Source organism: Streptomyces sp. NPDC002669 (assembly GCF_042889165.1).
Lineage (GTDB): Bacteria > Actinomycetota > Actinomycetes > Streptomycetales > Streptomycetaceae > Streptomyces.
On sequence record NZ_JBIAQQ010000013.1, the window covers coordinates 177,461 to 234,316 of the forward strand.

48 protein-coding genes and 2 tRNA genes (1 of these 50 running past the window's edge) are annotated in these 56,856 nt (G+C 72.3%); 43 read left to right on the top strand and 7 right to left on the bottom strand.

Going from position 1 to position 56,856, the window contains the following annotated elements:
• Positions 1-399, bottom strand: the 5' end (the start) of a protein-coding gene (locus tag ACFYW1_RS20930; protein ID WP_388994958.1) for a glycosyltransferase family 2 protein. 1,641 nt of this gene lie to the left of the window's left edge; the window shows 399 of its 2,040 coding nt (coding positions 1-399); its start codon is at positions 397-399; the stop codon falls past the left edge of the window.
• A 523-nt stretch (positions 400-922) separates the two neighbouring features.
• On the opposite strand from ACFYW1_RS20930, the gene proB reads away from it, so the two are divergent.
• From proB to ACFYW1_RS20955, 5 genes are all read left to right on the top strand, one after another.
• Positions 923-2,008, top strand: a complete 1,086-nt coding sequence (gene proB, locus ACFYW1_RS20935; protein ID WP_388995097.1) for a glutamate 5-kinase — start codon at positions 923-925, stop codon at positions 2,006-2,008.
• A 142-nt stretch (positions 2,009-2,150) separates the two neighbouring features.
• Positions 2,151-2,675 carry a hypothetical protein gene (locus tag ACFYW1_RS20940; RefSeq protein ID WP_388994961.1) on the top strand — a complete coding sequence of 175 codons (525 nt, stop codon included), beginning with the start codon at positions 2,151-2,153 and terminating at the stop codon, positions 2,673-2,675.
• Between the two features lie 83 nt (positions 2,676-2,758).
• Positions 2,759-4,042, top strand: a complete 1,284-nt coding sequence (locus ACFYW1_RS20945; protein WP_388994964.1) for a glutamate-5-semialdehyde dehydrogenase — start codon at positions 2,759-2,761, stop codon at positions 4,040-4,042.
• 67 nt (positions 4,043-4,109) lie between these two features.
• Positions 4,110-4,688, top strand: coding sequence for a hypothetical protein (locus tag ACFYW1_RS20950; protein ID WP_388994967.1), 579 nt, complete (start codon positions 4,110-4,112; stop codon positions 4,686-4,688).
• Between the two features lie 424 nt (positions 4,689-5,112).
• Positions 5,113-6,219: a hypothetical protein gene (locus tag ACFYW1_RS20955; RefSeq protein ID WP_388994970.1), complete on the top strand. Its 1,107-nt coding sequence runs from the start codon at positions 5,113-5,115 to the stop codon at positions 6,217-6,219.
• A gap of 97 nt (positions 6,220-6,316) precedes the next feature.
• Here ACFYW1_RS20955 and ACFYW1_RS20960 read toward each other — a convergent pair whose 3' ends face one another.
• Positions 6,317-7,417: a M48 family metallopeptidase gene (locus ACFYW1_RS20960; RefSeq protein WP_388994973.1), complete on the bottom strand. Its 1,101-nt coding sequence runs from the start codon at positions 7,415-7,417 to the stop codon at positions 6,317-6,319.
• Positions 7,418-7,526: 109 nt separating this feature from the next.
• Between ACFYW1_RS20960 and ACFYW1_RS20965 the strand changes: the two genes are divergently transcribed.
• The 15 genes from ACFYW1_RS20965 to ACFYW1_RS21035 all read left to right on the top strand — a co-directional run bounded on the left by ACFYW1_RS20965 (position 7,527) and on the right by ACFYW1_RS21035 (position 23,593).
• Entirely contained in the window at positions 7,527-7,679 is a 153-nt protein-coding gene (locus ACFYW1_RS20965) for a hypothetical protein (protein ID WP_388994976.1), read from the top strand.
• A gap of 84 nt (positions 7,680-7,763) precedes the next feature.
• Positions 7,764-7,928, top strand: a complete 165-nt coding sequence (locus tag ACFYW1_RS20970; protein ID WP_388994979.1) for a hypothetical protein — start codon at positions 7,764-7,766, stop codon at positions 7,926-7,928.
• A gap of 38 nt (positions 7,929-7,966) precedes the next feature.
• Positions 7,967-8,584, top strand: a complete 618-nt coding sequence (gene nadD / locus ACFYW1_RS20975) for a nicotinate-nucleotide adenylyltransferase (protein WP_388994982.1) — start codon at positions 7,967-7,969, stop codon at positions 8,582-8,584.
• A gap of 19 nt (positions 8,585-8,603) precedes the next feature.
• Positions 8,604-10,388, top strand: coding sequence for an LCP family protein (locus ACFYW1_RS20980; protein ID WP_388994985.1), 1,785 nt, complete (start codon positions 8,604-8,606; stop codon positions 10,386-10,388).
• 114 nt (positions 10,389-10,502) lie between these two features.
• Entirely contained in the window at positions 10,503-10,934 is a 432-nt protein-coding gene (rsfS, locus tag ACFYW1_RS20985) for a ribosome silencing factor (RefSeq protein WP_283851528.1), read from the top strand.
• Positions 10,931-11,584, top strand: a complete 654-nt coding sequence (locus ACFYW1_RS20990) for a histidine phosphatase family protein (RefSeq protein WP_388995101.1) — start codon at positions 10,931-10,933, stop codon at positions 11,582-11,584. Before rsfS ends, ACFYW1_RS20990 begins: the two co-directional genes overlap by 4 nt.
• A 322-nt stretch (positions 11,585-11,906) precedes the next feature.
• Positions 11,907-11,979, top strand: a tRNA-Ala gene (locus ACFYW1_RS20995).
• A gap of 565 nt (positions 11,980-12,544) precedes the next feature.
• Positions 12,545-12,778 carry a hypothetical protein gene (locus ACFYW1_RS21000; protein WP_015608461.1) on the top strand — a complete coding sequence of 78 codons (234 nt, stop codon included), beginning with the start codon at positions 12,545-12,547 and terminating at the stop codon, positions 12,776-12,778.
• Between the two features lie 141 nt (positions 12,779-12,919).
• A tRNA-Ala gene (locus tag ACFYW1_RS21005) sits at positions 12,920-12,992 on the top strand.
• Positions 12,993-13,446: 454 nt separating this feature from the next.
• Positions 13,447-16,320 carry a leucine--tRNA ligase gene (gene leuS, locus ACFYW1_RS21010; protein ID WP_388994990.1) on the top strand — a complete coding sequence of 958 codons (2,874 nt, stop codon included), beginning with the start codon at positions 13,447-13,449 and terminating at the stop codon, positions 16,318-16,320.
• Positions 16,321-16,545: 225 nt separating this feature from the next.
• A complete protein-coding gene (locus ACFYW1_RS21015; RefSeq protein ID WP_388994993.1) occupies positions 16,546-17,262 on the top strand; it encodes a hypothetical protein in 717 nt (238 codons plus the stop codon).
• Between the two features lie 128 nt (positions 17,263-17,390).
• Positions 17,391-18,236 carry a DegV family protein gene (locus ACFYW1_RS21020; protein ID WP_388994996.1) on the top strand — a complete coding sequence of 282 codons (846 nt, stop codon included), beginning with the start codon at positions 17,391-17,393 and terminating at the stop codon, positions 18,234-18,236.
• A gap of 637 nt (positions 18,237-18,873) precedes the next feature.
• Positions 18,874-19,605: a helix-hairpin-helix domain-containing protein gene (locus ACFYW1_RS21025; protein WP_388994999.1), complete on the top strand. Its 732-nt coding sequence runs from the start codon at positions 18,874-18,876 to the stop codon at positions 19,603-19,605.
• Positions 19,602-22,232 carry a ComEC/Rec2 family competence protein gene (locus tag ACFYW1_RS21030; RefSeq protein WP_388995002.1) on the top strand — a complete coding sequence of 877 codons (2,631 nt, stop codon included), beginning with the start codon at positions 19,602-19,604 and terminating at the stop codon, positions 22,230-22,232. The genes ACFYW1_RS21025 and ACFYW1_RS21030 overlap by 4 nt, the downstream gene beginning before the upstream one ends.
• Before the next feature lie 476 nt (positions 22,233-22,708).
• Positions 22,709-23,593: a YceI family protein gene (locus ACFYW1_RS21035; protein WP_388995005.1), complete on the top strand. Its 885-nt coding sequence runs from the start codon at positions 22,709-22,711 to the stop codon at positions 23,591-23,593.
• 52 nt (positions 23,594-23,645) lie between these two features.
• Here ACFYW1_RS21035 and ACFYW1_RS21040 read toward each other — a convergent pair whose 3' ends face one another.
• Positions 23,646-23,891, bottom strand: coding sequence for a hypothetical protein (locus ACFYW1_RS21040; RefSeq protein ID WP_388995008.1), 246 nt, complete (start codon positions 23,889-23,891; stop codon positions 23,646-23,648).
• Positions 23,892-23,994: 103 nt separating this feature from the next.
• Here ACFYW1_RS21040 and holA point away from each other — a divergent pair, with 103 nt between their 5' ends.
• Entirely contained in the window at positions 23,995-24,987 is a 993-nt protein-coding gene (gene holA / locus ACFYW1_RS21045; protein WP_148835078.1) for a DNA polymerase III subunit delta, read from the top strand.
• Positions 24,988-25,478: 491 nt separating this feature from the next.
• Here the strand turns inward: holA and rpsT are convergent, their stop codons facing one another.
• A complete protein-coding gene (rpsT, locus tag ACFYW1_RS21050) occupies positions 25,479-25,745 on the bottom strand; it encodes a 30S ribosomal protein S20 (protein ID WP_124717766.1) in 267 nt (88 codons plus the stop codon).
• Between the two features lie 216 nt (positions 25,746-25,961).
• Here rpsT and lepA point away from each other — a divergent pair, with 216 nt between their 5' ends.
• The 4 genes from lepA to hemW all read left to right on the top strand — a co-directional run bounded on the left by lepA (position 25,962) and on the right by hemW (position 33,736).
• Positions 25,962-27,836 carry a translation elongation factor 4 gene (gene lepA / locus ACFYW1_RS21055; protein WP_356931387.1) on the top strand — a complete coding sequence of 625 codons (1,875 nt, stop codon included), beginning with the start codon at positions 25,962-25,964 and terminating at the stop codon, positions 27,834-27,836.
• Positions 27,837-28,298: 462 nt separating this feature from the next.
• Positions 28,299-30,188 (top strand): AMP-dependent synthetase/ligase, encoded by a 1,890-nt coding sequence (locus tag ACFYW1_RS21060; protein WP_388995014.1) that lies wholly within the window; start codon positions 28,299-28,301, stop codon positions 30,186-30,188.
• Between the two features lie 296 nt (positions 30,189-30,484).
• Positions 30,485-32,416: a SpoIIE family protein phosphatase gene (locus ACFYW1_RS21065; protein WP_388995104.1), complete on the top strand. Its 1,932-nt coding sequence runs from the start codon at positions 30,485-30,487 to the stop codon at positions 32,414-32,416.
• A gap of 78 nt (positions 32,417-32,494) precedes the next feature.
• Entirely contained in the window at positions 32,495-33,736 is a 1,242-nt protein-coding gene (hemW, locus tag ACFYW1_RS21070) for a radical SAM family heme chaperone HemW (RefSeq protein WP_388995017.1), read from the top strand.
• A gap of 33 nt (positions 33,737-33,769) precedes the next feature.
• On the opposite strand, the gene ACFYW1_RS21075 is transcribed toward hemW, so the two are convergent.
• Both ACFYW1_RS21075 and ACFYW1_RS21080 read right to left on the bottom strand, forming a co-directional pair.
• Complete coding sequence (locus ACFYW1_RS21075; protein WP_388995020.1) at positions 33,770-34,600, bottom strand: DUF3097 domain-containing protein; 831 nt, start codon at positions 34,598-34,600, stop codon at positions 33,770-33,772.
• 25 nt (positions 34,601-34,625) lie between these two features.
• A complete protein-coding gene (locus ACFYW1_RS21080; RefSeq protein WP_388995023.1) occupies positions 34,626-35,348 on the bottom strand; it encodes an MBL fold metallo-hydrolase in 723 nt (240 codons plus the stop codon).
• Positions 35,349-35,545: 197 nt separating this feature from the next.
• Between ACFYW1_RS21080 and hrcA the strand changes: the two genes are divergently transcribed.
• The 9 genes from hrcA to ACFYW1_RS21125 all read left to right on the top strand — a co-directional run bounded on the left by hrcA (position 35,546) and on the right by ACFYW1_RS21125 (position 46,346).
• Entirely contained in the window at positions 35,546-36,562 is a 1,017-nt protein-coding gene (gene hrcA, locus ACFYW1_RS21085; protein WP_366291102.1) for a heat-inducible transcriptional repressor HrcA, read from the top strand.
• A complete protein-coding gene (gene dnaJ, locus ACFYW1_RS21090) occupies positions 36,563-37,699 on the top strand; it encodes a molecular chaperone DnaJ (protein ID WP_388995026.1) in 1,137 nt (378 codons plus the stop codon).
• Positions 37,700-37,880: 181 nt separating this feature from the next.
• On the top strand, positions 37,881-38,954 hold the full coding sequence (locus tag ACFYW1_RS21095; protein WP_388995029.1) for a nitronate monooxygenase: 1,074 nt from the start codon (positions 37,881-37,883) through the stop codon (positions 38,952-38,954).
• The gene (locus ACFYW1_RS21100; protein ID WP_388995032.1) at positions 38,951-39,697 is read left to right on the top strand and encodes a 16S rRNA (uracil(1498)-N(3))-methyltransferase; all 747 of its coding nucleotides are present in this window, start codon (positions 38,951-38,953) and stop codon (positions 39,695-39,697) included. Before ACFYW1_RS21095 ends, ACFYW1_RS21100 begins: the two co-directional genes overlap by 4 nt.
• Positions 39,698-39,943: 246 nt before the next feature.
• Positions 39,944-40,426: a hypothetical protein gene (locus tag ACFYW1_RS21105; RefSeq protein WP_388995035.1), complete on the top strand. Its 483-nt coding sequence runs from the start codon at positions 39,944-39,946 to the stop codon at positions 40,424-40,426.
• Positions 40,427-40,554: 128 nt separating this feature from the next.
• Entirely contained in the window at positions 40,555-43,782 is a 3,228-nt protein-coding gene (locus tag ACFYW1_RS21110) for a S41 family peptidase (RefSeq protein ID WP_388995038.1), read from the top strand.
• Positions 43,783-43,875: 93 nt separating this feature from the next.
• On the top strand, positions 43,876-44,235 hold the full coding sequence (locus ACFYW1_RS21115) for a histidine triad nucleotide-binding protein (RefSeq protein ID WP_148835059.1): 360 nt from the start codon (positions 43,876-43,878) through the stop codon (positions 44,233-44,235).
• A gap of 147 nt (positions 44,236-44,382) precedes the next feature.
• Positions 44,383-45,291: a ribonuclease Z gene (locus tag ACFYW1_RS21120; protein ID WP_388995041.1), complete on the top strand. Its 909-nt coding sequence runs from the start codon at positions 44,383-44,385 to the stop codon at positions 45,289-45,291.
• A gap of 50 nt (positions 45,292-45,341) precedes the next feature.
• Positions 45,342-46,346: an adenosine deaminase gene (locus ACFYW1_RS21125; protein ID WP_388995044.1), complete on the top strand. Its 1,005-nt coding sequence runs from the start codon at positions 45,342-45,344 to the stop codon at positions 46,344-46,346.
• On the opposite strand, the gene ACFYW1_RS21130 is transcribed toward ACFYW1_RS21125, so the two are convergent.
• Positions 46,310-47,662 (bottom strand): MFS transporter, encoded by a 1,353-nt coding sequence (locus tag ACFYW1_RS21130; protein ID WP_388995047.1) that lies wholly within the window; start codon positions 47,660-47,662, stop codon positions 46,310-46,312. The two genes, ACFYW1_RS21125 and ACFYW1_RS21130, sit on opposite strands and share 37 nt — an antisense overlap.
• Before the next feature lie 353 nt (positions 47,663-48,015).
• Here ACFYW1_RS21130 and ACFYW1_RS21135 point away from each other — a divergent pair, with 353 nt between their 5' ends.
• From ACFYW1_RS21135 to era, 9 genes are all read left to right on the top strand, one after another.
• Complete coding sequence (locus tag ACFYW1_RS21135; RefSeq protein ID WP_388995050.1) at positions 48,016-49,122, top strand: carbohydrate kinase family protein; 1,107 nt, start codon at positions 48,016-48,018, stop codon at positions 49,120-49,122.
• Between the two features lie 200 nt (positions 49,123-49,322).
• Positions 49,323-50,369, top strand: a complete 1,047-nt coding sequence (locus ACFYW1_RS21140) for a PhoH family protein (RefSeq protein ID WP_356931372.1) — start codon at positions 49,323-49,325, stop codon at positions 50,367-50,369.
• Between the two features lie 12 nt (positions 50,370-50,381).
• The gene (ybeY, locus tag ACFYW1_RS21145) at positions 50,382-50,879 is read left to right on the top strand and encodes an rRNA maturation RNase YbeY (RefSeq protein ID WP_388995054.1); all 498 of its coding nucleotides are present in this window, start codon (positions 50,382-50,384) and stop codon (positions 50,877-50,879) included.
• Positions 50,876-52,168 (top strand): hemolysin family protein, encoded by a 1,293-nt coding sequence (locus ACFYW1_RS21150; protein WP_388995057.1) that lies wholly within the window; start codon positions 50,876-50,878, stop codon positions 52,166-52,168. The genes ybeY and ACFYW1_RS21150 overlap by 4 nt, the downstream gene beginning before the upstream one ends.
• Entirely contained in the window at positions 52,165-52,515 is a 351-nt protein-coding gene (locus ACFYW1_RS21155; protein WP_388995060.1) for an MmcQ/YjbR family DNA-binding protein, read from the top strand. Before ACFYW1_RS21150 ends, ACFYW1_RS21155 begins: the two co-directional genes overlap by 4 nt.
• Before the next feature lie 88 nt (positions 52,516-52,603).
• Entirely contained in the window at positions 52,604-52,957 is a 354-nt protein-coding gene (locus ACFYW1_RS21160; RefSeq protein WP_388995063.1) for a cytidine deaminase, read from the top strand.
• A 249-nt stretch (positions 52,958-53,206) separates the two neighbouring features.
• Positions 53,207-54,619: a beta-xylosidase gene (locus tag ACFYW1_RS21165; RefSeq protein WP_388995066.1), complete on the top strand. Its 1,413-nt coding sequence runs from the start codon at positions 53,207-53,209 to the stop codon at positions 54,617-54,619.
• Positions 54,620-54,702: 83 nt separating this feature from the next.
• Positions 54,703-55,674 carry a WxL protein peptidoglycan domain-containing protein gene (locus tag ACFYW1_RS21170; RefSeq protein WP_388995069.1) on the top strand — a complete coding sequence of 324 codons (972 nt, stop codon included), beginning with the start codon at positions 54,703-54,705 and terminating at the stop codon, positions 55,672-55,674.
• Between the two features lie 38 nt (positions 55,675-55,712).
• On the top strand, positions 55,713-56,735 hold the full coding sequence (gene era / locus ACFYW1_RS21175; protein WP_388995072.1) for a GTPase Era: 1,023 nt from the start codon (positions 55,713-55,715) through the stop codon (positions 56,733-56,735).
• The last annotated feature ends 121 nt before the right edge of the window (positions 56,736-56,856 follow it).

The following is a 56,856-nucleotide window of genomic DNA, read 5'->3' on the forward strand; positions in this document are numbered from 1 at the left end:
CACCCCGTGCGGGACGCCGCGGAAGTTGCTGGCCACCTTGCCGATGACGATGTCGGAGCCGTTGCGCCGCCCCATCTCGTACAGCCGGCGCAGGGCGTCGGAGGCGAGGTGGTCGTCCTGGTCGACGAACTGGACGTACTCGCCCTTTGCCTCGTCCACGCCGATGTTGCGGGGCTTTCCGGGCCAGCCGGAATTGGGGATGGTGATGACGCGGAAATGCGGGTGCTCGCCGGCCAGCTTCTCGAGTCGCTCGCGAGTGTCGTCCGTCGAGCCATCGTTGACGAAGAGGACTTCGAACTCCCCTGCCGGGAGGGTCTGCCGCAGAAGCGAGTCGATGCAGGGGTCGATGTACTTGCCCGGGTTGTATACAGGAATGACGACACTTACTTTGACTGGCATTGCTGCTGTCCCATGTCTGTAGAAGTCCCTCTGGCGGCGGCTGATGCGGGGCCCGTGCCGCTGGAAAATGGGCATGGTGAGCCACCCGCCGTGCACCCTATCGGCTGTTAGATGGCCGAGGTGCCTCGATGGTTGCCTGCCCGGACCGCTGTTATTTCGCCAAAGGTGACCGGACGTTCATGTGGGCTCCGAACGGATATTCCGTATTCGTGGGCCCCTTCGTGCGAGGGGTTCGACGAAGGGGGAAGCGGAGAGAGTTGATCCGCTTTCTTGGAGTCCGGGGGAGCCGAGCGGGGCCGATCAAGGCTTCCGGAACCGGAACCGGGACCGGGGCTTCCGGGGGCCTGGGCCGGAAGCCTCGCGGCCGGTCCGGGCCGCGGGCCGGACGCGGCGGTCCAGGGGGCGGAACGCCCGAGCGCCGTCGCCGCCGCTCGCGTAGATTGCGGGGGCTGGGCGAGAGGCCGAATCATTGGGGATGGACGTGTCAGGGGCAAGGCAGGGCGTCGCAGAGGCCCGCAGGATCGTGGTCAAGGTCGGTTCCTCCTCCCTCACCACCGCGGCGGGCGGTCTCGACGCGGACCGGGTCGACGCGCTCGTCGACGTACTGGCCAAGGTGCGCAGCGGCGGGGAGCGCGAGATCGTGCTCGTCTCCAGCGGCGCCATCGCGGCCGGGCTCGCCCCGCTCGGACTGCACCGCCGGCCCAAGGACCTGGCCCGGCAGCAGGCCGCCGCCAGCGTCGGCCAGGGACTCCTCGTCGCCCGTTACACCGCCTCCTTCGCACGGTACGGCGTACGCGTCGGCCAGGTGCTGCTGACCAGCAACGACACCAGCCGCCGCGCCCACTACCGCAACGCCTGCCGCACCCTGGACCAGTTGCTGGACATGGGGGCGTTCCCGATCGTCAACGAGAACGACACCGTCGCCACCGACGAGATCCGGTTCGGCGACAACGACCGGCTCGCCGCGCTCGTCGCCCACCTCGTCCGCGCCGACCTGCTGGTCCTCCTCTCGGACGTCGACGGCCTCTACGACGGCGACCCCAGCACCCCGGGCACCGCCCGGGTCGCCGAGGTGGCCGGGCCGGAGGACCTCGCGGGCGTCACCATCGGCAGCGCGGGGAAGGCCGGCGTCGGCACCGGCGGCATGGTCACCAAGGTCGAGGCCGCCCGGATCGCCACGGCCGCCGGGGTCCCGGTCGTCCTCACCTCGGCGAGCCGGGCCGCCGACGCCCTGGCCGGACGGGACACCGGCACGTACTTCCACCGCACCGGACGCCGCTCGGCCGACCGGCTGCTCTGGCTCGCCCACGCCTCCACCCCGCAGGGTTCGCTGACCCTCGACGACGGGGCGGTGCGCGCGGTCGTGGAGCGCCACAGCTCGCTGCTGCCCGCCGGGATCGCCGGGGTCGAGGGAGAGTTCACGGCCGGTGACCCGGTGGAGCTGCGCGACCTCGGCGGCAGGCCGGTGGCGCGCGGACTGGTCAACTTCGACGCCAAGGAGATCCCGCAGCTGCTCGGCCGGTCCACCCGCGACCTGGCGAGGGAGCTCGGCCCGGCCTACGAGCGCGAGATCGTACACAGGGACGATCTGGTCGTACTGCACCCCTGACGGCCCCTGAAACGGCTGAAAGTCCGGTCCCGCACCGGAGAGCTTCACGAAAACCACCCCATCCCCGGCCGAGGACTGGTCAACTTTGTAACGGGACACAAGCGGGGTACAGCACAGCGAACGCATTCACAGGAGGCCGCCGGTGAGACGAGCGCGCCCGGGGGCGCCGCCCCGAGGAACGGCCGGCCGGGCCCTGACCAGTGTCGGAGCGGGGGCCGATTTCGACGGCGGCGGGTCCGCGGGTCCTGATGAGGACCGGACCACCGGCCCCGGGCCGACGGCGGCGGGAGGACCCGCGCCGGAGGCGGCGAGGACGGAACGCACCCCGTCGAGGCTGTGGCACATCACGCTCAGCGTCTCGGGCGAGGCCGTTCCCCTGGAGGAGGTCAGACGCGGGCTCGAACAACTCGCGCACGACCACCCCTTCCTACTGACCAGCAGGTACGCCGACGACCACGCGGAGATCCGCTACTGGGAAGAGGCCCGCGACCTGCACGACGCGGCGGCCGTCGCGCTGCGGCTGTGGGGGGAGCACCGCTCCACCGCCCGGCTCCCGCCCTGGGAGATCGTCGGCCTGGAGGTCATCGACCGCGAGACGTACCACCAGCGCGTCGCCGAGGGGTACGGGCCGCCCCCGGCCGCCCCGGTGGGAGTGCACCCCTACTGACCGCCGCGACGGGCGGCGGGGGAGTTGTCTCGCATCACGGGATACGTGACGGATGCCCGCAGTGTGCGCACTACCCTGCGGGCATGACCACGCTCTCGCCGTACGACAACATGTCCCCGGTCGCCCAGGCCGCCTACCGGGCCCGCTCCGCCGCCGCCGACATCGCGCCGCTGCCCCGCGCGGCGAAGGACGACGCGCTGCTGGCCATCGCGGACGCGCTGGAGGTGCGGACGGGCGAGATCGTCACCGCCAACGCCGAGGACGTCGCCCGCGCCCGCGAGGCCGGGACCAGCGAGTCGATCATCGACCGGCTCACCCTCACCCCCGAACGGATCCGTGCCATCGCCGCCGACGTGCGGCACGTGGCGGCGCTGCCCGACCCGGTCGGCGAGGTCGTCCGCGGCTCGACGCTCCCCAACGGCATCGACCTGCGCCAGGTCCGGGTGCCGCTCGGCGTGGTCGGCATCATCTACGAGGCCCGGCCCAACGTGACGGTCGACGCCGCGGCCCTCTGCCTGAAGTCCGGCAACGCCGTCCTGCTGCGCGGCTCCTCCTCCGCGTACTCCTCGAACCTCGCACTCGTACGGGTGCTGCGGGACGCGGTCGGCGGCTCCGGCCTGCCCGCCGACGCGGTGCAGCTGGTACCGGGCGAGAGCCGCGACTCGGTACGGGAACTGATGCGGGCCCGCGGCCTCGTCGACGTCCTCATCCCGCGCGGCGGCGCCTCGCTGATCCGCACGGTGGTCGAGGAGTCCACCGTCCCCGTCATCGAGACCGGCACCGGCAACTGCCACGTCTACGTGGACGCGCAGACCGACCTCGACATGGCCGTGGAGATCCTGATCAACTCCAAGGCGCAGCGCCCGAGCGTCTGCAACGCCGCCGAGACCCTCCTGGTGCACCGGGACGTCGCCGACCGGTTCCTGCCGGTGGCCCTGGACGCGCTGGCCGACGCGGGCGTGACCGTGCACGGCGACGAGCGGGTGCTCGCGCACGCCGAGGGGACCAGGGCCGCCGTGGTGGCGGCGACGCCGGAGGACTGGGAGACCGAGTACCTCTCCTACGACATCGCCGCGGCCGTCGTGGACTCGCTGGACGCGGCCGTCGCCCACATCCGGCTCTGGTCCTCCGGCCACACCGAGGCGATCGTGACCACCTCCCAGGCGGCGGCCCGCCGCTTCACCCAGTTGGTGGACTCCACGACGGTGGCCGTGAACGCGTCCACCCGCTTCACCGACGGCGGCCAGTTCGGCTTCGGCGCCGAGATCGGCATCTCCACGCAGAAGCTGCACGCCAGGGGCCCGATGGGACTGCCGGAGCTCACCTCGACGAAGTACATCGTCACGGGCGACGGCCACGTGCGGTGACCTTCCGGGGCCGGTGAATGTTGCGGGCTCCCTGCCCAGAACGTCCCGGCGGGGCTAGTCTGGAGCGGTGCCGGACGACGTGGGGGGCAGGCCGTTCCCGGACGGCTGGGAGCCCGACGACGACCGCGGGGGCGCGGACGAGGACTTCGCCTCCGTGGTGTTCGACGAGGACTTCGTACGGGCTGCCGAGATCCATGAACCGACCGCCGTGGAGCGGCTGCTGGCAGCCGCTCAGGCCCGAGCCGAGGCCGAGGCGTCCCGGGCCCGCGCGGGCGGCGCCCCGCTGGACGAGGACCTCCGCGGCGAGGGATACGGCCCGGGCGACGGATACGGCCGAGAAGGCTCCCACGACGGCTTCCCTGGCCCCGACGACCCCTACGGGCGGCACGGCGGCGCCCTGCGCCCCTACCGGAGCTCCGCGCGCTGGCACCGGCCGGTGGCCTGGCTGCTCGCGGTGCTGATGGGCATCGGCATGATCGCGTTCGCCTTCAGCGCCGTCTACCGCAACGCGTCGGGCAGCCGCCAGGAGCCCGCCCCGCCGCCCGCCACGACCGGTGTGGACAGTGCCCCGGGCCCCGGAGTGGCCCCCTCCGCCGCCACGGACCACGCCCGGCCCACGGTCTCCGCGACGCCCCGCACGGGCTGACGGCCCCGGACTCCCCGCCCCGTCGGTGCTCAGAAGGGCCGGGCGCCGAGGACGGCCACGCCCCCCGCCCCTGATCACGCACCATGGGTGACCGGGTGCGCACATTCCGGTGCGATATGTACCGGCACGCGGGCAGATGTGCTGTACATCCGATCCGTTCGCCTTGGTGGTGAATCCGGCAGTGTCCTCGAAGGGCCCGGGGCAGCTCGCGGCCGGTTCTTCGCGGCCGGGCGTTTACCCCGGCCCCGATCGACCTACCCTGAAAGTGTGACCCCTCTCACCGAGGGGGCTTCTCGCTCGTCCGTACATGCGCAGCCGTGCGACGTCATGCGAAGCCATGACGGGCAGGCCCTGTCCGAAGCCGTTCGGCCGAAGCAGAGCGAAGCGTTCCGGCCCGTCCGGCGACGTGGAGTCGGGAGAAGCCATGGCAGGCCACGGAGAACCGCCAGAAGGTCCGCCCGAGAACCCGGCGGGCGGAGGCGAGGACGAGTACCGGTCACTCGTCTTCGACGAATCGTTCGTGCGCGCTGCCCGGCTGCAGGAATTCTCCGCGCGGGAGCGTCTGACGGATCACGCCCCCGCCGTGCGCAGCCTGCCGTCCCGCCGCTTCCGTGCCGGCTCCAGGGCCCTCGTCGCCCTGATCCTCCTGATCGCCCTGGCCTTCGGGACGGCCGTGTACATGGGGCTTCGCCACCCCTACCAGTCTCCCGTGGGCAGGCGGGCCGAGCCCATGAGATCGACCGTCGTTCCCCTGGCACCCCGGGGCGCCGTACCCGGTGGAACGGCTGCCGGGCTTCTCGCGAAGAGCCCCGCGGCGCAGTTCGAGAAGGGGGCCGCGGGCATCAACCTGCCCGCGGTCGGGCGGACGGACAACTTCTCGGCCGCCCAGGTGGGGGCGGCCCTGGACACGGCCAAGGACTACCTGGTGGCGTCCTCGCTCGACCCCGACGTGCTCACCGGCGCCGCCGTGCGACCGGTGCAGATGCTGCTCGACCCCGACCAGAGCACCCAGTTCGAGCAGAGCGTCGACCACCCGGTCGACGACGGCCGGTACTCCGCGACCGGGTGGCTGGTGCGGTTCGACCCGGCGAAGGTGGCGCTCGCCGCCCCGGACGTACGCGTCCGGGGCACCCTGAGCTATGCCGAGGAGGGGTTCGACACGCTGGAGGTGGTGTCGGACCACACCTTCACCTACACGCTCCGCCCGGCCGGTGCGGGCCCCCGGGCGGCGGACGACGCCTCGCTCTTCACCGTGCGGCGCGAGCTGCACTTCCGCTTCGACCGGGAGGACCTGCGGCTGCACCGGCTGGAGGTGCGCACCAGCTACGTCCAGGCCGGGCCGCAGTCGTGCCCCACGGACAGCACCGGTGCGCTGCGGCCGCTGCTCGCCGGGCAGCACGCCTCCCACCGGGGCCCCGCGGGCACCGACCCGTACGCGACGGGCCGTCCCGCGGCGGCGCTCTGCGGCACCCTGAAGACCGACGCCCCTCAGCAGCCCCCGGCCCGGCCCGCGGCTCCTCAGGGCTCCTGAGGGGCGCTGAGCCCCTCGGAGTCAGGGGGAGCTCAGCGGTCCCTCAAGGCTCTGCGACCCCTCGGAGTTCAGCAGTCCCTCAAGGCTCAGCGGTCCCTCAGGACTCCTGGGTTCCCTCCGACCCCGTCGGCCTGTCGGTGCTGTTGTTCCCGGCGCCCTTGCCGGCCGTGCCCCCGCCCTGGCCGGTGAACTTGTCGCGGAGCTTGCCGCCCAGGTCCCCGGCACCGCCCGCTATGTCGCCGACCAGCTTCATCAGCGGGTCCTTGCTGGTGCGCACCGTGTCCGCGTAGTGGGAAGCGGACTCCCGGAAGGAGTCCGTCACCGAGGTGTCCTTGTCCTCGTCGCGCCGCGGGTAGTGGCCGTCCATGATCCGCTGGTAGTCACGGGTCTCGGACCACTTCTTCAGCTCGGCCGCGCGGACCGTGGTGAACGGGTGGGAGCGGGGCAGCAGGTTGAGGATCTTGAGCACCGAGTCGCGCAGGTCGCCGCCCTTCTCGTACTCGTCGGCCTGGGCGAGGAAGGCGTCCACGTTCATCTCGTGCAGGTGGTTGCCGCCCGCGATCTTCATCAGGCCGCGCATCGAGGCCTGAAGGTCCTGGCCGACGAGCAGTCCGGCCCGGTCGGCCGACAGTTCCGACTTGCGGAACCATTCGCGCAGCGCCGTCACGAGCGCCATGATCGCGACGTTGCCCAGCGGGATCCAGGCGACCTTCAGGGCGATGCTGGTGAGGAACAGCAGGATCGTGCGGTAAACGGCGTGGCCGGAGAGGGCATGTCCCACCTCGTGGCCGATGACGGCCCGCATCTCCTCCTCGTCGAGCAGCTCCACCAGCCCCGTCGTCACCACGATGATCGGCTCGTCGAGGCCGATGCACATGGCATTGGGCTGCGGGTCCTGATTGACGTACATCGGAGGGACCTTCTCCAGGTCCAGGATGTAACAGGCATCCCGCAGCATGTCGTTGAGGTGGGCGAACTGGGCGTCGCTCACCCGGACGGAGTCGGAGAGGAAGAGAAGTCGCAGGCTGCGCTCGGGCAGCAGACCGCTCAGCGTCTTGAAGACGGTGTCGAAACCGCTCAGCTTGCGCAGGGCCACCAGGGCCGAGCGGTCCGCCGGGTGCTCGTAGGCCCGGGACGAGATGCCCGTGAAGCGCCTGCGCTGCCTGCTGGGCACGCTCTCGTGGCTGTGTTCGGTCATGGATGGCCCCCTGTTCGTACGAGACGTCGCTCGCCCCCTGACAAAACCCAGCGTAGGTGCTGGGGCTACGGTGTGCGGGGGGCTGTGGATAACAGAGGAGACGCCCGACATGCCGCAAACCGTTGCTCTGCTCGCTGCCGCATCCACGGAGCAGGGACCTGGCAACACGCTCCGTGTCGTGCTGCTCGTCTCGCTGGTCGGAGCCGCTCTGCTCGGCTGGTTCCTGCTCCGCGGATACCGCAACGACGACAACAACGACTGAGTCGGCGTGAGCGTGCCCGGGGCACCCGCATACGATGTGCGCGACGTCTTCCTTCCGACTCCCGATCGATAGGTCCTGCCGAAGATGAGCCTCACGAGCACCGCACACCAGTTGGTCACTCTCGCCTCCGAGGGCGGCGAGCTCGGTGGCAACCACGAAAGCCTCAACCCGTACCTCACCGGGGGCGGCGCGTTCGTCGCGCTGATGTTCCTGCTGTGGGTCACCACACGCTTCAACCGCGACCGCTGAGACAGAGGCGTACAACTGTGCCAGTAGGCTCTGCACGCATGGGAGAGCAGGAAGTGCCTACCGGCCGCGGAAAGCGCCGACTCGGCGTGATGGGCGGGACGTTCGACCCGATCCATCATGGACACCTGGTGGCGGCCAGCGAGGTGGCCGCCCAGTTCCACCTCGACGAGGTGATCTTCGTCCCGACGGGGCAGCCGTGGCAGAAGAGCCACAAGCGCGTGTCCCCGGCCGAGGACCGTTATCTGATGACGGTCATCGCGACGGCGTCCAACCCGCAGTTCTCCGTCAGCCGGATCGACGTCGACCGCAGCGGTCCCACGTACACCATCGACACGCTGCGGGACCTGCACGCGATCCACGGTGATGCCGACCTCTTCTTCATCACCGGTGCCGACGCGCTCTCCCAGATCCTCACCTGGCGGGACGCCGACGAACTGTTCTCGCTCTCCCACTTCATCGGTGTGACACGGCCGGGGCACGTGCTCACGGACGTGGGCCTGCCGGAGGGCGGTGTCTCCCTCGTGGAGGTTCCCGCGCTCGCCATCTCGTCCACGGACTGCCGTGAGAGGGTCGCGCAGGGAGACCCGGTCTGGTATCTGGTGCCGGACGGCGTGGTCCGCTACATCGACAAGCGCCAGCTGTACCGCGGCGAATGAGCGACGCAGAGGGGCACCGGTGAACGACCGACAGAACCCGTACGACCCGTACTACCAGCAGCCGCAGATCATCGGCTACGACGAGTACGGGCAGCCGGTGTACCAGCAGACGGAGCGGCAGGCGTACGACCCGTACGGCCACCAGCAGCCCCAGCAGCCCCACCAGGTGCAGCAGCCTCACCAGCAGCCCGGTCAGCAGACCGACCCGGGATACGGGTACGACCCGTACGCCCAGCCCCAGGCCCCGCAGCACTTCCAGCAGCAGCCGTACGACCCGTACGCCTCCCAACAGCCCCAGCAGCCCCAGCAGCCGGGTTACGGCGGTTATGACGGCTACGGCTACGACACCGGCCAGCAGCCCGCCGCGGTCGACACCACCCAGCAGTGGAACGTCCCGCAGCAGGCGAGTGCGCAGCCGGCCCCGCCGACGCAGGCGCCGCCCGTACCGCCCGCGCCCGAACCGGCCCCGAGGGAACCCGAGCCCGAGGCCGAGTCCCGCTTCGGGGCCGAGCCGGAAGCGGCCGTCCCCGGACAGCGCCGCGCCGACCGCGACTACCGCACCGAGCAGTTCTCCTTCATCGAGGAGCCCGACGAGGACTCCGAAGACGTCATCGACTGGCTGAAGTTCACCGAGAGCCGCAGCGAGCGGCGCGAGGAGGCACGGCGCCGCGGCCGCAACCGCATGGTCGCGCTGATAGTCGTGGTGGCCCTGGTCGTGGTCGGCGGCGTCGGCTACCTCTGGTCCGCCGGAAAGATTCCCGGCCTGTCCGACTCGGAGAAGGACAACACGGCGTCGGCCGGCCCGCAGCAGCGGGACGTCATCGTGGTCCACCTGCACAACACCAAGAAGGGCGGCACCTCCACGGCGCTGCTCGTCGACAACGTGACGACCAAGCAGGGAACCACGGTCCTGCTGCCCAACTCGCTCATGGTCGCCAACGACGAGGGCGCGACGACCACCCTCGGCAAGTCCGTCGAGGACGACGGCGCCACCGGTACCCGCGACTCCATCGACACACTGCTCGGCACCGACATCAGCGGTACGTGGCGACTCGACACCCCCTACCTGGAGACCCTCGTCGACCTGGTCGGCAACATCGAGATCGACACCGACACCGATGTGCCCGACACGAAGAAGGATGCTTCACCTCTGGTGAAGAAGGGTGAGTCGCAGACCCTGAGCGGCCGGATGGCCGTCGCGTACGCCACCTACCAGGGGCCCGGCGAGGCCGAGGCGAAGCAGCTCATGCGGTTCGGGGAGGTCATGCGGAGCGTGCTGCGGAAGATCTCGGACGACCCGAAGGCCGCCACGGTCACCGTGCAGACGCTGGCCCAGATCCTCGATCCCTCGCTCCCCGAGAAGGACCTCGGGGCCTCCCTGGCGAAGCTCGCCCAGCGAGCCAAGGTCGGCGACTACAAGACGGCCGTGCTGCCGGTCCAGCAGGACGGCACGCTCACCGACGCGGCCACCGAGAGCGTCGTCAAGGACGTCCTGGGCGGCACGGTGAAGGCCCCGGACGCGGACGCCGTGGTACGGGTCGACGTCAAGAACGCCACCGGTGACAAGGAAGGCGCGGCATCCGCCCGGATCAAGCTGATCAACGGCGGCTACGCCTTCGTCGGCGGTGGTACGACCGGGGCCGTGCCGTCGTCCGAGGTCGTCCACAGGACCGCCCAGGACAAGGAGAAGGCGGTCCAGGTCGCCAAGACCCTGGGCCTGCCGGCGGAGGCCGTGAAGCAGGGCAAGCCCGCCGCCAACGTGGACGTGTCCGTCGTTCTCGGCCAGGACTACAAGATCAAATGACCCGGATCTCGCCGTCCGGGCGGTGCTGATCCGGCACTCGAACGTTCATTGCGTGGGCTGTCGGCGGTCCGTGAGACCCTAGAGGTCGATCTGACCGCCGACGAAAGCCTGCTTGTGACCGCCACGGACCGCTCCATCGAGCTCATCAACGCCGCCGCCCAGGCGGCCGCCGACCGGCTCGCGCACGACATCATCGCGTACGACGTCAGCGACGTGCTGTCGATCACGGACGCCTTCCTGCTGGCCTCGGCCCCCAACGACCGCCAGGTCAAGTCGATCGTCGACGAGATCGAGGAGCGGCTCCAGAAGGAGCTCGGCGCCAAGCCGGTGCGCCGCGAGGGCGACCGGGACGCGCGCTGGATCCTCCTCGACTACGTCGACATCGTCATCCACGTCCAGCACAGCGAGGAGCGCGTCTTCTACGCGCTGGAGCGCCTGTGGAAGGACTGCCCCGAGATCGCGCTCCCCGAGGACGCGGTCAAGACCCGCGGCAAGGCCGAGGAGCACGCCAAGCTCACCGGCGGCACGGAAGGTGAGCAGAGCTGAGCACCGGCAGGAAGGGCAGGGGGCGCAGGATCGTCCTCTGGCGGCACGGCCAGACGGCGTGGAATCTGGAGCGCCGGTTCCAGGGCTCCACGGACATCGCGCTCACCGAGGTCGGAATCGGGCAGGCCCGGCGGGCCGCCCGGCTGCTCGCCTCGCTGAAGCCGGACGCGATCGTCGCCTCCGACCTCCAGCGGGCGGCGGCCACGGCCGCCGAACTCGCCGCGCTCACCGGCCTCGAAGTCGCGCACGACGCGGGACTGCGCGAGACCTACGCGGGTGCCTGGCAGGGCCTCACGCACGAGGAGATCGTCGGGCAGTACGGCGAGCAGTACGCCGCGTGGAAGCGCGGCGAGCCCGTGCGGCGGGGCGGTGGCGAGCTGGAGACCGAGGTCGCCGACCGGGCCGCCCCGATCGTGCTCGAACACGCCGACAAGCTGCCCGAGGACGGCACGCTCGTCGTGGTCAGCCACGGCGGCACCATCCGCACCACCATCGGCCGGCTGCTGGGGCTGGAGGCACACCACTGGGAAGGACTCGGCGGGCTCTCCAACTGCTGCTGGTCGGTGCTGGGCGAGGGCGCGCGCGGCTGGCGCCTGCTGGAGCACAACGCCGGCACGCTGCCGGAGCCGGTGCTCGGCGACGACGCCTAGAACCGGCTTCGGGCCCGGTGCCAGTGACTCGGTGCCTGCGACCCGGTGCCAGTGACTCGGTGCCTGCGACCTGGTGCCTGGGTCTTTCGGTACCGAGGAACCGGCCGGGTTCGCCCGGTCCGGTTAGGCCCGGCTCGTCCGGGCGAGGTCCGGGCCCGATTCCGGTTCCGGGGCCGCCGATGCCCCGCTCCAGGAGCCGGGGTGGGGCGGCGGACGGAGGCTCGCCCCGACCCCCGTCGGCCGGATTTCACTTTCTGGCAGGTCACAGGCTAAAGTTCTTCTTGTTCGCAGCGCGGAAACGCAGAGAAACACAGCGAACAGCGGGGCTATAGCTCAGTTGGTAGAGCGCCTGCATGGCATGCAGGAGGTCAGGAGTTCAATTCTCCTTAGCTCCACAGTCAAGATCCCGCTCCTTTCAGGGGCGGGATCTTCTCGTTTCCCCGTCACTCGACGCCCCTGACGGCGTTCCACTGTCCGGGCGCGCTTCCCGGCCTACCGCCTGACCGGCCGTCACCGTTGCCGTACCTCCATGGCCGGTTCCGTACGCGGGAGTTGCCGTGCGCTGACGGCGGACGCACGCCCCTGGGGTGCCGTAGCGCTTTCTGTGGACGTCGAGGCGGGTGCGGTCACGGGGTTCCCGCGCCGCCGCCGACCCGCCGGATCCTCGACGGGCTGTCCCTCTTGCGGGGTCATGGCAGAATCGGAACGCCGGAGGGGGCGACGGACCGAACGGGAGGGAGCGCGATGCCTGCGAGCCGCCAAGAGGTCCCGGACCTGCTCCTGGTCCCCGAAGCCCCTGCGGCCCCCCTGGCCCCCGAAGTATCTGTCGCCCCCGGACGTCGCGTCCGCGTCCGGGCCCATCGCCGTGCCGTCGGACCGCCCCGGGCGGTCCGGGCGCGCGGCGGTACCGTCGGCGCCCCTCGTGCGTGTACCGCCCGTGGCCGGACCCGGAGCTGACCCATGGGTGCACACAGGCGGAAATGTGACTGGTGCGGCAGCGGCACGCCCATCGTCAGGGACATGGATCCGATCAATCCGGAGTACCAGTACTGGTGCGAGGAGTGTGCGCGGGCGCTGATCATAAAAGGCGACCCGATCGAGACCTATCGGGAGTTGGAGGGGGAGCCGATCTACGGACGACTGCTGGAGGAGCACTGCACCCTCAAGCGCTTCTACTCCTTCGCCACGGCGTGACCCGTCCGGTGCCGTCGATCGCCCTGGCAGAGGTGCCGCAAAACCGGTCAAATCCATGCGACCGGGAAACGATTTGGTGGAGTGGCGGGGTCACCGGTAATGTTCTCGATGTCGCCAGGGAGACCAGGCGGAACCCAGCAAGGGGCTATAGCTCAGTTGGTAGAGCGCCTGCATGGCATGCAGGAGGTCAGGAGTTCAATTCTCCTTAGCTCCACAGTGAGGAAGCGGGTCACTCGGAAGAGTGGCCCGCTTCTTCGTTTCCCTGAGTTTCCCTGAGCGGGGGTGGCGAAGGACGGCCTCTGGTTCCTCCGGTGCGCACCCCCTTCGGGGGTGCGGGAGTGAGGGCGACTCTTCCGGACGCTTCGTCGCGTCTTCCGGATGCTCCCCGGCCGTACCTCCCGGGTGTTTCTCCGTCGTGCGGACGTCTCCGTTCCGGTCCCACGGTCCGGTTGTGCCCGGCCCGGTTCCGGACCCGTGCGGTACCCTGACGCCATGCGTGCCGTACGCCTTCTGCTTAGCGAGCCGCGCTGATCAGTCCCGACCGGTGAGAATGCCTGGTCGGAATCAGCGCGGCGTCCCCTCCTGTGCGAGGGGATTTTTCGTTTCCGTAGACGAGTGTCCGTAAACGTGGGCGCCGGCAGATGACGATCGATGGAGCTTTGAGGATCATGAGCGAGACGAATTCCGCAGCCGAGACGGCCGCGCCGCACCGCTACACGGCGGCGATGGCCGCCGACATCGAGGCACGCTGGCAGGACTTCTGGGACGCCGAGGGCACGTACGAGGCGCCGAACCCGACCGGTGACCTGGCGGGCGACCCGGCACAGGCCGCCAAGCCGAAGAAATTCATCATGGACATGTTCCCGTACCCCTCGGGCGCGGGCCTGCACGTGGGGCACCCCCTGGGCTACATCGCCACCGATGTCTTCGCCCGCCACCAGCGGATGACCGGCCACAACGTGCTGCACACCCTGGGCTTCGACGCCTTCGGCCTGCCCGCGGAGCAGTACGCCGTCCAGACCGGTACGCACCCGCGGGTCTCCACCGAGGCCAACATCGAGAACATGACCGCCCAGCTGCGCCGGCTGGGCCTGGGCCACGACAAGCGCCGCTCGTTCGCCACGATCGAGTCCGAGTACTACAAGTGGACCCAGTGGATCTTCCTGCAGATCTTCAACTCCTGGTACGACACCGAGGCCGACCGGGCCCGCCCGATCGCCGAGCTGGTCGAGCAGTTCGAGAGCGGTTCGCGTCCTACCCCGGACGGCCGTGACTGGAGCGCCCTGAGCGCCGTCGAGCGCGCGGACGTCCTGGGCGAGTACCGCCTGGCGTACGCCTCCGACGCGCCCGTCAACTGGGCGCCGGGCCTGGGCACCGTACTGGCCAACGAAGAGGTGACGGCCGACGGCCGCTCCGAGCGCGGAAACTTCCCCGTCTTCAAGGCCAAGCTGCGCCAGTGGAACATGCGCATCACCGCCTACGCCGACCGGCTGCTGAACGACCTGGACGGCCTGGACTGGCCCGAGGCCATCAAGCTGCAGCAGCGCAACTGGATCGGACGCTCCGAGGGCGCGCGCGTCGACTTCCCGGTCGACGGCGCCGGTGGCATCACCGTCTTCACCACCCGCCAGGACACCCTGTTCGGCGCCACCTACATGGTGCTGGCGCCCGAGCACGAGCTGGTCGAGCGGATCACCCCGGCCGCCTGGCCCGAGGGCACCCACCCGGTGTGGACCGGCGGCCACGCGACCCCGGCCGAGGCCGTCACGGCGTACCGCAAGCTGGCCGCCGCCAAGTCCGACGTGGAGCGGCAGGCCGAGGCCAAGGACAAGACCGGGGTCTTCACCGGCGCGTACGCGACCAACCCGGTCAGCGGCGAGAAGGTGCCCGTCTTCATCGCCGACTACGTCCTGATGGGCTACGGCACCGGCGCGATCATGGCCGTGCCGGCGCACGATGCACGCGACTTCGCCTTCGCACGCGCCTTCGAGCTGCCGATGCGCTGTGTCGTCGAGCCGTCGGACGACCGCGGCACGGACCCCTCGACGTGGGAGGACGCCTTCAGCTCGTACGAGGCGAAGCTGGTCAACTCCGCCAACGACGAGATCTCGCTGAACGGCCTGGGTGTCGTCGAGGCCAAGGCGAAGATCACCGAATGGCTGACGGAGCACGGCGTCGGCGAGGGCACCGTCAACTTCCGGCTGCGCGACTGGCTGTTCAGCCGCCAGCGCTACTGGGGCGAGCCCTTCCCGATCGTCTACGACGAGGACGGCATCGCCCACCCGCTGCCCGAGTCGATGCTGCCCCTGGAACTGCCGGAGGTCGACGACTACTCGCCGCGCACCTTCGACCCGGACGACGCCGACACCCAGCCCGAGACCCCGCTGTCCCGGAACGCCGACTGGGTCAACGTGACGCTGGACCTGGGCGACGGCAACGGCCCGAAGAAGTACCGCCGCGAGACCAACACCATGCCCAACTGGGCGGGTTCCTGCTGGTACGAGCTGCGTTACCTGGACCCGAACAACGACTCGAAGCTGGTCGACCCGGCGATCGAGCAGTACTGGATGGGGCCGCGCGAGGGGCAGCCGACCGGTGGCGTCGACCTGTACGTCGGCGGCGCCGAGCACGCCGTGCTGCACCTGCTGTACGCCCGTTTCTGGTCCAAGGTGCTGCACGACCTGGGGCACATCTCGTCCGCCGAGCCGTTCCACAAGCTGTACAACCAGGGCATGATCCAGGCGTTCGTCTACCGGGACAGCCGCGGCATCGCGGTCCCGGCGGCCGAGGTCGAGGAGCGCGACGGGGCGTTCTACTACCAGGGCGAGAAGGTCAGCCGCGTCCTGGGCAAGATGGGCAAGTCCCTGAAGAACGCCGTCACCCCGGACGAGATCTGCACCGAGTACGGGGCGGACACCCTGCGTCTGTACGAGATGGCGATGGGCCCGCTGGACGTCTCGCGGCCGTGGGACACGCGTGCCGTCGTCGGCCAGTACCGGCTGCTGCAGCGGCTGTGGCGCAATGTCGTCGACGAGGAGACCGGCGAGGTCACCGTCGTGGACGCGGAGCCCGGCGAGGAGACGCTGCGCGCGCTGCACAAGGCGATCGACGGGGTCGGCCAGGACATGGCCGGGATGCGCTTCAACACGGCCATCGCCAAGGTCACCGAGCTGAACAACCACCTGACCAAGGCGGGCGGCCCGCTGCCCCGGTCCGTCGCCGAGTCGCTGGTGCTGCTGGTGGCCCCGCTGGCGCCGCACATCGCCGAGGAGCTGTGGCGCCGACTGGGCCACACCGAGTCGGTCGTGTACCAGGACTTCCCGGTCGCCGACCCCGCGTACGTCGTGGACGAGACCGTGACCTGCGTCGTCCAGGTCAAGGGCAAGGTCAAGGCCCGCCTGGAGATCTCCCCGTCGATCACGGACGAGGAGCTGGAGGCACTGGCCCTGGCCGACCCGGCCGTGGTCGCGGCGCTGGGCGGCGCGGGCATCCGCAAGGTGATCGTGCGGGCGCCGAAGCTGGTCAACATCGTCCCTGCGTGAGGTCCGGTGGGTGACGCGTGACGTGCGTTGCGTGACGCGTCCGACTGTGTGTGGAGCGACGGCACGGCCGCCCCTTGAGGGGTACTGACCGGAGCACGGAGAGAGTGGGGGCATTCCCCTACGGGCAGGTTGGGGGTTCCGAAGGAACCCTCGGCCTGCCCTTTCCGTTTACGGTGGAGGTGCCGGGGTCGCTCCGGCAGTCGAGACGACAACCGAGGGGCGCTCATGGAAGCCGTGATCCTGATTCTGGGATTGCTCTTTTTCGCGTTCGTGGCCCTCGGCGTGTACGCGGGCATCAAGGCCGTCGGGGCGGCGAAGCGCGGTGTGGACCGCACGATCACCCAGGCGCGCCGCACCGTCGAGGAAACCACGCTGCGGGCGAAGAGCTACGGACAGTCGGGCGTGGGCGCGGAGCTCGCGCAGCTGCGGCTGGCGCTGCGCACCTCCATGCGGGCCACGCAGGAGGCGCTGCAGCGGGGGGCCGTCGAGGACGCCTCGCTCGCGGAGTCGCTGAGCCTCTTCCAGCGGCTGAGCGCGCACGGGCGGGAACTGGACGAAGAGCTGAAGAGGCTGGAGCGCGAACCCGACCGGGCGACCGTCGCCTCGCTGCTGCCCGGCCTGAAGCAGCGCACGGAACGGATCACGCACTCCGCGGATTCGCTGCGGTGGGCCGCGCGGGACCGGGCACGGCGGTTCGTCGACGACGATCTCGACGCCTTGAACGCGCAGATCGACATGGAGGCAGGGGCGCTTCGGCACTGGACGACGGAGGACGACGAGCCGGTCCGGCAGCAGGAACGGCCGCAGGGCGGGACGGGCCCGCAGGACCGGCAGCGGAAGAGCGGCCCGGCCGACGGCACGGCCCAGGCGATCACGGGCCCGGACCCGCGGCGGACCGAATACCCGTGGCAGAAGACGGCACGGCCCGAAACGACGAACTGAGCCCTTCGACGACCGGCGATGTCAGGACACGGCCCCGAACGGTCCGGAGCGATGCGAAATGATCCGGACCGATCATTCGACCGGGGCCGGACTGCCGTGATCCGGGCTCGCCAGGTAACCTCCGGCTCATGTCCCGCCATGTCGCGATCGTCACCGATTCCACGGCCTACCTGCCGCCCGAGACGATGGAGCGGCACGGCATCGCCGCAGTGCCGCTGACCGTCGTTCTCGGGGACCAGGCTCTGGAGGACGGCACCGAGGTCTCGGCCCGTGCCCTCGCGGCGGCGCTGCAGAAGCGCCGCCCCGTGACCACCTCCCGGCCCAGCCCGGAGGTCTTCGCCGCCACGTACCGCGCCGCGGCCGAGGCCGGAGCCACCGGCATCGTCTCGCTGCACCTCTCGGCCGAGATCTCGGGCACGTACGACGCCGCTCTGCTCGCGGCGAAGGAAGCGCCGGTTCCGGTGCGGGTTGTGGACACCGGAATGGTCGCCATGGCGCTGGGGTTCTGCGCCCTGGCGGCGGCGGAGACGACGGAGGCGGGCGGGAGCCTGGACGAGGCCGTCGCGGCGGCGGAGAAGCGGGCCGAGAGCACCTGCGCGTACTTCTACGTCGACACGCTCGACTATCTGCGCCGAGGGGGCCGGATCGGGGCCGCGCAGGCGCTGCTGGGCTCGGCGCTCGCCGTGAAGCCGCTGCTCCAGCTGGACGACGGCCGCATCGAGCTGCTGGAGAAGGTGCGGACCGCCTCGAAGGCGATCGCCCGGCTGGAGGAGATCGCCGCGGAACGGGCGGGCAGCGGTCGTGTGGACATCGCCGTGCACCACCTGGGGGCGCCCGAGCGTGCCGAGCGGCTCGCCGAGCGGTTGTGCGAGCGGGTGCCGGGACTGGTCGATCTGCACGTGAGCGAGGTGGGTGCGGTGATCGGCGCGCACACCGGGCCCGGACTGCTCGGGGCGGTGGTTTCGCCGCGCTGATCGAGCTGGGCCGGGCTGGGCCGTCCGGCACGCCGGCCTCGGGGTTCTCGCTCCGCGTTTTCACTCCTAGGAGTGGCCGGGATATCCACAACTGGCTGGTTGTCCACCGAAATCGAGGGTGCTCAGCGAGTTCGGGGCGATGTGCCTACCGTCGTGAGGCATGGCTCCTCGATCACATCGTGCAAGCAGTGGAAGCGGCAGCGGCCCCGGTCGCGCCCCGGCATCGGACGCCCGCGCCCGCAGCCGCCCCGGCCGGGCGCCCGGCGTCGGCGCAGGGCGGGGCACGGGTCCCGGCCGGGGGCCCGGTCGACGACGGCTCTCGCGCGGGCGGGACGGCGTCGCGGCCGTGGCCGCGCGGCATCGGGCGGACGCGCTCATGGGAGGGGTGTACGGCGGACGGGTCGCGCGACCCGTGCTGGGCATCGCTCCCGCCCGGGCTCCGGTCGCGGAGGAGGAACCGGCCCCACCCATGGTGCCGGACCCGGATTCGGCACCGGAGACGTTCTCGGGGCCGGGCGCCGCCCCGATGCCTCCCTCGGTTCCGGCTCCGGCGTCGGGATCGGGGCCGGAGCCGGTCGCGCCCACGACCACGACCGCGCTTTTGGCCTCTGGCCGGCCGGGGCGGTGGCGGGAGCGGGTGGTTCCCGCGCTGCGGGAGCGGCTTCCGGTGTGGTTGCAGCTCAGATGCGGTCTGGAGCCCAGGGCCCTTGCCGCGCTCGCCGTCGTCCTGGTTGCCGCCGGGGTTTTCGCCGCGATGCATTTCTGGTCCGCGCGTCCCCAGGCCGTACGGGCTCCTCGGACGGTCGACGAGGCGGCGGCGCCCACCCGGACGTCGGCCCCCGTGCCGGGGGACGGGGAAGAGCCCGAGCCTTCACCGGGGCTGCCGCCCGCGGCGGGCCAGGGCGGGCGCATCGTTGTCGACGTCAGCGGAAAGGTACGACGGCCGGGAGTACACGAACTGCCGTCCGGCGCACGGGTCGCCGACGCGCTGCGTGCGGCGGGCGGTGCACGGGCCGGAGCCGATCTCGCCGGGCTCAACCGGGCGCGGTTCCTCATGGACGGGGAACAGATCGTGGTGGGTGCTCCAGCGGAGCCAGCCGCTCCCGACCCCACCGGACCCTCCGCCACCGGTGGCGCGCGGGGGACCGCGGCGGGCGGTGGGGGCTCCGCGGCCGGAGGACCGGTCAGCCTCAACAACGCCAGCGCCGAACAGCTCGACACCCTGCCCGGTGTCGGCCCGGTCCTCGCCCGGCACATCGTCGACTACCGCACCCGGCACGGCGGTTTCCGTTCCATCGATGAACTGCGCGAGGTCAACGGAATCGGTGACCGCCGGTTCGCCGACCTCCGACCGCTGGTGGGGCCATGAACGAACTGGACGTGCACGAGGCGTCGGGCGGCCGGCTCGGCGCCTCGGAGCCCCGGCAGGAGGGCCCGATCGACCTTCGACTGGTCCCTCCGGCGATGGCGGCCTGGGGCGGGGCGGCACTCGCGCTGAGCGCACCGGGGAAGTGGACGGTGGCGGGCGTGCTGCTCTGTGCCGGCACGGCCATGGTGCTCCTGGCGGTGTCGGGCCTGTCGGCCACCCGTGCGCTGCGCGCAGGACGAGGGGCGGACAGCGCCGGAGCGCACGCGGCCACCGCGCCCCGCGGGCGATCCACAGGATCCGGAGGAGGACAGCCGGAGGACGGGGACGGGGGTGCGGTACGCGACCGGAGGCGCTCGCCGGTCACGGCAACCGCCACCGCTGCGGCGCTGCTCTGCGCGGCGGCCGGTGCCGCATCGGCCGGACTGCACGGTGCGGACACCCGGCAGGGACCGGTCCGGACGCTGGCCCAGAGGTTCGTGAGGATCGAGGCGGACGTGACCATCACGTCCGATGCCCGGCAGACCGCGCCCAAGGTGCGCGGCGACCACAGCACACCCGCCTCTCTCCTCGTGGACGCCGAGATCATCCGGCTGGCCGGACCCGACGGGGCGGTCACCCGGCTGAGCACCCCGGTCCTGCTGATCGTGCCGCCCGGCGGATCGGCGGGGCAGTGGCAGCAGTTGCTCCCCTCCACCCGGCTGCGCGTCGCCGGACGACTGGCACCACCGCTGCACGAGGGGGAGCGCAGCGCCGCCGCCCTGCGGCTGGAGGGGAAGGGCCCGCCGCGCATCACCGGCCCCCCGACCCTCCCGCAGCGCACGGCGGGTGCCCTGCGCGAGGGTCTGCGACGGGCGACCGAACGGCTCGAACCAGATGCGCGGGCGCTGCTGCCGGGGCTGGTGGTCGGTGATACCTCGCGGATCACCCCCGAGCTGCGGGAGGCGTTCAAGGCGGCCGACCTCACCCACCTGACGGCGGTCTCCGGCGCCAATCTGGCGATCCTGCTCGTTCTCCTCATCGGGCCGCCGGGCATGGCGCTGCGGGCCGAACGGCGGGGGCTGGCGCCCCGGTTGGGGATCTCGTTGCGGATGACGGCGCTGCTCGGCGGCGGGCTCGTTCTCGCCTTCGTCATCGTCTGCCGGCCCGAGCCGAGTGTCCTGCGGGCGGCGGCCTGTGGATCGATCACGCTGCTCGCCATCGGCACGGGACGCCGCAGGTCGCTGATTCCCGCACTGGCAGCCGCGGTTCTGCTGCTGGTGCTCCACGACCCCTGGCTGGCACGGAGTTACGGCTTCGCCCTCTCCGTCCTGGCCACCGGAGCCCTGCTGACCATCGCCCCGGGGTGGAGCGACGCGTTGCGACGACGCGGGGTCCCGCCCCGGGCGGCCGAGGCACTGGCCGCGGCGGCCGCGGCGCAGGCGGTGTGCGCGCCGGTCGTCGTGCTGCTCGCCTCCCGGGTCAGCCTGGTGGCGGTCCCGTGCAACCTGCTGGCCGAGTTCGCGGTGGCGCCCGCCACCGTCCTCGGATTCGCCGCGCTCGCCCTGGCGCCGGTGTGCATGCCGGTGGCGGAGCTGCTCGCCCGGGTCGCGGGATGGCCGACCGGGTGGATCGTCACGGTGGCCCGCACCGGGGCGTCCCTGCCCGGGGCGGAGATCGACTGGCCCGATGGTGCGAGGGGCGCGGTGCTGCTCGCCGCGCTGACGGCCCTGGTGGTGCTCCTCGCCCGCCGGTTCGCCCGGCACCCGTGGGTCTGTTCGGCCGCCGCGCTGCTGCTGGTCCTCGCGGTGCTGCGCCCGGTGCCGCTCACCCGGGTGCTGACCGGGTGGCCGCCGCCGGGGTGGGTGCTCGCGATGTGCGACGTGGGTCAGGGGGACGCCCTGGTGCTGGCGGCGGGGAACGGCGCCGGGGTGGTCGTCGACGCCGGGCCCGACCCTCGGCCCGTCGACCGGTGCCTGCGGGATCTCGGGGTCGCCGAGGTGCCGCTCCTGGTCCTGACGCACTTCCACGCGGACCATGTGCGGGGGCTGCCCGGTGTGCTGCGGGGCAGAGCGGTGGGGGCGATCCAGACGACGAGCCTGGACGAACCGTCGGACCAGGTGGAGTTCGTACGGAGAACGGCGGCCGGGGCGGGCGTCCCCCTGGTACGGGCCGTGCCCGGCGAGCGCCGCAGGATCGGACCGCTCGACTGGCGGGTCCTGTGGCCGCCGGGCGAGGCCGGGCCCGGTGGGCCGATGCCGGGTCCGGGAATCGAACCCGTGCCGCAGGAGCCGAACGACGCCAGCGTCACGCTGTACGTGCGGACCGGCGGAGTGTCCCTGTTGCTTCTCGGGGACCTCGAACCCCCGGCCCAGCAGGGGCTGTTGCGCAGATACCCCGCCCTGCCCGAAGCGGATGTGCTCAAGGTCGCCCATCACGGCTCCGCGTACCAGGACCCCGCCCTGCTGCGCGGTGTGCGTCCGAGGATCGCCCTGGTGAGCGTGGGCCGGGACAACCCCTACGGCCATCCGGCCGCACGTACCGTCGACGCGCTCAGGGCCGGCGGCGCGGTGGTGCTGCGCACGGACACCGACGGGGCGATCGCCGTGGCAGGAGCCGGGGCCGGGCTGCGGGCGGTGGGTCGGCCGTGAGCGCCGTCCCGCCGGGCGGCCGTGCCCGGTCGCCCCCTCGGCGGGTCCGGTCGCCCCCTCGGCATCCGGTCGCCCCCTCGGTGTCCGGCCGCTGTCAGCCCGGGCGGCGGGGTGCCCGGTCGGAGTCGTGGGCGGCCGAGGTCATGAGCGGTCGGAGTCGTGGGCGGCCGAGGTCATGAGCGGTCGGAGTCGTGGATGGCCGGCGTCGTGGGCGGTGAACGTCACAGGGTGGTGTGGGACACCGGGGCCGGAGGGGACGCCCGCCGGCAGCGGGCGGGCCGGGGGCGGCGGTGGGACAGGGGACGGGGCGGCCAATTCGGACCTTCGGTAACACCTCATCCCAAGCTCCTGCGAGCTGCTCTGTTTGCCTCGAACGCCGCAATGGTGGTCGAATGCATGGTCGTCGGTGGGCCGCTGCTCCGACAGAGACGTCCAGCCGCCGGGCCCCAAGATGAATGACCCGGGGAAGGTGGAAGATGTTCGGTCGTTGGCTGGGGAAGAGGCGGACGGCGGGTGCGGTGCAGGGCCACGCTCTCGCCGGACTGGAGATGCCGCACACCGCGGGGCTGCTCAGCTGCCGAGTGCTCGATCCCGTCAACGAGATCGTGCCGCAGGCCGAGTTCGTGATCACGGACGGCCCGGGCCGCAAGGTGTTCCGGGGCGAGACGGACCCGTTCGGCAACGTCCTCGCCACCGTTCCGGCCGGTGAGTACCGGCTGGCCGTCACGGCCGAGGGCTTCACCCCGTTCCACGCCTCGGCCACGGTCGTCGAGGGCGGCCACGCGAGCCTGGGCGACGTGACCCTGCAACTGGCCACGCCTCCGCAGCTGCCCGCGCCGGGGGACTGGGAGGTCGAGCCGATGCACTCGCAGATCGGCTTCACGGCCCGGCACATCGGCCTGGCGCGCATTCACGGCCGGTTCAACACCTTCGCGGGCGCCGTCCGGATCGCCGACCGCATGGAGGACTCGGCCATGCACGTGGTCATCGACGCCTCGTCGATCGACACGAACGTCCAGATGCGCGACGACCACCTGCGGTCCGGCGACTTCCTCGACGTCGGGCGCTACCCGACGATGGAGTTCTACAGCGACCGCTTCGTCCACCGGGGCGGCACCCGCTGGGGCGTGACCGGTGCGCTCACGCTGCACGGCGTCAGCCGTACCGTCACGCTGGACACTCAGTACCTCGGTCTGGGCAACGGCCTGGAGGGCGAGACCCGGGCCGCCTGCCGGGCCACCACGGAGCTGCACCGCGAGGACTTCACGCTCACCTGGCAGACCATGCTGGCCCGCGGAATCGCGGCCATCGGTTCCAGCATCTCCATCGACATGGACATCCAGATCGTTCCCAAGGGCTGAGCCCGCCTCCTCTCCCACGGGATTCGGGGTGCCGGGCCGGCGGGACGATCCGTCAGGGCGCTTCGAGCCAGCCCTCGTACTCCGCGGCGAAGGCGTCGAGCGCCGAGACGTCCAGCCGTCCCGACGGGTCCTCCACGACCACCAGCCACTGGGCGTCCTCGGCGTCGTCCTCGCCGGCCAGCGCGTCGCGCACGAGCTGGGGCTCCTCCGCGACCCCGAAACGGTCGGCGAGCTCTTCGGCCACCTCCTCCGCGGCATCGCGGTCGGGCAGCACCAGCACATGTCTCACATCGCTCACCGGCCCATTCTCCCGTACCGCGAACGCGGCGTTCCCGGCGGTGGGGCCGGGCACCGGCGGGCGTCCCCGGGGCTGTCAGTGGTGCATGGGATGCTGGGGGACGATGGCCACCAGAAAGAATTCCACCGACGACCCGCTCGCTCCCCTCACGCTCGCCGTGGGGCAGGAGGACCTGCTCCTGGACCGTGCCGTGCAGCAGGTGGTGGCGGCCGCCCGCGCCTCCGACCCCGACACGGACGTCCGCGACCTCACCTCCGACCAGCTCCAGCCCGGCACCCTCGCCGAGCTGACGAGCCCTTCGCTCTTCGCCGAGCGCAAGGTGGTGATCGTGCGCAACGCGCAGGACCTCTCCGCCGACTCGGTCAAGGACGTCAAGGCGTACCTCGGCGATCCGGTCGAGGAGATCACCCTCGTGCTGCTGCACGCGGGCGGTGCCAAGGGGAAGGGGCTGCTGGACGCGGCGCGCAAGGCGGGGGCGCGGGAGGTCGCCTGCCCGAAGACGACCAAGCCGGCCGAGCGGCTCTCGTTCGTCCGGTCGGAGTTCCGGGCGCTGGGGCGTTCGGCGACCCCCGAGGCGTGCCAGGCGCTGGTCGACGCCATCGGCAGCGACCTGCGGGAGCTGGCCAGCGCGGTCTCGCAGCTCGTCGCGGACGTCGAGGGCACGATCGACGAGGCGGTCGTCGCCCGTTACTACACGGGCCGCGCGGAGGCGTCGAGCTTCACGGTCGCCGACCGTGCCGTGGAGGGACGGGCCGCGGAGGCGCTCGAAGCGTTGCGCTGGTCGCTGTCGACCGGGGTGGCGCCGGTGCTGATCACCAGCGCGCTGGCCCAGGGAGTCCGGGCCATCGGCAAGCTGTCCTCGGCCCGCGGGGGGCGTCCCGCGGACCTCGCCCGTGAGCTGGGCATGCCGCCGTGGAAGATCGACCGGGTGCGCCAGCAGATGCGCGGGTGGACGCCCGACGGGGTGGCGCTGGCGCTGCGGGCCGTCGCGGACGCCGACGCGGGGGTCAAGGGCGGCGGCGACGATCCGGAGTACGCGCTGGAGAAGGCCGTGGTCGCGGTGGCGAGAGCGGCGAGGTCGGGGCGACAGCGGTAGCGGCAGCGGGAGCGGGAGCCGCGACGGCGGCGGACGCAGTGGCAGCAGTGGAAGCCGCGTATTCGGTGGCGGGCCGGCGGGCGGAGCCGTATCCGTAGCCGGCGGTCCGAACCCGTGGCGGGCGGAGCCGTGCCCGTAGCGGGGATCGGCCGGGTGAACGGTGAACCACCATGGTCCCGTCGACAGCCCGACAGCCCGACAGCCCGACAGCCCGACAGCCCGACAGCCCGACAGCCCGACAGCCCGACAGCCCTGCGGGCCCGATCCGTACACCCCGGCCGTATGCCTCACCCGTACGTCTCGAAGCGCAGGTGGGCGGGCATGCCGAAGGCCCCGGACCCGCGCTGGGGAGGGCGGGGCCGGGGCCTTCGGTTCACGCTTGGTGCGCCGCACCCGCGTGGCGAACGCAGGTTCGGTGTGCGGCGCGGGGTGCCGGTCGGGAACGGGAGAGAGGGCCCGCTTGGTCCGTTCCGGCGATCAGGTCAGAATGCTCAGCCCTGGAGGGAGGCAACCTTGGAGGCCAGCGCCGACTTCTTGTTGGCGGCGGCGTTCTTGTGGATGACACCCTTCGAGACGGCCTTGTCGAGCGCGCGGGAGGCGTCGCGAGCGGCCGTGGTGGCCTTCTCGACGTCACCGGCGGCGGCAGCCTCACGGGCCTTGCGGATAGCGGTCTTGAGCGAGGACTTGACGGCCTTGTTGCGCAGGCGCGCCTTCTCGTTCGTCTTGTTCCGCTTGATCTGGGACTTGATGTTCGCCACGAAAAGAGCCTTTTCAGGTTCGTTGGATCTTCGGTGTGCGTCCCACGGCCCGGAAGGGTCGCGAGACACAGCTGTCAACGGTACCAGCCCGGCTCCGACCGGCCCAAACCGGTCTCCGCCCCACAACCATGGGACGATGGAGGCTACGTATCGATCCGACCGAACCGACATCGACCCGAGACACGGCGTTCGGCGTCTCAAGAATCAGGACCCTGCGTGCCCGCGACTCCTACCAACGTGCCCGAGCCGAGCCGTACCGACCCGGCGCTGATCCGCAACTTCTGCATCATCGCGCACATCGACCACGGCAAGTCGACCCTCGCCGACCGGATGCTCCAGCTGACCGGCGTGGTCGACCAGCGGCAGATGCGTGCTCAGTACCTCGACCGGATGGACATCGAGCGCGAGCGCGGCATCACCATCAAGTCCCAGGCGGTGCGTCTGCCCTGGGCCCCCACCACGGGCGAGGACCAGGGCCGCACCCACGTCCTCAACATGATCGACACCCCGGGCCACGTGGACTTCACCTACGAGGTCTCCCGTTCGCTCGCCGCCTGCGAGGGCACGATCCTGCTGGTCGACGCCGCGCAGGGCATCGAGGCCCAGACCCTGGCCAACCTCTACCTGGCGATGGAGAACGACCTCACCATCGTCCCGGTGCTCAACAAGATCGACCTGCCGGCCGCGCAGCCCGAGAAGTTCTCCGAGGAGCTGGCGAACCTCATCGGCTGCCAGCCGGAGGACGTGCTCAAGGTCTCCGCGAAGACCGGCGTCGGCGTGGACGCGCTGCTCGACCGGGTGGTCAAGGACGTCCCGGCCCCGGTCGGGGTGGCGGACGCCCCGGCCCGCGCGATGATCTTCGACTCGGTCTACGACTCGTACCGCGGCGTCGTCACGTACGTCCGTGTCGTCGACGGACAGCTCAACAAGCGCGAGCGCATCAGGATGATGTCCACCGGCGCCGCCCACGAGCTGCTGGAGATCGGGGTGTCCTCCCCGGAGATGACCCCGGCCGACGGTCTCGGCGTGGGCGAGGTCGGCTACATCATCACCGGTGTGAAGGACGTCCGGCAGTCCAAGGTCGGTGACACCATCACCTCCCTGAACAAGGGCGCGACCGAGGCGCTGGGCGGCTACAAGGACCCCAAGCCGATGGTGTTCTCGGGTCTGTACCCGCTGGACGGGTCGGACTACCCGGACCTGCGCGAGGCGCTGGACAAGCTCCAGCTCAACGACGCCGCCCTGGTGTACGAGCCGGAGACCTCCGCGGCCCTCGGCTTCGGTTTCCGCGTCGGCTTCCTCGGCCTGCTCCACCTCGACGTGATCCGCGAGCGCCTGGAGCGCGAGTTCGGTCTCGACCTGATCGCCACCGCCCCCAACGTGGTCTACCGCGTCGACATGGAGGACGGCAGCGAGCACACGGTCACGAACCCGAGCGAGTTCCCCGAGGGCAAGATCGACAAGGTGCACGAGCCCGTCGTGCGCGCCACGATCCTGGCCCCCAGCGAGTTCATCGGCGCGATCATGGAGCTCTGCCAGACCCGGCGCGGCACCCTGCTCGGCATGGACTACCTCTCCGAGGACCGGGTCGAGATCCGTTACACCCTGCCGCTCGCCGAGATCGTCTTCGACTTCTTCGACCAGCTGAAGTCCAAGACCCGGGGCTACGCCTCCCTCGACTACGAGCCCACCGGCGAGCAGACCGCCCAGCTCGTCAAGGTCGACATCCTGCTGCACGGCGACAAGGTCGACGCCTTCTCCGCGGTCACGCACAAGGACAAGGCGTACGCGTACGGCGTGCGGCTCGTCGCCAAGCTGCGCGAACTGATCCCGCGGCAGAACTTCGAGGTGCCGATCCAGGCCGCCATCGGCTCCCGGGTCATCGCCCGCGAGACCGTCCGCGCCATCCGCAAGGACGTCCTCGCCAAGTGCTACGGCGGTGACATCTCCCGCAAGCGGAAGCTGCTGGAGAAGCAGAAGGAGGGCAAGAAGCGGATGAAGATGGTCGGCAACGTGGAGGTGCCGCAGGAGGCCTTCATCGCCGTGCTGTCGACGGACGAGTCGGCCGGGGAAGGCAAGGGCAAGAAGTAGCCCCGCCCCCTCCCACCGGGTGACTCCGTCCGCTCCCACCGGGTGGCTCCGTCCGTTCCCGTCGGGTGGCGGCCGAAGGCCCCTGTGCCGCAGCACGCTGCGGCACAGGGGCCTGTTCGTTATGAAGCGGCGGCCCGTTGCCCCTTACGCGGCGGACGCGGGCGCTCTACCCTGATCACGGCTTCGTAGTTACTCGCCAGTTAAACAAGCGGGCCGGGCGCAGTCGGGACCGGCCCCGCGGATCGGGCGGGAACGCACGGGATCCAGCAGGAAAGAAGACGTACGCAGAAGCACGGGCGTACGCGGGAGAGCAGGCGTACGCGGGAACGCAGACGTGTGCGGGATCGCGGACGTACGCAGGAACACACGTAGGAACAAGCAGCAGTAATCAGCAGCAGCCAGCAGTAATCAGCGGTAATCAGCAGCCGGTCGTGAAGTACTGCCGCAGGCCCGGAGGACGTCGTGAGCGACACACTGACCTTGATCGAGAACCGACCGCCCTCCGTGGCGAATCTCTTCATCGACCGCGTGGCGGCCACCCCGGACGGGGAGGCGTACCGCTACCCCGTCCCCTCGGCCACCGGCCAGGGCCCCGACGAGTGGAAGTCGCTGAGCTGGGCGCAGGCCGCCGAGCGGGTCTACGCCGTCGCGGCCGGGCTCATCGGGCTGGGCGTGCGGCCGGAGGAGCGGGTCGCGCTCGCCTCCGGCACGCGGGTGGAGTGGATCCTCGCCGACCTCGGCGTGATGTGCGCGGGCGCCGCCACCACCACGGTCTACCCCTCGACCAACACCGAGGAGTCGGCGTTCATCCTCTCCGACTCCGAGAGCCGGGTGCTGATCGCCGAGGACGCCGGCCAGCTGGCCAAGGCCCGTGAGCGCCGCGCCGAGCTGCCGAACCTCGCCCACGTCGTCGTCATCGACCCCGAGGGCGCCGAGCCCGTCGAGGACGACCCCGAGGGCTGGGTGCTCACCCTGACCGCCCTGGAGGCCCTCGGCCGGGACCACCTGGCGAAGAATCCCGAGGCGATCAAGGAACGCGTCGCCGCCATCACCTCCGACCAGCTGGCCACCCTGATCTACACCTCGGGCACCACCGGCCGCCCCAAGGGCGTGCGCCTGCCGCACGACAGCTGGTCGTACATGGCCAAGGCCACCGTCTCCACCGGTCTGATCACCAAGGACGACGTCCAGTACCTCTGGCTGCCGCTCGCGCACGTCTTCGGCAAGGTCCTCACCTCCGGCCAGATCGAGGTCGGCCACGTCACCGCGGTCGACGGCCGGGTCGACAAGATCATCGAGAACCTGCCGGTGGTCCAGCCGACGTACATGGCCGCCGTTCCCCGCATCTTCGAGAAGGTCTACAACGGGGTCGCCGCCAAGGCACGGGCCGGCGGCGGGGCCAAGTACAAGATCTTCCAGTGGGCGGCCGGGGTGGCCCGCGAGTACGCCACGGTCTCGCAGGACAACTTCCGGCGCACCGGCAAGTCCTCCGTCCCGCTCGCGCTCGGCGCCAAGCACAAGGTCGCCGACACCCTCGTCTTCGCCAAGATCCGCGAGGCGTTCGGCGGCCGGCTGCGCGCCTGCGTCTCCGGCTCCGCCGCGCTCGCCCCCGACATCGGCTTCTTCTTCGCGGGCGCCGGCATCCACATCCTGGAGGGTTACGGCCTCACCGAGTCCAGCGCCGCCTCCTTCGTCAACCCGGGCGAGGCATACCGCACCGGCACCGTCGGCAAGCCGCTCCCCGGCACCGAGGTCCGGATCGCCGACGACGGCGAGATCCTGCTGCGCGGCCCCGGGATCATGCAGGGCTACCACGGGCAGCCGGAGAAGACCGCCGAGGTGCTGGAGTCGGACGGCTGGTTCCACACCGGTGACATCGGCGAGCTGTCCGTGGACGGCTACCTGCGGATCACCGACCGCAAGAAGGACCTGATCAAGACGTCCGGCGGCAAGTACATCGCCCCGGCGGAGGTCGAGGGGCAGTTCAAGGCGGTCTGCCCGTTCGTCTCCAACATCCTGGTGCACGGCGCGGACCGCAACTTCTGCACCGCCCTGATCGCGCTCGACGAGCCCACCATCCTCGGCTGGGCCGCCGAGAACGGCCTGGGCGGGAAGAGCTACGCCGACGTGGTGGCCTCCCCGCAGGCCGTCGCGCTCATCGAGGGCTACGTGAAGCGGCTCAACGAGGGGCTGCAGCGCTGGCAGACCATCAAGAAGTTCCGGCTGCTGCCGCGCGACCTCGACATCGAGCACGGTGAGCTGACGCCCAGTCTGAAGCTGAAGCGGCCGGTCGTCGAGCGCGCGTACAAGGACCTCATCGACGACATGTACGCGGGGACCCGCGAGGCGTAGGACCGCGGCACGCGGGGCCCGTGGGACACCGGGCCCCGCGTGCGCGGGGGCCCGCGAGGGGCCGGACGGGCCTCGCGGGCCGGCCGCACGGTGCGGCCGTCTTCCGTTCCGACACGCTCACTTTCTCTGCTCACTTCGGCAACTCGTTGCTTATGGGCATGGTCCATCTGTCACTCTGTCGGTGGCGTCAGCGCCGCCCGGCGAGAACAGACAACCAGCCCGACGAGAACAGACAGCCAGAACGAGAACAGACAGAGCGAGAACAGGTCAGGAGCTGCACCGTGGGGTCAATTCCCTTGCAGCGGGACATCGTCCAGCGTCCCGGAACTCCCGTCGGCCATGCGGATGCGCAGCCGGTCGCCCATACGTCCCTGCCCGGAAACCTCCTCGCGCCCTCCGCCGCCCGCCGGTTCGTCCGGGCCGCGCTCGACGAGTGGGCCGGGCTCGGACTGCCGGCGGCCGTGGGTTTCAGCGAGCGACTGGCCGACGACGCCGAGGTCGTCGTCAGCGAACTGGTCACCAACGCCGTCGTGCACGCGGGGACCAACGTGGAGCTGCTCGCCCGGCTGGAGGAGGCCGTCGAGGGCGAATCCGCGGCCCTGGTGCTGGAGGTGTCGGACCATCACCCGGCCCGCGCCGTGCGCAGCGACCGGCCGGAGTCGGGCAGCGCGGCGGAGGCGGCGCAGAGCGCCACGGTCCTCGGCTTCGACGAACCCGCCGACCACGGCCGCGGGCTCCAGCTCGTCGGCACCCTCGCCGAACGCTGGGGCATCACCTACCGCACCGGCCTCAAGACCGTCTGGGCCCGGCTCCCCGTGGACGACTGGAGCCCGTTCCCGGAGCCGCCCACCGACCCCGGCCCGGGGTTCCAGCAGGGGCTGCGCGACGCCGAACTGCTCGCCCCCACGGCCCGCCGCGCCCTGCGCGACGACGCGGACTGGGCCGGCCGCGGCGCGCTCTCGTTCCTCGCCGAGGCGTCGGACCTGCTCGCCGGTCAGCTCGACGAGGACATCGTCGCGGCGCTCTCCGGGCAGTTACTGGTGCCCAGACTCGCCGACTGGTGCGCGATCTGGCTGGAACCCGAGAACGGCGGCCCCTCGGCGGTGCCCCGGCTCGCCAGCGTCTGGCACCGGGACGAGGCCGAGACCGCGCACCTGCGCGCCCTGCTGGAACAGGACCCGATCCGGCTCCCCGAACGAGTCGGCACCGGGCCCGTCTCCATGCCCTGGCCCGGCGGGGAGGAGGACGCCGAGAAGCCCGAGGAACCCGAGGCGACCGCCCTCGCCTACCGGATCACCTCCGGCGGCCGGACGCTCGGCGCCGTGCTGCTGGGACGGGAGGGCCTCGTCCGCGTCCCCGACGAGGTGGCCGCGCTCATCGAGGACTTCGTGCGCCGGGTCGGCCTCGCCGTCGGCGCCGCCCGCGAGTACACCCGGCAGGCCACCATCAGCCGCATCCTCCAGCGCGCGCTGCTGCCCGGAAAGGTCGCCGACATACCCGGCGTCACCAGCTCACTGGTGTACGAACCCAGCGACGACGGCGTCGTCGGTGGCGACTTCTACGACATCTTCCCGTGCCCCGGCGACCGCTGGTGCTTCGTCCTCGGCGACGTGCAGGGCAGCGGGCCCGAGGCCGCCGTCGTCACCGGCCTCGCCCGGCCCTGGCTGCGGCTGCTGGCCCGCGAGGGCTTCGGCGTCGGCGAGGTCCTGGACCGGCTCAACCGGCTGCTCCTCGACGACGCGATGGAGGCGGCCGAGGCCGCCGCGCTCATGGTGGCCGCGGCGGGCGGCCAGCAGACCGCCGACACCGGACAGTCCCGCTTCCTGTCCCTGCTGTACGGGGAGCTGGTGCCGCTGCCCGACGGCGGGGTGCGCTGCACCGTCGCCAGCGCCGGCCACCCGCTGCCGCTGCTGCTGCGGCCCGACGGCGAGGTGCGCCCGGCCGCCGAGCCGCAGATGCTGCTCGGACTCTTCGACGACGTCGCGTACGAGAGCCAGAGCTTCGAGCTGGCACCGGGCGACAGCCTGCTGTGCGTCACCGACGGGGTCACGGAGCGGCGCTGCGGGCCGCTGATGTTCGACGACGGGGACGGGCTGGCCCAGGCCCTGTCCGGCTGCTCCGGCCTGTCGGCGGACGGCATCGCGGACCGGATCAAGCGGGCCGTGCACGAGTTCGCCGAGCGGCCGCCCGACGACGACCTGGCCCTGCTGGTGCTCCAGGCGGGGTGAGCCGTCCCGGCCCCGGCGCGGACGGCACCGGCCCCGTGATCACGGCCGTGTCCCGGAGGTCCCGGGCGGCGAGTGACAATGGGCGGTATGCCTTCCGTACTCCCCGATGGTGAACCCGTACCCGACGACGGGGCGCTGCCCCGCCATGCCCTGGAAGGCGCCGCCGACCGGCCGCTCGGCTTCTACCTGCACGTCCCGTACTGCGCGACCCGCTGCGGCTACTGCGACTTCAACACCTACACCGCGACCGAGCTGCGCGGCTCCGGCGGCGTGCTGGCCTCCCGGGACAACTACGCCGAGCACCTGATCGGCGAGGTCCGCCAGGCCCGCAAGGTCCTCGGCGACGACCCGCGCCCGGTTCGCACGGTCTTCGTCGGCGGCGGCACGCCGACCCTGCTGGCCGCCGCCGACCTGGTCCGGATGCTGGGGGCGATCCGGGAGGAATTCGGGTTCGCGGACGATGCCGAGATCACCACCGAGGCCAATCCGGAGTCCGTCGGTCCGGCCTATCTCGCCGAACTCCGCGAGGGCGGCTTCAACCGGATCTCGTTCGGGATGCAGAGCGCGCGGCAGCACGTGCTGAAGATCCTGGACCGCACGCACACGCCGGGACGGCCCGAGGCGTGCGTGGCCGAGGCCCGGGAGGCCGGCTTCGAGCACGTCAACCTCGACCTGATCTACGGCACGCCGGGGGAGTCCGACGACGACTGGCGGGCCTCGCTGGACGCGGCGCTCGGTGCGGGGCCGGACCACGTGTCGGCGTACGCGCTGATCGTCGAGGAGGGCACGCAGCTCGCCCGCCGCATCCGGCGCGGCGAGGTCCCCATGACCGACGACGACGTCCACGCCGACCGGTACCTGATCGCGGACGAGGCGATGGCCGCGGCCGGTTTCTCCTGGTACGAGGTGTCGAACTGGGCCCGCACGCCCGAGGGCCGGTGCCTGCACAACGAGCTGTACTGGCGCGGGGCCGACTGGTGGGGCGCCGGGCCCGGGGCGCACAGCCACGTCGGCGGGGTGCGCTGGTGGAACGTGAAGCACCCGGGGGCGTACGCGCAGGCCCTGGCCGAGGGACGCTCGCCCGGGGCCGGGCGGGAGATCCTCTCCGCGGAGGACCGCCGGGTCGAGCGGATCCTGCTGGAGCTGCGGCTCGCGGACGGCTGCCCGCTGTCCCTGCTGGCCCCGGCGGGACTGGCCGCCTCCCGGCGCGCCCTGGCGGACGGCCTCCTGGAGCCCGCCCCGTACGAGCGGGGGAGCGCGGTGCTCACCTTGCGGGGGCGGCTGCTGGCGGACGCGGTGGTGCGGGACCTGGTGGACTGAGGGCCCGGGGGCCCGGGGGCGGGCCCCCGCTCCTCAGCCGTCGGAAGGGCCGGGCACCGTCACGAAGTCGATCAGGTGCTCCACCGAGCCCAGCAGGGACGGTTCCAGGTCCCGGTACGAGCGGACCGAGGACAGGACGCGCTGCCAGGCCGCGCCGGTGTTCTCCGGCCAGCCGAGCGCGCGGCACACCCCGGTCTTCCAGTCCTGGCCGCGCGGCACCACCGGCCAGGCCGGGATGCCCACGGAGGACGGTTTCACCGCCTCCCACACGTCGATGTAGGGGTGCCCCACCACCAGGACGTCCGCGTCCGACACCTGCTCGGCGATCCGGGACTCCTTGGAACCGGGCACCAGGTGGTCGACCAGGACGCCCAGCCTGGCGTCCGGGCCGGGGGAGAACTCGCGCACGATGGCCGGGAGGTCGTCGACGCCCTCCAGGTACTCGACGACCACGCCCTCGATCCGCAGGTCGTCGCCCCAGACCCGCTCGACCAGCTCCGCGTCGTGCCGGCCCTCCACGTAGATCCGGCCGGCCCGCGCGACCCGGGCGCGGGCCCCCGGGACCGCGATCGAGCCCGAGGCGGTGCGCGCGGGGCGCGCCGGGGCGGCGGCCGAGGGGCGCACGAGCGTGACCACCTCGCCCTCCAGCAGGAAGCCGCGCGGCTCCATCGGGAACACCCGGTGCTTGCCGAACCGGTCCTCCAGGGTCACCGTCGGCCCCTGGGCCGTCTTCTCGCAGCGGATCACCGCACCGCAGAATCCGGTGGAGACCTCCTCCACGACCAGATCGGGCTCGGCGGGGACCTCGGGAACGGGGGCGGACCTCTTCCACGGCGGGGTCAGGTCCGGCTGGTAGCTGCGCATCGGACGACGATAGGACGACCGCGGGTCACGACACGCCGAAGCGGTCGGCCAGTTGTCCGCGCTGCTCCCGTACGAACGCCGCGTCCACCACCGCCCCGTGCCCCGGTACGTACACGGCGTCCTCGCCGCCCAGCTCCAGCAGCCGGTCCAGGGCGGCCGGCCAGCGGGCCGGGAACGCGTCCGGGCCCGCCTGCGGCTCCCCGGACTCCTCGACCAGGTCCCCGCAGAGCACGATCGCCGGGGAGCCGGGCACGACCGCCACCAGGTCGTGGCCGCTGTGCGCGCGGCCGAGGTCGACCAGCAGCACCTCGCGCCCGCCGCCCAGGTCGAGCGTCCGCTCCCCGCACACCTGGTGCCGCGGCACCACCAGCGCGTCGACGGCCTCCGTCGCCTCGTGCCCGGAGACCCCGTGGCGCACCGCGGAGACGCGCAGGTCCTCCGCCTCGCGCCGCATCGTCTCCGCCGTGCCGGCCGCTCCGTACACCTCGACGCCGGAGAACGCGGCGGTGCCCAGCACATGATCGAAGTGGGGGTGGCTGAGTGCGATATGCGTCACCCTCCGGCCCAGCAGGGACCGCGCCTGGGCCCGGAGTTCCATGCCCTCGCGGAGTGACGAACCGGTGTCGTACAGCAGCACTCCGTCCGTTCCGGCCACCAGTGCGACCGTCGCGTCCCAGCCGGGAAGGCGCCGCCTTCCCGCTCCGTGACCGAGTCGCTCCCAGCCGAACTCTTCCCAAGAGGCATCCATACCGCGACGCTATCGGCAGCCACCTGCGAAAGTCTCGCGGTGGTGTGGCCGGTTGCCCTTGCTAGGCCCCCACTCGGCCGCCGTACACTGACCGGGGGATTGCTGGCACTCGCGATGACAGAGTGCCAGGGGGATTCCCGGAAAGAACCGGGAACACCCGGGGACCGACCGAGGAAACACAGCTGGAGGTGTGCGCGATGCTCAGTGAACGCAGACTCGAAGTGCTTCGTGCCATCGTCCAGGACTACGTCGGCACCGAGGAGCCCGTCGGCTCCAAGGCGCTCACCGAGCGGCACAAGCTGGGCGTCTCCCCGGCGACCGTCCGCAACGACATGGCGGTGCTGGAGGACGAGGGCTTCATCGCCCAGCCCCACACCAGCGCGGGGCGCATCCCGACGGACAAGGGCTACCGGCTCTTCGTCGACAGGCTCGCGGGGGTCAAGCCCCTCTCGTCGCCCGAGCGCCGTGCCATCCACAACTTCCTCGACGGCGCGGTCGACCTCGACGACGTCGTGGGCCGCACCGTACGGCTGCTCGCGCAGCTGACCCGGCAGGTCGCCATCGTGCAGTACCCCTCGCTGACCCGGTCGACGGTGCGGCACGTGGAACTGCTCTCGCTGGCGCCCGCCCGGCTGATGCTCGTGCTCATCACGGACACCGGCCGGGTGGAGCAGCGGATGATCGACTGCCCCGCGCCGTTCGGCGAGACCTCCCTCGCCGATCTGCGGGCCCGGCTCAACAGCCGGGTCGTCGGACGCCGTTTCACGGACGTCCCGCAGCTGGTGCAGGACCTGCCGGAATCCTTCGAGAGCGAGGACCGGGGAACCGTGTCCACCGTGCTCTCCACCCTGCTCGAAACCCTCGTCGAGGAGACGGAGGAGCGGCTGATGATCGGCGGCACCTCCAACCTCACCCGCTTCGGGCACGACTTCCCCGTGATGATCCGGCCGGTGCTGGAGGCGCTGGAGGAACAGGTCGTGCTGCTGAAGCTGCTCGGCGAGGCCAAGGACTCGGGCATGACCGTACGCATCGGGCACGAGAACGCCCATGAAGGGCTCAACTCCACGTCCGTCGTCGCGGTCGGCTACGGTTCGGGCGACGAGGCAGTCGCCAAACTCGGCGTGGTCGGACCGACCCGCATGGACTACCCCGGAACGATGGGAGCGGTACGCGCAGTGGCACGTTACGTCGGACAGATCCTGGCGGAGTCGTAAGTGGCCACGGACTACTACGCCGTACTCGGCGTGCGCCGCGACGCATCTCAGGACGAGATCAAGAAGGCATTCCGCAGGCTCGCCCGCGAGCTGCATCCGGATGTGAACCCCGATCCGAAGACCCAGGAGCGGTTCAAGGAGATCAACGCCGCCTACGAGGTGCTGTCGGACCCGCAGAAGAAGCAGGTCTACGACCTCGGCGGCGACCCGCTGTCCGCCTCCGGCGGCGCGGGTGCGGGCGGATTCGGACAGGGTGGCTTCGGCAACTTCTCCGACATCATGGACGCGTTCTTCGGCACGTCGTCGCAGCGCGGGCCCCGTTCGCGCACCCGGCGCGGCCAGGACGCGATGATCCGGCTGGAGATCGATCTCGCCGAGGCGGCGTTCGGCACCACCAAGGACATCCAGGTCGACACGGCCGTCGTCTGCACCACGTGCAGCGGCGAGGGCGCCGCGCCCGGCACCTCCGCGCAGACCTGTGACATGTGTCGCGGCCGCGGTGAGGTCTCCCAGGTCACCCGGTCGTTCCTCGGCCAGGTCATGACCTCGCGGCCCTGCCCGCAGTGCCAGGGCTTCGGCACGGTCGTGCCGACCCCGTGCCCGGAGTGCGCCGGTGACGGCCGCATCCGGTCCAGGCGCACGCTCACCGTGAAGATCCCCGCCGGTGTCGACAACGGCACCCGCATCCAGCTCGCGGGCGAGGGCGAGGTCGGCCCCGGCGGCGGCCCGGCCGGCGATCTGTACGTGGAGATCCACGAGTTGTCGCACGCGGTGTTCCAGCGCCGCGGCGACGACCTGCACTGCACGGTCACCATCCCCATGACGGCGGGCGCGCTCGGCACGAAGGTGCCGCTGGAGACGCTCGACGGCCTGGAGGAGGTCGACATCCGGCCCGGCACCCAGTCCGGTCAGTCGGTGCCGCTGCACGGCCGGGGCGTCACGCACCTGCGCGGCGGCGGGCGCGGCGACCTGATCGTGCACGTCGAGGTGATGACGCCGACGAAGCTCGACCCGGAGCAGGAGCGACTGCTGCGGGAGCTGGCGAAGATGCGGGGCGAGGAGCGGCCCACCGGCCAGTTCCAGCCGGGCCAGCAGGGGCTGTTCTCCCGGCTGAAGGACGCCTTCAACGGGCGCTGACGGTCCCACCTCTCCGTCCGGACCGGGACGGGCCCGCCCGACGGGTCCGTCCCGCGTCCGCGAGCGGCGGGCGTCCGGGCGCCCCGCGGGCGTGGCCGGGCCCGTGACCGCAAGTGGCCGCGGGCGGAGCGGGGCGCGGGGCGCGCACGCCGGGGCGTGCCGGACATGGCACGATGCGGTCATGTCATCCGCGTTGACCGATCTCTGCCGGTATCCGATCGTGCAGGCCCCGATGGCGGGCGGTACGTCCTGCCCGCAGCTCGTCGCGGCCGTCGCCGAGGCGGGCGGGCTCGGCTTCCTCGCCGCCGGGTACAAGACGGCGGACGGCATGTACAACGAGATCAAACAGCTGCGCGGGCTGACCGGCAAGGCGTTCGGCGTCAACCTCTTCATGCCGCAGCCGGGACTCGCCGACCCGAGCGCGGTCGAGGTGTACCGGCAGCAGCTCGCGGGCGAGGCCGCCTGGTACGAGACCCCGATCGGCGACCCGGACTCCGACGGCGACGACGGCTACGAGGCCAAGCTCGCCATCCTCCTGGACGACCCGGTCCCGGCCGTCTCGTTCACCTTCGGCTGCCCCACGCGCGACACCCTCGACGCGTTCGCCGGGGTCGGCACGTACACCGTCGTGACGGTCACCACGCCCGAGGAGGCCCAGGCCGCCCAGTGGGCGGGCGCGGACGCGGTCTGCGTCCAGGGCGTCGAGGCGGGCGGTCACCAGTCCACCCACCACGACGACCCGCAGACCGACGGCACCGGGATCGGGCTGCTCTCGCTGGTGGCCCAGGTCCGCGAGACCGTGCAGATACCGATCGTCGCCGCCGGCGGGCTGATGCGCGGCTCCCAGATCGCCGCCGTGCTCGCGGCGGGCGCCGAGGCGGCGCAGTTCGGCACGGCGTTCCTCATCTGCCCCGAATCCGGGGCGAGTCCGCTGCACAAACGGGCGCTGACCAACCCGCTGTTCGTACGGACCGCCCTGACCCGGGCGTTCTCGGGCCGCCCGGCGCGCGGTCTGGTCAACCGGTTCATGCGCGAGCACGGACCGTACGCCCCCGCCGCCTACCCGCAGGTCCACTACCTGACCGCCGGACTGCGCAAGGCGGCGGCCAGGGCGGGGGACGCCCAGGGCATGGCGCTGTGGGCGGGGCAGGGCCACCGGATGGCACGCGAGCTGCCGGCCGGCCGGCTGGTCAGGCTGCTCGCCGAAGAACTGGACGCCGCACGGGCGGCAGTGAGCACAGGGAGTACGCAGTGACCGCACCGGTCTTCGTCGTCGAACAGGTCCCCGACGGGCCCGAGTTCGTCCTGGAAGGACCCGAGGGCAGGCACGCCGTGTCGGTGAAGCGGCTGCGCGCCGGCGAGGAGGTCGTCCTGACGGACGGGCGCGGGCACTGGGCCGAGGGCGTCGTCGGAGCCGCCGAGGGCAAGGACCGGCTCGTGCTCACCGGCCTCACCGGGGTCCGCGAGGAGACCGGGCCCGCGCCCCGCATCACCGTCGTCCAGGCGCTGCCCAAGGGCGACCGGGGCGAGGTCGCCGTGGAGACGATGACGGAGACCGGCGTCGACGGGATCGTGCCCTGGCAGGCGTCGCGCTGCATCACCCAGTGGAAGGGCGAACGCGGCCTCAAGTCCCTGGCGAAATGGCGCAGTACCGCCCGGGAGGCGGGCAAGCAGTCCCGCCGGGTGCGCTTCCCCGACGTGGCGGACGCGATGACGACCAAGCAGGTCGCCGCGCTGCTGGCCGCGGCGGACCTGGCCGCCGTCCTGCACGAGGACCGGGACCACGACAGCGAGCCGCTGGCCACCGTCCCGCTCCCCGAGCACGGCGAGATCGTGCTGGTGGTCGGCCCCGAGGGCGGTGTGTCACCGGACGAACTGGCGGCCTTCACCGGGGCGGGCGCCCGGATCTGCCGGCTCGGGGCGAGCGTCCTGCGCACCTCGACCGCGGGCACGGCGGCCACGGCGCTGCTGCTGGGGCGCACCGGCCGCTGGTCGTGAACCCGGCCCGCCCCGGGAAGGCCCGGGGCGGGGGATCGGGACCCGGGGGAGCCGCGGCGGATGGGTGGCCCGATTCCGCGGCTCCGCACCGCATGTGACGGCCGGTCCGTGCTCCGGCGCACGCGCCGGAAGCGCCCCCGATTGTGGCCACAAGCCGTCTACCGTTCCAGGGGTGAACGGTGGGAAGCTGCCCGTATGGGGACAACAAGGGCATGGGGTCGGCGAAGGCCCCGACGTTTTCTGGCCGTGTCCGTGCTCGCGGGCGCGACGGTCGCGGGCCTCGCCGCCTGCCAACCCGCCGACGGGCTGAACTCCGCGTCCATCGCCGTGACCACCGACCGGGTCGGCACCAGCGCACTGGAGCGCAACGGCGTCGACGTGCAGTGGCTGAGCTGCACGGCCAGGGTCGACCGGGGCCGCGCCGGGGCCCCGACGCCCTCCGCCTCCGCGCGCCGGATCGCGGAGGTCGACTGCACCGGCAAGACCGGCGGAGGCAAGGACATCTCGCTCACCGGCAGGGTGACCCAGGAGCTCGGCGGACGGTGCGTGCGGGGGGACCTGAGCGCGAAGGAGGGCGGCCGGTCCGTCTTCCGGGCGAACGTGCTCGGCAACTGCGACGCCGCCCCGACGACCGGCGTGGTCGCTCCGCCGCCACCGGCCGGCGGCAGCGGTGTCCGGCCCACGGTCACCGTGACCGTCACGGTGACCGAGGGATTCCGGGGCAAGTAGGCGTTGCGCACCGGGCGGGTCCGGTACAGGTGCCCGCGTCCGGGTGCGCGGGCGCACCGGCCCGCCGGCCCCGTCGGACTCCGGCCAACCCGGTTACGCGGAGCACGCCCGCGGCCTAGGGTGATCGTGTGACACAGCCTGCCTACCTTCGATACCCCCATGTCCAGGGCGATTTGATCGCCTTCACCGCCGAGGACGACGTCTGGCTGGCGCCGCTGGACGGCGGCCGGGCCTGGCGCGTCAGCGCCGACAACCGGCCTGTCACCCACCCTCGGATATCGCCCGACGGGACACGGGTCGCGTGGACCTCCACCCGGGACGGGGCGCCCGAGGTGCACATCGCGCCGGTCGACGGCGGCCCCTCCCTCCGGCTCACCCACTGGGGGGACGTCCGGACCTCCGTGCGCGGCTGGACGCCCGAGGGCGACGTACTGGTCATCACCACCCACGGGCAGGCGTCGCACCGGCGCAGCTGGGCCAGGGCGGTCCCGGTCGACGGCGGACCCGCGCGGACCCTGCCGTACGGCCCGGTCGGCTCGGTCGCGTACGGACCGGGCGGACGGGCCCTGCTCCTGTCGGCCACCATGGGCCGCGAGGCCGCCGCCTGGAAGCGCTACCGGGGCGGCACGGCGGGCAAGTTGTGGATCGAGGCGGAGGAACCGGCCGACGGCGCCGCGGAGTTCGTCCGGCTCCACGCCGGCCTCGACGGGAACATCGAGGACCCGATGTGGATCGGTACGGGGACCGGCGCGCGCGTCGCCTTCCTCTCCGACCACGAAGGCGTCGGCGCCCTCTACTCCTCCCTCCCCGACGGCTCCGACCTGCGCCGCCACACCGGCGTCGAGGGCTTCTACGCCCGCCACGCGACCACCGACGGCACCCGCGTCTGCTACGCGTCGGCCGGTGAGCTGTGGCTCCTGGACGACCTCGACGGCGACGGGCCCCGCCGCCTCGACGTCCGGCTCGGCGGCCAGCGCGCCGACCTCCAGCCGCACACCGTGCACGCCGCCGGGCACCTCGACTCCGCCTCCCCCGACCGCACCGGCCGGGGCAGCGCCGTCGCCACCCGCGGCGCCGTCCACTGGGTCACCCACCGCGGGGGACCGGCCCGCGCGCTCGCCGCCGAACAGGGCGTACGGGCCAGGCTGCCCCGCACCTTCCAGGCCGACGGCGACCAGCACGTCGTCTGGGTCACCGACGCCGAGGGCGACGACGCCCTGGAGTGCGCGCCGGCCACCGGCACCGCGCCGGGCACCGCGCCGCGCCGCCTCGCCGCGGGCCGCATCGGCCGGGTCCTCGACCTCGCCCCGTCCCCGGACGGCAGCCGCTTCGCCGTCGCCGCGCACGACGGGCGGGTCCTGATCGTCGAGCGGGAGAGCGGCGAGGTCCACGAGGTGGACCGCAGCGAGCACGGCGACGCCTCCGGCCTGGTCTTCTCGCCCGACTCCGCCTGGCTCGCCTGGTCGCACCCCGGACCCGAACCGCTCCGGCAGCTCAAGCTCGCCCACCTCTCGGACCTGTCGGTCGCCGAGGCCACCCCGCTGCGCTTCCGGGACTTCTCGCCCGCGTTCACCGCCGACGGCAAGCACCTCGCGTTCCTCTCCGAGCGGTCCTTCGACCCGATCTACGACGCCCACGTCTTCGACCTGGCGTTCATGGGCAGCTGCCGCCCGCACCTGCTGACGCTCGCCGCCACCACACCCTCCCCGTTCGGCCCGCAGCGGCACGGCCTGCCGACCGAGCGGGAGAAGGGCGGCGAGGGCGAACAGGACAACCCGACCGCGCTGCCCGTCACCCGGATCGACCTCGAAGGGCTCGCCGACCGGATCGTCCCGCTGCCCGTCGAGGCCGCCAGCTGTTCCACGCTGCGCGCCGCCAAGGACGGACTGCTGTGGCTGAACCACCCGGTGATCGGGGTGCTCGGCACGAGCGGCGCCACCCCCGACGCCCAGCGGCCCGAGACGACCCTGGAGCGGTACGACCTGGAGAAGCTGCGCTGCGAGGAACTCGCCTCGGACGTCGGCGACTTCGCGGTCAGCGGCGACGGCAGGCGGATCACCCTGCAGACCCGGGGCAAGCTGCGCGTCGTGCCGTCCGACAGCCGGGTCCCGGCCGACGACCACGACGGCGACGGCGTCACCGTCGACCTCTCCCGCATCCGGCGGATCCTCGAACCGGCCGCCGAATGGCGCCAGATGTACGACGAGGCCGGGCGCATCATGCGGGACAACTTCTGGCACCCAGAGATGAACGGCATCGACTGGGACGGGATCCTGGACCGCTACCGCCCGGTGCTGGAGCGGGTCGCCACCCACGACGACCTGATGGACCTGTTGTGGGAGGTGCAGGGGGAACTCGGCACCTCGCACGCCTATGTCCGGCCGCCCGGCGGATGGCGCGACGAGTCGGTCCGCCAGGGCCTGCTCGGCGCGGACATCTCCCGTACCGAGGAGGGCGCCTGGCGGATCGACCGGATCCTGCCGTCCGAGAGCTCCGACCCGGCGGCCCGCTCGCCGCTCGCCGCGCCCGGGGTCGCCGTGCGCGTCGGGGACACCATCGACGCAGTGGACGGCCGGCCGGTCGACCCGGTGACCGGACCCGGGCCGCTGCTCACCGGCTCGGCGGGCAAGCCGGTCGAGCTGACCGTCTCGCCGGCCGGCGGCGGCGAGACGCGCCACGTCGTGGTCGTACCGACCGACGACGAGCAGGCGCTGCGCTACCACGCGTGGGTCGCCGACCGGCGGGCCCATGTGCACGAGCGCTCCGGCGGACGGCTGGGCTACCTCCACATCCCCGACATGGTCGGCTCGGGCTGGGCGCAGCTCCACCGGGACCTGCGGGTCGAGGTGGCCCGCGAGGGGCTGGTGGTGGACGTCCGGGAGAACAGCGGCGGCCACACCTCGCAGCTCATCGTGGAGAAGCTCGCCCGCCGCATCGTCGGCTGGAACGTGCCGCGCGGCATGGGCCCGGAGAGCTATCCGCTGGACGCGCCGCGCGGCCCGGTGGTGGCCGTGGCCAACGAGTTCTCCGGCTCGGACGGCGACATCGTGAACGCCGCGATCAAGTCGCTGGGCATCGGCCCGGTGGTCGGCACGCGGACCTGGGGCGGGGTGATCGGCATCGACAGCCGGTACGAGCTGGTGGACGGCACGGCGGTCACCCAGCCCAAGTACGCCTTCTGGTTCGAGAGTTACGGCTGGGGCGTGGAGAACTACGGCGTCGACCCCGACGTCGAGGTCGTGATGGCGCCCCAGGACCACGCGGCGGGCCGGGACCCGCAGTTGGACGAGGCGATCCGGATCGCCCTGGCGTCGCTGGAGGAGACCCCGGCGAAGCGGGCTCCGCAGCGGCCGTAGGGACACGGGCACGGGGTGCCTGCGACGGACCCGTCGCAGGCACCCCGATACCATGCCGTACAACGATCACCATCTACCCGAGGAGCCGACCCCATGGCGGGAGAACCGCAGCCCGACTGCCTGTTCTGCAAGATCGTCTCGGGTGAGATCCCGGCGACGATCGTCCGGGAGACCGAGACCACCGTCGCCTTCCGGGACATCAACCCGCAGGCCCCCACGCACGTGCTCGTCATCCCGCGCGTCCACCACCCGGACGCCGCCTCCCTCGCCGCCGCCGAGCCGGGCGTCGCCGCCGACGTGCTGCGCGAGGCCGGGCAGGTCGCCGCCGACGAGAAGATCGTGGACAGCGGCTACCGGATCGTCCTCAACACCGGCTCCGGCGCGGGCCAGACCGTGTTCCACGCGCACGCCCACGTCCTGGGCGGCCGCGGGATGCAGTGGCCCCCCGGCTAGGGCCTCTCGTTGGGATCATGCCGGGCTCGCGTGCCCCGGCCTGATCCAGACGAAAGACCCTGGACCGCCGACCGGAACCGGGGCGACCGGAAGGCCGCAACCGGAGCAACCAGAAGAACCGATCGACCGGAACGGATCGACGCCACCGTGTCCTCACGCGAACTCGTGGTCCTGGGCACCGCGAGCCAGGTACCGACCAGGCACCGCAACCACAACGGCTACCTGCTGCGCTGGGACGGCGACGGCATCCTCTTCGACCCCGGCGAGGGCACCCAGCGCCAGATGCTGCGGGCCGGGGTCGCCGCGCACGACATCGACCGGATCTGTGTCACGCACTTCCACGGCGACCACTCGCTCGGCCTGGCCGGGGTGATCCAGCGGATCAACCTCGACCAGGTCCCGCACCCGGTCACCGCGCACTACCCGGCGAGCGGACAGCGGTTCTTCGAACGGCTGCGGTACGCCACCGCCTACCGCGAGTCCGTCGAGCTGACCGAGGCCCCGGTCGCCGTCGACGGGGTGCTCGCCACCACGAGCGCGTACACGCTCAGCGGTCACCGGCTCTCGCACCCCGTGGAGTCGTACGGCTACCGGCTCGTCGAGCCCGACCGGCGGCGCATGCTGCCGGAGCGGCTCGCCGAGCACGGCATCAAGGGGCCCGACGTCGGCCGGATCCAGCGCGAGGGCGCCATCGGGGACGTCACGCTCGACGACGTCTCCGAGCACAGGCGCGGTCAGCGTTTCGCGTTCATCATGGACACGAGGCTCTGCGACGGCGTGCACGTTCTCGCCGAGGGCTGCGACCTGCTGGTCATCGAGTCGACCTTCCTCGACGAGGACGAGCGGCTCGCCGTCGACCACGGCCATCTGACCGCCGGACAGGCGGCCCGGGTGGCCCGGGACGCGGGCGTGCGGCACCTCGTGCTGACGCACTTCTCGCAGCGGTACGGCGACCCGGCCGTCTTCGAGCAGCAGGCCCGCGCCGCGGGGTTCGAGGGCGAGCTGACCGTCGCCCGGGACCTCGACCGGGTCCCCGTGCCCTCCCGGCACGTCTGAGAACCTGTCGGCTGCCCCCCCGGAACACACCGGCACCACCGTCTGCGAGCGTGAGACCCGTGCACCACCTGCCCAAAGCCGAACTCCACCTGCACATCGAGGGCACCCTCGAACCCGAGCTGGCCTTTGCCCTCGCCGAGCGCAACGGCGTGCGCCTGCCGTACGCCGACACCGAGGAACTGCGCACCGCCTACCGCTTCGAGGACCTGCAGAGCTTCCTCGACCTGTACTACGCGCTGATGGCGGTGCTGCGCACCGAGGAGGACTTCGAGCAGCTCGCCGACGCCTACCTCGCCCGCGCCGCCGCACAGGGCGTCCGGCACGCGGAGATCTTCTTCGACCCGCAGGCGCACACCGCCCGCGGCGTCCCGGTCGGCACCGTCGTCGAGGGGCTCGGCCGGGCGCTGGACCGCAGCGAGGAGAAGCACGGGATCTCCACCGGGCTGATCATGTGCTTCCTGCGCGACGAGTCGGCCGAATCGGCGCTGGAGACCCTGGAGGCGGCGAAGCCGTACCTGCACCGGATCAGCGCGGTCGGCCTCGACTCGGCGGAGGTCGGACACCCGCCCGCCAAGTTCCGCGAGGTGTACGAGGCGGCCGCCGCGCTCGGACTGCGCCGGGTCGCGCACGCCGGCGAGGAGGGCCCGCCCGCGTACATCCGCGAGGCGCTGGACGTCCTCGGCGTCGAGCGGATCGACCACGGACTGCGCTGCATGGAGGACCCGGAGCTGGTGGAGCGGCTGGTCGCCGACCGGGTGCCGCTCACCCTCTGCCCGCTGTCCAACGTGCGGCTGCGCGCCATCGACACCCTGGAGGAGCACCCGCTGCGGGACATGATGGCCGCCGGGCTGCTCTGCACGGTGAACTCCGACGACCCCGCCTACTTCGGCGGGTACGTCGGGGACACCTTCCACGCCGTCCACGAGGCGCTCGGCCTGGACCGCGAACAGCTGCGCACCCTGGCCCGCAACTCCTTCGAGGCGGCCTTCCTCGACCACGACGAGGAGCGCCGGGCGCGCTACCTGTCCGAGGTCGAGGCGTACGCGTTCGACTGACCGGCCCCGGGCCCGGCCGTCCGGAACGCGTTCCTGGCCGGGCGCCGGCGCAGCGCGGGCGGGCTGATCTCCCTGACGGCCTGCTCGGGCGAGCCCAGCCTGGGCACGGCGCCGGGCACCGCCCCGGTGGTGACGGCGAGCAGCGCGGCCGGGGCACCGCCCCGGCGCCGCACCGATCCCGGCACCAGCGGACGGCCGCCGGTGTGCAGCGCCACGGCCGTGACCGGGACCGCGACCAGGAGCGTGACGACGCCCAGGATCAGGCCCATGCCCGGGTACCCGGCCTGCTCGGACAGCACGCTGCCGAGGACCGGCCCGCAGGCCACGCCGACGGACGAAGCGGAGCCCGCGAGGACCGCCCAGCGCCCCCGTACGTCCAGTGAGGCGGCCAGGCCGATCAGGTACGACAGGACCACGGGGTAGACCGTGTTCCAGAGGATCTCGCCGGTCGCGAACGAGCCGAGGCTCCCGGCCGACGAGCTGAGCACGATGGAGCCCGCGATGATCACGGTCCCCAGGCCGATCGGCACGGCACGGCCCAGCCGGGAGCCCAGCAGCCCGGCGCCCATCACCCCGAGCAGCCCCGCGCCGAGGGCGGCGGCGAACACCGCGCCGACGGTGACCTCGGAGAGCCCCGCCTGACCCACGCCGATCCGGCCGCTGACGCCCCACAGCGCGTTCTGCGCCATGGACCAGACGAGCATGCCGCCCGCCAGCACCGGACCGGAGCGGCGGTGCGGAAGCCGGCCGGTGGCCGGGGCGGCGGGGCCCGCGGCGGGCGCGGCGCGGCCGAGCCGGGCGGTGGCGGGCCAGACGAGCAGGGCGACCAGCGCGATCGAGGCGAACGGCAGCCGGTGGCCGCCGCCGAGGTGCGGGATCGTCAGGTAGAGGGCGCCGGCCGTCGCGGAGACGCTGAGCAGCCCGAGCGACGAGGTCCGGTGCGGGTCGCGCTGGGCGGCGATGCCCGAGGCGGCCACCGCGGTCGCGGTGCCGGAGCCGAAGCCGCCGACCACCGCCCCCGCGACCACCAGCGGCACGGAACCGGCCAGGGCGGCGCAGCCGTACCCCACCGCGGCCAGGACCAGTCCGGCCCGGGCCGGCCGTCGCGGCCCGAGCCGCTCGACCCGGCCCGCCAGGACGAACCCCGCGGTCGCCGAACTCAGCAGCAGGGCGCTGCCGACCAGCCCGGCCTGGGCCGTGCCGAGGCCGAGATAGACGGAGAGCCGCCCGACGATGGTGGGGAGCAGGTAGGCGGCGAGGTAACCGGCGGTGAACACGGCGACCAGGGGCCACGCGGCGCGAGGGCGCGAGGACATGGGCGTTCCTGAAGACATGCCAGAGGAGGCGGAGAAGGCGGGGGAGGGCAATGCGGGAAAACTGAGGAATGCGATGAATGCGAGGAGACGGGGCACTCGTCGGCAACTGTCGCCAACGGGGCTCGCGGCCCAATTTGTATCAACTGCGTCCAGCCCGCCGGAAGGCGCCGTGATGTGATCTGGGTCACATTTGTGTTTACCCTCCGAACGTTCGGGTAGCAGCGGATGTTTACGCAGGTCAGTGTCTGTGCGCGCGGGCCGGGGCGACTCCCGGCAACCTGCGGCGCGGACCCTCCTGCGGCGGGGGCGCATCGGGCACACTGACCGGATCCGCCACGACCGGGGAGTGCAAGGTGAGCACGGACATTCCAGGCATCGACCCACTGGACGGGCTGCGCGCCCCGCAGGACCCGGACTGCGACGTCTTCCTCACCGGGACGGTCTTCCTCGACATCGTCTTCACCGGCCTGGACAGCGCCCCCGTGCGCGGCACCGAGTCCTGGGCGCGCGGCATGGGCTCCAGCCCCGGCGGGGTCGCCAACATGGCCACCGCGCTGGCCCGGCTGGGGCTGCACACCTCACTGGCCGCGGCGTTCGGCGACGACCACTACGGGGAGTACTGCTGGGACGCCCTGGAGCAGGGCGAGGGCATCGACCTGTCCATGTCGCACACCGTCCCCGGCTGGCACTCGCCGGTGACCGTCTCGATGGCGTACGAGGGCGAGCGCACGATGGTCTCGCACGGCCACGAGGCCCCCGGCCCCGTGGTCCCCGACGGCGGACCGGCGTTCCCGTGCTGCCCTCCCCGGGCCCGCGCCGCCGTCGCCTCGCTCGCCCCCGGCCGCAGCGAACCCTGGGTCGCCACCGCGGCCCGCAACGGCGCCCGGATCTTCGCCGACGTCGGCTGGGACGAGACCGGCCGCTGGGACCTGGACGCCCTCGCCGATCTGGAGCACTGCCAGGCGTTCCTCCCCAACGCCGAGGAGGCGATGCGCTACACCCGCACCGACTGCCCCCGCGCCGCCGCCCACGCCCTGGCCGAACGGGTGCCGCTCGCCGTGGTCACCCTGGGTGCGGAGGGCGCGTACGCGGTGGACTCCGCGACCGGGGAGAGCGCCGAGGTGCCCGCGATCGAGGTCGAGGCGCTCGACCCGACCGGGGCGGGGGACGTCTTCGTCGCCGGCTTCGTCACCGGCACCCTGGCCGACTGGCCGCTGGCCGACCGGCTGGCCTTCGCCGGACTGACCGCGGCGCTCTCGGTCCAGGAGTTCGGCGGTTCGCTCTCGGCGCCGGGCTGGGCGGAGATCGCCGCCTGGTGGCAGCGGATCCGCACCTTCGCCGACCAGGACCCGGCGGCGCTGCGGCGCTACGCCTTCCTGGAGGAACTGCTCCCCGCCGCCGCCCGGCCGTGGCCGCTGCGCCGGGCCGTCCCGACGATCGGCTTCCGCCACCCGGCCTGAGAGCCCGCCGGGGGCGGGGCGGCCCGCCCCGCTCGGCCCCGCCCACCCCGAGATGTCCCGCGCCGGGGTACAGGCGTTCGCGATGGGCAGGAAAAAGCCCTCGGTGTTGTCGGTGGGGAGTCGTAGGCTGGGTAATCCAGAGGTTGTCGATCGGCGAGAGCCTCGCAACGGGAGGTATGTGCAGGCCACAGAGCCGGCCCATGACTCAGACACCCACAGCCCAGACCCCTGCGCCCGGGCAGGCGCGAGCCCACTTCACCGTCCCCGCCAAGCATCCGATGGTGACCGTACTGGGCTCGGGTGACGCCCTGCTGCGCGTGATCGAGACGGCCTTCCCGGCGGCCGACATCCATGTCCGGGGCAACGAGGTCAGCGCGGTCGGGGACGCGACGGAAGTCGCCCTGATCCAGCGCCTGTTCGACGAGATGATGCTGGTGCTCCGCACCGGTCAGCCGATGACGGAGGACGCAGTGGAACGCTCGATCGCCATGCTCAGGGCGAGTGAGAGCGGCGAGGGGGACGGTCAGGAGACCCCGGCCGAGGTGCTCACCCAGAACATCCTTTCCAGCCGCGGGCGCACGATCCGCCCCAAGACCCTCAATCAGAAGCGCTACGTCGACGCGATCGACAAGCACACGATCGTGTTCGGCATCGGCCCCGCCGGTACCGGAAAGACCTATCTCGCCATGGCGAAGGCGGTCCAGGCCCTGCAGTCCAAGCAGGTCAACCGGATCATCCTGACCCGGCCCGCGGTCGAGGCGGGCGAGCGGCTCGGCTTCCTGCCCGGCACGCTCTACGAGAAGATCGACCCGTACCTGCGTCCGCTCTACGACGCCCTGCACGACATGCTCGACCCCGACTCGATCCCGCGGCTGATGGCGGCGGGCACGATCGAGGTCGCGCCGCTGGCCTACATGCGCGGCCGCACGCTCAACGACGCGTTCATCATCCTCGACGAGGCGCAGAACACCAGCGCCGAGCAGATGAAGATGTTCCTGACCCGGCTCGGCTTCGACTCGAAGATCGTCATCACCGGTGACATCACCCAGGTCGACCTGCCGAACGGCACCAAGAGCGGTCTGCGCCAGGTCCAGGAGATCCTGGACGGCGTCGAGGACGTCCATTTCTCCAAGCTCACCTCCCAGGATGTCGTCCGGCACAAGCTGGTCGGCCGTATCGTCGACGCGTACGAGAAGTACGACAGCCGGGACGGCCATCGCGGCCGGGACAGCCACAACGGGAAGTAGTCGCAGCGCACCATGTCGATCGACGTCAACAACGAGTCCGGAACCGAGGTCGACGAGCAGGCGATCCTCGACATCGCCCGCTACGCGCTCGCCAGGATGCGGATCCACCCGCTCTCCGAGCTCTCGGTGATCGTGGTGGACACCGCCGCCATGGAGCAGCTCCACATCCAGTGGATGGACCTCCCGGGCCCGACGGACGTCATGTCCTTCCCGATGGACGAACTGCGTCCCCCGGCCAAGGACGACGAGGAGCCCCCGCAGGGGCTCCTCGGTGACATCGTGCTCTGCCCGGAGGTCGCCGAGAGGCAGGGCCGGGAGGCGCCGACGCAGCACTCCATGGACGAGGAGCTCCAGCTGCTCACCGTCCACGGGGTGCTCCACCTCCTCGGGTACGACCACGAGGAGCCGGACGAGAAGGCCGAGATGTTCGGCCTCCAGGCCGCGATCGTCGACGGCTGGCGCGCCGAGCACGGCCTGACCGGTCCGTCGCCCGCCCCGACCGTCTCGTGAGCGTTCCCCTTCTGACGGGTGCCGTGCTGCTCGTCGTCGTCGGCTGGCTGGCGGCCTGCGCGGAGGCGGGCATCGCCCGTACGTCGAGCTTCCGGGCCGCCGAGGCGGTCCGTTCCGGACGGCGCGGCAGCAAGAAGCTGGAGCAGGTCGCGGCGGACCCGACCCGTTACCTCAACGTCGCCCTGCTGGTGCGGGTCGCCTGCGAGATGGCGGCGGGCGTGCTCGTCACGTACGCGTGCCTGAAGGAGTTCCCGGAGACCTGGGAGGCGCTGGCCGTCGCCATGGGCGTGATGGTCCTCGTCTCCTACGTCGCCATCGGCGTCTCGCCGCGCACCATCGGCCGCCAGCACCCGCTGAACACGGCCACGGCGGCGGCGTACGTCCTGCTGCCGCTGGCCAGGATCATGGGCCCGATCCCGCAGCTGCTGATCCTCATCGGCAACGCGCTCACCCCCGGCAAGGGCTTCCGCAAGGGGCCGTTCGCCAGCGAGGCCGAGCTGCGGGCGATGGTCGACCTCGCCGAGGCCGAGTCGCTGATCGAGGACGAGGAGCGCCGCATGGTGCACTCCGTCTTCGAGCTCGGCGACACACTGGTGCGCGAGGTCATGGTGCCGCGGACGGACCTCGTCTGCATCGAGCGCTACAAGACGATCCGGCAGGCGCTGACCCTGGCCCTGCGCTCCGGCTTCTCGCGCATCCCGGTCACCGGGGAGAACGAGGACGACATCGTCGGCATCGTGTACCTCAAGGACCTGGTCCGCAAGACGCACATCAACCGCGATTCGGAGGCCGACCCGGTCTCCACGGCGATGCGGCCCGCGGCCTTCGTGCCCGACACCAAGAACGCCGGGGACCTGCTGCGCGAGATGCAGCAGGAGCGCAGCCACGTCGCCGTCGTGATCGACGAGTACGGCGGCACGGCCGGCATCGTCACCATCGAGGACATCCTGGAGGAGATCGTCGGTGAGATCACCGACGAGTACGACCGCGAACTGCCGCCCGTCCAGGAGCTGGAGAACGACTGCTTCCGGGTGACGGCCCGCCTCGACATCGGCGACCTCGGCGAGCTGTTCGGCTTCGACGAGTACGACGACGAGGACGTGGAGACCGTCGGCGGGCTGCTGGCGAAGGCGCTGGGCCGGGTCCCGATCGCCGGCGCCTCGGCGATCGTCGACCTGCCGGACGGCCGCCGCCTCCGGCTGACCGCGGAGTCCCCGGCCGGCCGCCGGAACAAGATCGTCACGGTACTGGTGGAACCGATGGAACCCGAGCCGGAGGAGGCCGGGTGACCCCGGAACGACTGAGGGCGTTCTGCCTGGAGTTCAACGCGAGCGTCGAGGAGTTCCCGTTCGGCCCCGAGACGTCCGTCTTCAAGGTGCTGGGCAAGATGTTCGCGCTCAGCGCGCTGGACGGGCGCCCGCTGACGGTGAACCTGAAGTGCGACCCGGACGAGGCGGTGCGGCTGCGCGAGCGGTACGACGCGGTGGTGCCGGGCTGGCACATGAACAAACGGCACTGGAACACGGTGACGGTGTCCGGGGTGCCGGACCGGGTGCTCCGCGAGATGGTCGAGGACTCCTACGACCTGGTGGTGGCGGGGCTGCCGAGGGCCGACCGGCTGCGGCTGGACCGCTGACGACGGCCCGGCACGAGGTCCGGCACGCGGCCCCGGCCGTGGGAAGGGCGGGGCGGGGGACGGGCCGCCCGGTTCGTATGCTCGGCACATGACTGAGAGCACCGACCTCGGCCCCGAGGACCGCAAGATCGTCACGCTGGCACGCAGTGCCCGCGCCCGCAACGGCGTGCCGGAAGGCGCGGCCGTACGGGACGAGACCGGCCGCACGTACGTCGCGGGCACCGTACGGCTGGAGTCGCTGAAGCTCAGCGCGCTCCAGACCGCCGTGGCGATGGCCGTGGCCAGCGGCGCCACCTTCCTGGAGGCGGCCGCGGTCGTCTCCGAGGCGCAGACCCCGTCCGACGAGGACCGCGCCGCGGTCCGGGACCTGGGCGGCCCGGACACCCCCGTCCTGCTCGCCGGCCCCGACGGCACGCTGCGGGTCACCGTGACGGCGGGCTGACACCGGCCCGTGCGGTACGCCGGACCCGTACCGCACGACGGACCCCGACGCCCCGCGCCCATCCGGCGCGGGGCGTCCGCGCGTCCGGGGCGTCCGGGGCGACCGTACGGAACGCCGGATCCTGCCAGCATCTGATGGGCCATCAGTCGACGTACCCCGCTTGCCTTGACTTCTTTCGGGCCGGAGTCGTCAATGAGCCACCGCCGGCGCACACGAGCCGCTGCGCCGCATCCGGCAGGAGGGGGCTCCATGCGTCCGACCGTCCGAAGAACCGCCGTCCGGAGAACCGCCGCCCGCAGAGCCGGCCCCCGGGGAACCGGGGCCCGGGGACGCCCCCGGACCGGCCGCCGCTGGGCCGCGGTGCTGGGCGCCGGGGCGCTCATCGTCACCGGGGGAGGGGTACTGGCGGCCCCGGCCCAGGCCATGCCGACCGCCTCGGTGCCGGTGGACTTCCCCACCCACTGCATCCCGCCGGACATCGCGGGCATCCCGCCGATCGACGGGACCACGAAGGCCGAGATCACCGTCGACAACTCCGCCCCCGAGGTGGGCGACACGGTCACGGTCACGTACACCGTCGTCGAACCGGCCGCGAGCAACCCGGTCGATCTGGCGCTGCCCGCCGACATCATGACGCCGACCGGCAAGGTCGCCGTCGGCGGGGCACAGACCGCGAGCGTCACCGTCGCGGGCCCGAAGAAGAACGCCCCGGTGCCCGGCAAGGGAGCCTTCCCGTCGTTCTCGATGACCGGCACCTTCAAGGTCACCGCGCCCGGACGGATCACGCTCTCGCCCGGCGACTACAACATCCACACCAGCTACATCATGGAGCTGGACACCCCCTGCACGGTGACGAACCCGCCCGCCCCCGTCTCCCAGACGATCATCGCGACGGACGGCGGCGGACAGGTCAACGAGCGCACCATCCGGCTCGGCGCCGCGTCCGGCGGCGCGGGCGAGGCGGTCACCGTCACCGGGTCGAAGTTCACCCCGGGCGCGACCGTCACCCTCGCGGGCAGGGCCGGTGACACCCGCACCGCCGACACCGCCACCGTCGAGGCGGACGGCTCCGGCGGCTTCAGCGGCCGGCTCACCGTCACCGACCCCGCCACCACCGGCATCGTCGCCCATGAGGGGAACACCTGGGACCCCGACCGCGGCGCGGGCCCGCAGCCCTACACCGTCACCGGTGGTGGCGGCGAGGGCCAGAAGGGCAGCCAGCGGCTCGGCACGTCCGTCGAGGCGGGCACGCTCTCCATGGTCCAGGACGGGGACGCCGTCGAGATGTCGGCGGTCGACTTCGGCCGGGGCGGCGCCTCGCGCGGCAGCCTGCGGACGGTGACGGTCGAGGACTTCCGCGGCGGCCCCGCGGGCTGGTCACTGACCGGAAGGGTCACCGGCTTCACGGGCCCGGGCGGCGCCACGATCGACGCGTCCGCACTCGGCTGGACCCCGGTCTGCGCGACGAGGACCGGCAGCCCCAGCACCTGCGCGGCCGGTTCCGCGGGAACGGTCGGCTCCGGGGGCGCCACGCTGGCGTCCACCCCCGACGGGCCCCTCACCGGCGGCGTGTTCACCGTCGACGCCCGGCTCGCGCTGGACGTACCGGCGTACACCGCCCCCGGCTCGTACTCCGGCGTGCTCACCCTCACCCTCACGTGACCGAGCGCTCCCGATCAACCGGTGGACCGGGCGCGCACCCGCCCGGACCGCCCCGTCCCGAGACCACCCGGGGGTTTCGCACCGTGCGCAAGCTGTCCGTACTCCTCCTGGCCGGCGCCCTCCTGCTGACCGGCGCCCCCGCCGCCCACGCCGCGGACAACGGCAACTGGTCGGTCTACCCCGCCACCACCCGGGCCGGCCAGCGCCCCTACTTCTTCCTCTCCGCCGACCCCGGCGCCACGCTCACGGACAAGGTGACCGTCACCAACCGGACGGACCGGCCGCGGACCTTCCGGCTGTACGCCGCCGACGCCTACAACACCGCGCGCGACGGCGGCTTCGCCGTCCGGGACCGCGACGAGAGACAGCGCTCGATCGGGGCCTGGGCACGGACCGGCCGCGACCGGATCACCGTGCGGGCGCACGGCTCGGTCACCGTCCCGGTCACCATCACCGTTCCCGAGGACGCCGAACCGGGCGACCACCCCGGCGCGCTCGTCGCCCTGGACGAACACGTCGACCCCGCGGGCGGCGGAGCCGTCGCCGTGGGCATCCGGCAGGCCGTCGGCGCCCGGATCCACCTGCGGGTGAACGGGCCGACCATGCCCGCGCTCTCCGTGGAGGACGTCCGGATCGAGCACTCCCAGCCGCTGGTGCCGGGCACCGGCCGGAGCCGGGCCGTCATCTCGTACACGCTCCGCAACCGGGGCAACGTCACCCTCGCCCCGAAGGTCGCCCTCCGGGCCGAGGGCCTCTTCGGCCGCACCCTGCTCGCCCGCGACCTCACGAAGGTGCCCTCCGAACTGCTGCCCCGCCAGGAGGTCCGGCTGACCGAGCGCTGGGACGGCGCGCCGCAGCTGGAATGGGGCGAGGTCCGGCTGACCGCGAGCGCCCGCGACACCCGCGGGTCGGCCGCCGCCGGGTACCTCGCCGTGCCCTGGGCGGTGGCCGGGGCCCTGCTGGTGGCCGTCGGCGCGGGAGCGGCGCTGTGGCTGCGCCCGGCCCGCCGGCGCCGTGCCCGAACGGCCCGGGAGGAGGCCCGACAGGCCCCGTGACCTCCCTTGGTGCGGCGGGGCCGCCGGGATCGGGGACAATGGGCGCCATGAGCGTTCGACCTGACACAGAAGCCGCTGCGAAGAAGGGCGCGGACCGCGCCCCCCACCGGGCCGGTTTCGCCTGCTTCGTGGGCCGCCCCAACGCGGGCAAGTCCACCCTCACGAACGCTCTGGTCGGCAAGAAGGTGGCGATCACCTCCAACCGCCCCCAGACCACCCGGCACACGGTGCGCGGCATCGTGCACCGCGAGGACGCCCAGCTGATCCTGGTCGACACCCCCGGCCTCCACAAGCCGCGCACGCTGCTGGGCGAGCGGCTCAACGACGTCGTGCGCACCACCTGGGCCGAGGTCGACGTCATCGGCTTCTGCCTGCCGGCCGACCAGAAGCTCGGCCCCGGCGACAAGTACATCGCCAAGGAACTGGCGGCCATCAAGAAGACGCCGAAGATCGCCATCATCACCAAGACCGACCTGGTCGACTCCAAGCAGCTCGCCGAGCAACTGCTCGCCGTCTCCCGCCTCGGCGAGGAGCTCGGCTTCGAGTGGGCCGAGATCATCCCGGTCTCCGCAGTGAAGGCGGAGCGGGAGGGCGGCGCCGGTACCGCCAGGGACGGGGGCCGGGGAGCCGGGCAGGTCGCCCTGCTGGCCGACCTGATCGCCCCGCTGCTCCCCGAGAGCCCGCCGCTCTACCCGGAGGGCGACCTCACCGACGAGCCCGAGATGGTCATGGTCGCGGAACTCATCCGCGAGGCCGCGCTCGAAGGCGTACGGGACGAGCTGCCGCACTCCATCGCGGTCGTCGTCGAGGAGATGCTGCCCCGCGAGAACCGCCCGGCGGACAAGCCGCTGCTCGACATCCACGCCAACGTCTACATCGAGCGCCCCAGCCAGAAGGGCATCATCATCGGCCCGAAGGGCAAGCGGCTGAAGGACGTCGGCACCAAGTCGCGCAAGCACATCGAGGCGCTCCTCGGCACGCCGGTCTTCCTGGACCTCCACGTGAAGGTGGCCAAGGACTGGCAGCGCGACCCCAAGCAGCTGCGCAAGCTCGGCTTCTGAGCCCTGGAATCGCGGAGCCGGGGGGGGGGGGGGGGGGGGGGGGGGGGGGGGGGGCGCGCGCGCGGGCGGGGGGGGGGGGGGGGGGGGGGGCCGGCGGGGGGCGGGGGGGGGGGGGGCGGGG

Excerpts from the sequence above, each read along its gene's own strand:
- ybeY (WP_388995054.1), top strand. The coding sequence starts at position 50,382 with ATGTCGATCGACGTCAACAACGAGTCCGGAACCGAGGTCGACGAGCAG.
- ACFYW1_RS20945 (WP_388994964.1), top strand. The coding sequence starts at position 2,759 with ATGACCACGCTCTCGCCGTACGACAACATGTCCCCGGTCGCCCAGGCC.
- ACFYW1_RS21160 (WP_388995063.1), top strand. The coding sequence starts at position 52,604 with ATGACTGAGAGCACCGACCTCGGCCCCGAGGACCGCAAGATCGTCACG.
- leuS (WP_388994990.1), top strand. The coding sequence starts at position 13,447 with ATGAGCGAGACGAATTCCGCAGCCGAGACGGCCGCGCCGCACCGCTAC.
- ACFYW1_RS21140 (WP_356931372.1), top strand. The coding sequence starts at position 49,323 with ATGACTCAGACACCCACAGCCCAGACCCCTGCGCCCGGGCAGGCGCGA.
- hemW (WP_388995017.1), top strand. The coding sequence starts at position 32,495 with ATGGGCGGTATGCCTTCCGTACTCCCCGATGGTGAACCCGTACCCGAC.
- era (WP_388995072.1), top strand. The coding sequence starts at position 55,713 with ATGGGCGCCATGAGCGTTCGACCTGACACAGAAGCCGCTGCGAAGAAG.
- holA (WP_148835078.1), top strand. The coding sequence starts at position 23,995 with ATGGCCACCAGAAAGAATTCCACCGACGACCCGCTCGCTCCCCTCACG.
- ACFYW1_RS21035 (WP_388995005.1), top strand. The coding sequence starts at position 22,709 with ATGTTCGGTCGTTGGCTGGGGAAGAGGCGGACGGCGGGTGCGGTGCAG.
- ACFYW1_RS20965 (WP_388994976.1), top strand. The coding sequence starts at position 7,527 with ATGCCGCAAACCGTTGCTCTGCTCGCTGCCGCATCCACGGAGCAGGGA.
- hrcA (WP_366291102.1), top strand. The coding sequence starts at position 35,546 with ATGCTCAGTGAACGCAGACTCGAAGTGCTTCGTGCCATCGTCCAGGAC.
- ACFYW1_RS20960 (WP_388994973.1), bottom strand. The coding sequence starts at position 7,417 with ATGACCGAACACAGCCACGAGAGCGTGCCCAGCAGGCAGCGCAGGCGC.
- ACFYW1_RS21165 (WP_388995066.1), top strand. The coding sequence starts at position 53,207 with ATGCGTCCGACCGTCCGAAGAACCGCCGTCCGGAGAACCGCCGCCCGC.
- ACFYW1_RS21115 (WP_148835059.1), top strand. The coding sequence starts at position 43,876 with ATGGCGGGAGAACCGCAGCCCGACTGCCTGTTCTGCAAGATCGTCTCG.
- ACFYW1_RS21000 (WP_015608461.1), top strand. The coding sequence starts at position 12,545 with ATGGGTGCACACAGGCGGAAATGTGACTGGTGCGGCAGCGGCACGCCC.
- ACFYW1_RS21015 (WP_388994993.1), top strand. The coding sequence starts at position 16,546 with ATGGAAGCCGTGATCCTGATTCTGGGATTGCTCTTTTTCGCGTTCGTG.
- ACFYW1_RS21095 (WP_388995029.1), top strand. The coding sequence starts at position 37,881 with ATGTCATCCGCGTTGACCGATCTCTGCCGGTATCCGATCGTGCAGGCC.
- ACFYW1_RS21075 (WP_388995020.1), bottom strand. The coding sequence starts at position 34,600 with ATGCGCAGCTACCAGCCGGACCTGACCCCGCCGTGGAAGAGGTCCGCC.
- ACFYW1_RS21130 (WP_388995047.1), bottom strand. The coding sequence starts at position 47,662 with ATGTCCTCGCGCCCTCGCGCCGCGTGGCCCCTGGTCGCCGTGTTCACC.
- ACFYW1_RS21080 (WP_388995023.1), bottom strand. The coding sequence starts at position 35,348 with ATGGATGCCTCTTGGGAAGAGTTCGGCTGGGAGCGACTCGGTCACGGA.
- ACFYW1_RS21020 (WP_388994996.1), top strand. The coding sequence starts at position 17,391 with ATGTCCCGCCATGTCGCGATCGTCACCGATTCCACGGCCTACCTGCCG.
- nadD (WP_388994982.1), top strand. The coding sequence starts at position 7,967 with ATGGGAGAGCAGGAAGTGCCTACCGGCCGCGGAAAGCGCCGACTCGGC.
- ACFYW1_RS20955 (WP_388994970.1), top strand. The coding sequence starts at position 5,113 with ATGGCAGGCCACGGAGAACCGCCAGAAGGTCCGCCCGAGAACCCGGCG.
- ACFYW1_RS20970 (WP_388994979.1), top strand. The coding sequence starts at position 7,764 with ATGAGCCTCACGAGCACCGCACACCAGTTGGTCACTCTCGCCTCCGAG.
- ACFYW1_RS21030 (WP_388995002.1), top strand. The coding sequence starts at position 19,602 with ATGAACGAACTGGACGTGCACGAGGCGTCGGGCGGCCGGCTCGGCGCC.